Origin of the sequence: Pseudomonas sp. BE134 (genome assembly GCF_031456105.1) — a bacterium.
Taxonomy (GTDB): domain Bacteria; phylum Pseudomonadota; class Gammaproteobacteria; order Pseudomonadales; family Pseudomonadaceae; genus Aquipseudomonas.
This window is the reverse complement of record NZ_JAVDUA010000022.1, coordinates 1-56,805: the sequence shown is the minus strand read 5'-3', so window position 1 is coordinate 56,805 and position 56,805 is coordinate 1. Positions and strand designations below refer to the sequence as shown.

Sequence of the window (56,805 nt, the reverse complement as noted above, 5' to 3'; positions counted from 1 at the left end):
TTCAGATGCGTCAGTTTGTCGACCATGGCTACTCACGAAAACGATCTTATGGACGGCCAGCGGGCCGTGTTCGAGCGAGGAATCCTAGCACAGCGACCTCTTCTAATCAGGACGCCAGCTAGATCGAAAGGGTATATGAATATACCTGCCTGTTCGGGTGTACTGAGTCATGTGGGAGTGAGCCTGCTCGCGATAGCGGTGCGTCAGTCACATCAATGTCGAATGTTATACAGCCATCGCGAGCAGGCTCGCTCCCACAGTGGATAGGGGCTGATTCAGATCGGATTCGGGCAATCGATGAAAATGTGTTCGAGGGCAAAACGTCGTGCCAGATAATCACCCAGTGCCTGTACTCCATAACGCTCGGTGGCGTGATGGCCGGCGGCGATGAAGCTGATATCGTTTTCCCGGGCGCTATGGAAAGTCTGCTCGGAAGCCTCGCCACTGAGGTACAGATCGACACCGGCCAACACCGCCTGGTCGATGTAACCCTGGCCGCCACCCGTGCACCAGCCTACCCGGCGAATCGTCGCGCTGCCTTCGATCAGCAGCGGCTCGCGGCCCATGACTTCCTGGACACGACGGGCGAAATCACGCGGCGTCATCGGCTCGCTCAACGAACCGACCAGGCCAACAACTTTAGGATTTTCCGGATCCAGCGGGCCTTCGACGGTGATGTCCAACTGCCGGGCCAGTTGCACGTTGTTCCCGACTTCCGGGTGCAGGTCCAGCGGCAAATGGTAGGACAGCAGGCTGATGTCGTGCTTGAGCAAGGTTTTCAACCGACGCTGCTTCATGCCGGTGATGCACGGGTTTTCGCCTTTCCAGAAATAACCGTGATGCACCAGCACCAGATCGGCCTGGGCTTCGACGGCTGCGTCCAGCAGCGCCTGGCTGGCGGTGACGCCGCTGACGATACGCATTACTTGCGGCCGGCCTTCGACCTGCAAGCCGTTAGGGCAGTAATCAGCGATTTTGGCGCTGGCGAGGTAACGGTCGGCTTCTTCGACCAGGGTGCTCAGGGCGACGGCCATAAAAGACTCCTAAATATCCCGTTCAGAGGCGTGCTTGGCCTCGTATAATGCGCGACATTATGGGCGGTCTCATTCCGCCTGCAACCTTTCAGGACGTGCTTAATGCTCAAGGCGCTGCGTTTTTCCGGCTGGCCGCTATTGGCCGGCGTGCTTATCGCTCTTTTGATAATTCAGCGTTACCCGGAGTGGGTCGGGCTTCCCAGCCTGGACGTGAATTTGCAGCAAGCACCTCAAACCACCACCGTACAACAGGGGCCCGTGTCTTACGCCGATGCCGTCACCACGGCCGCGCCGTCGGTGGTCAATCTGTACACCACCAAGGTCATCAACAAACCAAGCCATCCGCTGTTTGAAGACCCGCAGTTCCGCCGCTTCTTCGGCGACAACTCGCCCAAGCAGAAGCGCATGGAATCGAGCCTCGGCTCCGGCGTAATCATGAGCCCGGAAGGCTACTTGCTGACCAACAACCATGTGACCACGGGTGCCGACCAGATCGTGGTGGCGCTCAAGGATGGCCGCGAAACCCTGGCCCGGGTGATCGGCAGCGACCCGGAAACCGACCTTGCGGTCCTGAAGATTGATCTGAAGAACCTTCCTTCTATCACTATCGGCCGTTCCGACAACATCCGCATCGGCGATGTGGCTCTGGCCATTGGCAACCCGTTTGGTGTCGGCCAGACCGTGACCATGGGCATCATCAGTGCCACCGGGCGTAATCAGTTGGGCCTGAACAACTACGAAGATTTCATCCAGACTGACGCCGCGATCAACCCCGGCAACTCCGGTGGTGCGCTGGTGGACGCCAATGGCAACCTGACCGGCATCAACACCGCGATTTTCTCCAAGTCCGGCGGCTCGCAAGGCATCGGATTTGCGATCCCGGTCAAACTGGCCATGGAAGTGATGAAGTCGATCATCGAGCACGGCCAGGTGATTCGCGGCTGGCTGGGCATTGAAGTGCAGCCCTTGAGTCAGGAACTGGCGGAGTCGTTCGGTCTGTCGGGACGTCCGGGGATTGTGGTCGCGGGGATTTTCCGGGATGGCCCGGCGCAGAAGGCCGGCCTGCAATTGGGAGATGTGATTCTCTCTATCGACGGTGAGCCCGCAGGTGATGGTCGCCGCTCGATGAACCAGGTCGCGCGGATCAAGCCGACGGACAAGGTCACGATTCAGGTGATGCGTAACGGCAAAGAACTGAAGCTCACGGCCGAGATCGGCCTGCGTCCGCCGCCAGCGCCGGCACCGGCGCCGGTCAAAGAGAAAGAAAAAGAGTAAGCATTAGCCCAAGGATTGTGGGCTAACAGCAGACATGTCGTCTTGAACAATGGCCGCTGTGGCAAGTCTTGCCCTCGGCCTGTTTCGAGATACTGTCTTCGCCGAAGAGTCCGACACCCTCGAACTGAACACCTTCAGCGTTACTTGCGACTACGAATCCCATCGGCGGGTTACCGCGCCATTCGCTCCTCCAACGCGACTAAAACCGATACCGCGAAACGCGACGTCCCGCAGTCCGTTTGCATGGTTCCTGCCGTGAGTTCAAATATCTGGGCGGTTACCGGCCAACCCCACCGTTGACCTGCTGGCGTTTCGCAGGGCCTGCGAAAACGTCACCGTGACCCTGGTGGGTAATGGAGGGTTAAATGTGATATCGACTCAGACACAAGTCCCGATAAACAACAACCAGGTTACTTCCAGCCGAGGTCTGTTCTACTCAATGAATTTTATCAACGAATCGAATCATGAGTAACAATAAGTACTGCGACGATTACTAACCTCACTCAACAATGCTTATTTCAAATCAAGCTAAGCAGCTGTCATTTCTGACAGTAGCCCTCGAACCACTCCAAGGTTACCGTTCATATCGCAAAAGGCAGAATCACAGAATAAAACTTACTATTTACAACTAAAGGAGCTGCACTCGTGACCAGTCTTAATCCTGTAACAGAAAATAACGCCCAAAAGATGGGCACCTTTACGGCCACCATTGAGCGCGAACCCGATTTTCTTTCTAAAGACGTGTTACTACACAAGTTCGCAGGTGAGAACCCTGGCGGAATGATCATTGCTAATATATCTTCGAATTATCATCTTGCTATTGGCTTTCCCCAGGGCGTCGTAGAAAACAAAGAGGTAACATTAGTCTACCCTTTCCCAACCCCAACCCCAACCCAAAGCAATCTTCAATGGTCTTACAGCAATGGAACAACCAACCTCTTCGCTAAAACCGGCACAATAAAAATAACATTGACATCAAACAGCGGCGTGAGCCGAGCCACCGGTGTGTTCGACTTCATTACAACCGAACAACCACCTCGAAAAGTCTCTGGCACATTTGACGCAAGCCGCTGAGTAAGTACGCCAAGAGCAGCCTGACCAAGCTCACGATAATTGAGCTTGGTCGGTACGACAATTGCCGCAATGATTTCTACAAATCACAGAGACCGTCGATCAGTGCCTGATTCTGCTCTGGCGTGCCAATGCTGATCCGCAGGAACTGAGCAATCCGCTCCTGCTTGAAGTGCCGAACAATCACGCCCTGCTCACGCAACTTCGCCGCGAGGCCAGCCGCATCGTGCTTCGGGTGACGGGCGAAAATGAAGTTCGCCGCCGACGGCAACACCTCAAACCCCTTCGTCTCCAACTGTCCAACCACCTTGTCACGGCTATCGATGACCAGCCGGCACGTCTTGTCGAAGTACTCGCGATCCTCGAACGCCGCCGCAGCTCCCACAATCGCCAGACGATCCAGCGGATAAGAGTTGAAGCTGTTCTTGATCCGTTCCAGCGCCTCGATCAGGTCCGGATGCCCCACCGCCAGGCCAACCCGCAGGCCGGCCAGCGAACGGGACTTGGACAGGGTCTGCGTCACCAGCAGGTTTGGATAACGGTCGACCAGGCTGATGGCCGTCTCGCCGCCGAAGTCGATATAAGCCTCATCCACCACGACCACCGAATCCGGGCTGGCCTTGAGAATTTGCTCGACGGCATCCAGCGCCAGCAGGCAACCGGTGGGGGCGTTCGGGTTCGGGAAGATGATCCCGCCGTTCGGCTTGGCGTAGTCGGACGGGTTGATCTGGAATTGCTCGTCCAGCGGCACGGCGTCGAACTGGATGCCATACAACCCGCAGTAAACCGGATAGAAGCTGTAGCTGATATCCGGGAACAACAGTGGCTGATCGTGTTGCAGTAACCCGTGAAAGATGTGCGCCAGGACTTCATCGGAACCGTTGCCGAGGAACACCTGGTTGCCCTGGACGCCGTAGTACCTGGCAACAGCCTGCTTGAGCACATCGCTGTTCGGGTCCGGGTACAAACGCAGGTTGTCGTTCAGTTCGGTCTGCATGGCGGCCAAGGCTTTAGGCGATGGACCGTAGGGGTTTTCATTGGTGTTGAGCTTCACCAGTTTCGTCAGTTTCGGCTGTTCGCCCGGCACGTAGGGCACCAGGCTTTTGACGAAGGGGCTCCAGAATTTACTCATGTTCACTTCCCCTGCTCTTTATTGGAGAGCGCGTCAATGATGCGGTATTCGGCGCTGCGGGCGTGGGCCGTCAGCGACTCGCCACGGGCCAGCACGGAAGCGGTCTTGCCCAGTTCGGACGCCCCCTGCTCGGAGCAGAAGATGATCGACGAGCGCTTCTGGAAATCGTAAACCCCCAGCGGAGAGGAGAAACGCGCGGTGCCGGAAGTTGGCAACACGTGGTTCGGACCGGCGCAGTAATCGCCCAAGGCTTCGCTGGTGTGACGCCCCATGAAGATCGCGCCCGCGTGGCGGATCTGCGGCAACCAGGCTTGCGGATCTGCGACCGACAATTCCAGGTGTTCCGGCGCAATGCGGTTGGCCACTTCGATGGCTTGCTCCATGTCACGCACCTTGATCAGCGCGCCACGGCCATTGATCGAGGTTGCGATGATCCCGGCACGCTCCATGGTCGGCATCAATTTGTTGATGCTCGCGGCAACCTTGTCGAGGAACTCGGCATCCGGGCTGACCAGAATCGCCTGGGCGTCTTCATCGTGTTCGGCCTGGGAGAACAGGTCCATGGCGATCCAGTCCGGATCGGTCTGGCCGTCGCACACCACGAGAATCTCGGACGGGCCGGCGATCATGTCGATACCGACCTGACCAAACACGTGACGCTTGGCGGTGGCGACATAGATGTTGCCCGGGCCGACCACTTTGTCGACCTTCGGCACGCTTTCGGTGCCGTAAGCCAGTGCGGCAACCGCTTGCGCGCCACCGATGGTGAACACCCGGTCAACGCCGGCAATGCAGGCCGCTGCCAGCACCAGTTCGTTGATTTCACCGCGCGGGGTCGGCACAACCATGACCACTTCGGTCACGCCAGCCACTTTGGCCGGGATCGCGTTCATCAACACCGAGGACGGATACGATGCCTTGCCGCCCGGTACATACAGACCGGCACGGTCCAGCGGCGTGACCTTCTGGCCCAGCACGGTGCCATCGGCTTCGGTGTAGGTCCAGGAATCCTGTTTCTGTTTTTCGTGGTAGCTGCGCACGCGGGCTGCGGCTTTTTCCAGTGCTTCGCGCTGCGGCACGGTGATTCGGGTCAGCGCCAGTTCCAGACGTTCGCGCGGCAGTATCAAGTCGGCCATCGAGGCGACTTCCAGGCCGTCGAACTTCTGGGTGAATTCCACCAGTGCGGCATCGCCACGCTCGCGCACGGCTTTGATGATGTCCAGCACCCGCTGATTGACCGAGTCGTCAGACACACTTTCCCAGCTCAGCAGATGATCCAGATGATGTGCGAAACCCGGGTCAGCAGCGTTGAGTCGGCGAATTGCAGTCGGTGCGGTCATAGCGAGAGCCTCATAGGATTGGCAAAAACTCAGGCGCCCGAAGCTAACATTCGATCCGCTTGGGCACCTGAGAATTCTGGCTATGAGGCGGATAGACGGCGCGACTCAAGGTCGCGCAGGTAAATCAGCCGCGGTGTCGAGACTCCACTGCCTTGCGCAGGGTGTCGATCAACGCCTGGATACGGGCGTGCTGCATTTTCATCGAAGCTTTGTTGACGATCAGCCTAGAGCTGATGTCGGCAATGAAATCCTGGGGTTCCAGGCCATTGGCGCGCAGGGTGTTGCCGGTGTCGACCACGTCGATGATCTTGTCTGCCAGACCAATCAGCGGCGCCAGTTCCATCGAGCCGTAAAGCTTGATGATGTCGACCTGACGGCCCTGCTCGGCGTAGTAACGCTTGGCGACGTTGACGAATTTGGTCGCCACCCGCAGACGGCCCTTGGGCTCGACATCGCCGACACGGCCGGCGGTCATCAGCTTGCAGAGGGCAATTCGCAGGTCCAAAGGCTCGTACAGGCCCTGGCCGCCATATTCCATCAGCACATCTTTACCGGCGACGCCGAGGTCCGCGGCACCATGCTCGACATACGTCGGCACGTCGGTGGCGCGCACGATCAGCAGACGTACATCAGGCTGGGTCGTGGGAATGATCAGCTTGCGGCTCTTGTCCGGATTCTCGGTCGGCACGATGCCCGCTTCAGCCAGAAGCGGCAGGGTGTCGTCAAGGATGCGGCCCTTGGACAGTGCGATGGTCAACATGGGAAACGTCAGTCCTTAATCAGGAATCTTATGCCCGGTCGCAAACGGCGCCGGACACACATCGAGGCTTTCTCAATAATGAAAAGTCAGCCCCGATTTGAAACAAATCCAACGGGCACGTCCCTGTGCCCATGCTGCAGAAACTAGCCCGGCACGCGGCGAATCTTGGCGCCGAGCATTTGCAGTTTCTCTTCGATGCACTCGTAACCACGGTCGATGTGGTAGATGCGGTCGATCAGGGTATCGCCTTCAGCGATCAGCGCCGAGATGACCAGGCTGGCCGAAGCACGCAGGTCGGTGGCCATGACTGGCGCGCCTTTGAGCGTCTCGGTGCCAGTAACGATGGCAGTGTTGCCTTCGACCTGGATCTTGGCGCCCATGCGGTGCAGTTCGTAAACGTGCATGAAGCGGTTTTCGAAGATCGTCTCGATCACAGCGCCCGTACCTTCGGCAATGGCGTTGAGGGAGATGAACTGCGCTTGCATGTCGGTCGGGAACGCCGGGTATGGAGCGGTCCGCACGTTGACGGCTTTGGGCCGCTTGCCGTGCATGTTCAGCTCGATCCAGTCTTCGCCGCAGGTGATTTCAGCACCCGATTCCTTGAGTTTCTCAAGCACGGCTTCGAGGATGGTCGGATCGGTGTCCTTGACCTTTACACGGCCGCCGGTCACGGCAGCAGCAACCAGATAAGTACCGGTTTCGATTCGGTCGGGCATCACTTTGTAAGTGGTGGTGTGCAGACGCTCGACGCCATCGATGGTGATGGTGTCGGTGCCAGCGCCGGAAACCTTGGCACCCATGGCGTTCAGGAAGTTGGCCAGATCGACCACTTCTGGCTCGCGTGCGGCGTTTGCCAACACACTGCGACCCTTGGCCAGCGCAGCCGCCATCATGATGTTTTCGGTACCGGTCACGCTGACGGTATCGAAGAAGAAGTTCGCGCCGCGCAAGCCGCCTTCTGGCGCCTTGGCCTTGATGTAGCCGCCTTCGACGTCGATGACCGCGCCCATGGCTTCAAGGCCACGGATGTGCAGGTCAACCGGACGCGAACCGATGGCGCAACCGCCAGGCAGTGCGACTTCGGCTTCGCCGAAACGGGCAACCATCGGACCAAGTACCAGGATCGACGCACGCATGGTTTTAACCAGCTCGTACGGTGCGATCAGGGTCTTGATCGTGCGCGGGTCGATTTCGACGCTGAGCTTCTCGTCGATCACCGGCTCGATGCCCATGCGACCAAACAGCTCGATCATCGTGGTGATGTCGTGCAGGTGCGGCAGGTTGGCCACGGTCACCGGGCCATCACACAGCAGGGTGGCAGCGAGGATCGGCAGGGCAGAGTTCTTTGCCCCGGAGATGCGGATTTCGCCATCAAGACGAACGCCACCGGTAATAATCAATTTATCCATAAGAATCTCGACGCCCTTGGGCTCAGGTGCGCTCGGCCCAGGCCGCGCTGCTGAAAAATTTCATAGTGACCGCATGGATGCTGCCATCGGTGATCCATGGGTTCAAATGGGCATAGATCTGCTGCTGACGCTTCACCGGGCTCAACGCCGCCAGTTCATCGCTAATCACATTCAGCTGGAAATTGCAGCCTTCGCCCTCGACTTCTACCAACGTTCCGGGCAGCTTTCCTTCAAGGAAGCTCTTCACTTCTATGGCCTGCATGCTCAACCTCAATCGGCGCCCTGTGCGCACGGGTCGGACATCATACAAAAAAGCCCCGCGCCTGCGAACCCCGCTAAGCAGGACTCTGACGGGGGGCTTGCTTATAGATGCGGTCAGGGGTGCGCCAACAGCTCGGTCAATTCGCTGACCTGAGCGATTTCACGCATGTCTTCTGGCATCCCGCGAATGCTCAGCGCCTTGCCGGCCGCCTCTGCATCGCGCATGAAGCACAGCAGCAGCGACAAGCCGACGCTGCTGGACTTCGATACTGCCGAACAATCAACCACCAGTTCAGTCGCTGCGCTGGACTTGATCAGCGCCTGTCCCTGCTTGCGCAGATCCGGGCCGGTGAGATAGTCCAGCATGCCACTCAACCGCAGCTCGCCGGATTCGCTCATGCGAATGGCCGACACACTCATTGGGCCTGAGTCTCGGTGGTTGCCTTGGCTTTGGCGACTTCCCCGGCCCAACCATTGATGGTCTTGTCCAGGTCGTTGCCATTGCGCTGCATCGCATCAGCGAACTGATCACGGAACAGCTTGCCGATGTTGATCCCGTTGATGATCACGTTGCGCAGCTTCCACTCGCCATTGATTTTTTCCAGTGTGTAAGACACAGGATAGATCGCGCCACTACTACCTATTACGGTCATGCCAACGCTGGTGCGATCGCCAGACTCGTCTTTGGCGGGGTCAACGGTGATGCCCTGGTTGTTGTACTCAAGCAACGCATTGCCATAAAACTGGAACAGGCCCCTCTTGAAGTTCTCTTCGAAGGTTTTCATCTGCGCCGGCGTGGCTTTTTTTGAATACTTGACCGTCATGATGCTCTTGGAAATACCCTCGGCATCCACCACAGGCCCGACGATCGTGTTCAGCGCCGTATAAAAGTCCTGGGGGTCCTGCTTGTACTTCTCTTTGTTGGCCTTCAGATCGGCCAGCATCCGGTTGGTGGTGTCCTGTACCAGATCGTGCGCGGAAGGCGCCGCTACGGCGTTAGCCATCAACGGCAGTGCCGCGAGTACTATCAACAGGCCACGTCGCAAGGTAGAGATCATTCAAAAGCTCCTCATTTGGCTTCTTTGCTTACAGTATTGAGCAAAAATTTACCGATCAGGTCCTCGAGCACCAGCGACGACTGGGTGTCGTGAATGGTTCCACCTTCCTTGAGCAAGGCTTCTTCGCCACCCACGCTGATACCGATGTACTTCTCGCCCAACAGGCCAGCGGTCAGGATAGATGCAGTGGAGTCAGTCGGCAGGTTATCTACGCGCTTTTCCAGTTGCATGGTCACCCGACCGGTGAAGCTGTCGCGGTCCAGATCGATCGCTGTGACCTTGCCGATGGTTACACCGGCCATGGTCACTTTGGCTCTGACCGTCAAACCGGCAATATTGTCAAAGTAAGCATAAAGTTTATAGGTGTCGGTGCTCGGACTCGGGGACAGACCGCTCACCCGCAACGCCAGCAGCAACAAAGCCAGGATGCCAGCCAGCAAGAAAAGGCCGACACCGATTTCCAGGGTGCGGTTTTGCATCAGAAATCTCCAAACATCAAAGCGGTCAGAATAAAGTCCAGGCCGAGCACAGCCAAAGAGGCATACACCACGGTCTTGGTAGTGGCACGACTGATCCCCTCGGAAGTGGGTTCGCAGTCATAGCCTTGGAATACGGCGATCCAGGTCACGACGAACGCGAAGACGATGCTTTTGATGATGCCGTTGAGCACATCATCAGTGAACGTCACGCTGTTTTGCATGTTCGACCAGTAGGAGCCTTCATATACACCCAGCCAGTCGACAGCCACCCACGAACCGCCCCAGATACCCACCACGCTGAAGATCATCGCCAGCACCGGCAGGGAAATGAAGCCGGCCCACAAGCGCGGGGCAACAATGTATTTGAGCGGGTCGACACCAATCATTTCCAGACTGGACAACTGTTCGGTGGATTTCATGTTGCCGATTTCGGCAGTCAGCGCCGAACCGGCACGCCCGGCGAACAACAACGCCGTCACCACAGGCCCCAGTTCTCGCAGCAACGTGAGCGCAACCATCTGCCCAACCGCCTGCTCCGAGCCGTAGCTCGACAGAATGTTGAAGCCTTGCAGCGCCAGCACCATCCCGATGAACACCCCGGAGACCACGATGATCACCAGGGACATCACGCCCACTGAATGCAGTTGCTTGATCAGCAAGCCAAAACCGCCGCCGATGCCACCGCGACCGAGCAAGGCATGAAACAGGAATATCGTCGAACGACCGAACACCGCCAGCACGTCGATGCCGGCGTGGCCAAACCGGCGCACGCGCTCTATTAGTGAAATCTTGCGCATCAACGCTTCCCCAGAAGATCTGCGCGGTAATCCGTCGCTGGAAAGTGGTATGCGACCGGACCGTCGGGTTCGCCGGTCATGAATTGACGGATCCGTGGCTCCTGCGAGTTCATCAACTCTTCGGGAGTCCCCTGCCCCAAAACCTGGCCTTCGCCGACGACATAGATGTAGTCGGCGATGCTCGCGGTTTCGGCCAGATCGTGGGACACCACGATACTGGTGATACCCAGCGCATCGTTGAGCAGACGGATCAAGCGCACCAGCACGCCCATGGCGATGGGGTCCTGGCCGACAAAAGGCTCGTCGTACATGAGAATCTGCGGATCAAGGGCAATCGCCCGGGCCAGCGCTACACGACGCTTCATGCCACCGGACAATTCGTCAGGCATCAGGTCGATGGCGCCACGCAAGCCCACCGCCTGCAATTTTAGCAGGACGATGTCACGGATCATTTCTTCCGGCAGCTCGGTATGAACGCGCAGCGGAAAGGCGACGTTCTCGAACACATCAAGGTCGGTAAACAGGGCGCCACTCTGGAACAGCACGCCCATGTGCTTGCGCGCATCGAACAGATCACTGCGCGACAACTTCGGCAGGTTCTGGCCGTTGACCCAGACTTCGCCCTTTGTCGGACGCAATTGTGCGCCCATCAACCGCAACAGCGTGGTTTTGCCGCACCCGGAAGGCCCCATGATGCCGGTGACCTTGCCGCGCGGGATACGGATATCGACGTTATTGAAAATGCTGCGCGTACCGCGCTTGAAGGACAGTCCCTTCAGCTCGACCGCGTAGGCGTTATCGGCACTCATCTAAACTCCTTGCGATGCAGCCTCTTACTCGGACGCCTGTCTCTCTGACGAAAGCACATACCTCCCCGGGCAGGCCGAACTGGCCGCGAACTATATCACTGCAAAGGCCATGCGCCCAAGGCCCACGCCGGTCCATGTTCAGCAACATGACAGGCAAACAGCCTTGTTTAGAGGGGATTGTGTAAGCGGGAATGCCAAAGCGTGACGAACTTGCGTGAGGGTTTTGATCATTACCGCTATAATCGCCGCCTTTTCATCAGGCTATACGATTTCTGACATGAGCCAATCCAGCGACCTGATTCAATCAGCACAACGCACCATCCGCCTCGAACTGGAAGCCGTAGAAGGCTTGCTGCCCCACATCGACGCAGATTTTGTACGCGCTTGCGAGATGATTCTGGCCAGCAAGGGCCGCGTGGTTGTGGTGGGCATGGGTAAATCAGGACACATCGGCAACAAGATTGCCGCGACCCTGGCCAGCACCGGCACCACGGCATTTTTCGTCCACCCGGCCGAAGCCAGCCACGGCGACATGGGTATGATCACGCGGGATGACATCATCCTGGCCCTTTCGAACTCCGGTTCCACCAATGAAATCGTGACCCTGCTGCCCCTGATCAAGCGTCTGGGCATTCAATTGATCAGCGTGACCGGCAACCCGGATTCCCCGCTGGCCAAGGCCGCCGAGGTCAACCTCAATGTTCACGTCGAACACGAGGCCTGCCCGCTGAACCTGGCACCCACCTCCTCCACCACGGCCGCCCTGGTGATGGGCGATGCCCTGGCCGTCGCATTGCTGGAGGCGCGCGGCTTTACCGCTGAAGACTTCGCCTTTTCCCACCCCGGTGGCGCGCTGGGCCGACGCCTGCTGCTGAAAGTGGAGAATGTCATGCACGCTGGGCAAGAGCTGCCACAGGTTCAGCGCGGCACCCTGCTTAAAGACGCCTTGATGGAAATGACCCGCAAGGGCTTGGGCATGACCGTCATTCTGGAAGCTGACGGTAAATTGGCCGGGATCTTCACCGACGGTGATTTGCGTCGCACACTGGATCGCAGCATCGACATCCACAGCGCCACCATCGATCAGGTCATGACCGCTCATGGCAAGACCGCCCGCGCCGAAATGCTCGCCGCCGAGGCCCTGAAAATCATGGAAGACCACAAAATCAACGCCCTGGTCGTGGTCGACAGCGAAGACCGTCCGGTCGGCGCCTTGAACATGCACGATTTGCTGCGTGCGGGAGTAATGTAATGAACACGGACCTGCTGCAACGCGGCAAACAGATCAAACTCGCGGTGTTCGACGTCGATGGCGTGCTGACTGACGGGCGCCTGTACTTTCTCGAAGACGGCAGTGAATTCAAGACGTTCAATACGCTCGATGGCCAAGGCATCAAGATGCTGATGGCAGCGGGCGTGCAGACCGCTATTATCAGCGGCCGCAAAACCCCGGTGGTCGAACGGCGCGCGAAAAACCTTGGCATTCCCCACCTTTATCAGGGGCGCGAAGACAAACTGGTAGTACTGGACGAGCTTCTGGCTCAACTCAACCTAAGCTATGAACAAGTGGCCTACCTCGGTGACGACTTGCCGGACCTGCCGGTGATTCGCCGCGTCGGCCTGGGCATGGCGGTAGCCAACGCCGCCAGCTTCGTGCGTGAAAACGCCCATGGCATTACCGTTGCCCGAGGTGGCGAGGGTGCCGCTCGCGAATTCTGCGAATTGATCCTGCGCGCCCAGGGCCGCCTCGATGCGGCCAACGCTGCGTACCTGTGAGCCCATTATGCTGAGCAAAAAGTTTCGTAACATCCTGCTATTCAGTTGCATCGCCGCGCTGTTCGCGGCGGTCGGCTACTGGAACATCAGTCCGGAACGCTTCCTCGACAAGCCTGTGGCCAAGCTCGATGAAAGCACGATCGACTATTACGCGCTCAACGCCCACAGCGTGCAGTTCCTGCCGGACGGCAGACTGCAGTACGAAATGACGTCCGACAAGGTCGAACACTTGAAGGCGTCCGAAGTCACGTTGCTGACTAATCCCGACCTGAACATGTTTCGCGGCACCGAGTTTCCCTGGCACGTCCAGAGTGAACACGGGGAAGTCAACCCGGACGGCACTCAGGTCGAGCTGATTGATTCGGTGCGCATCACCCGTTTCGACGAAAAAAATCGCAGGACCCTGATTACCACAACCCGTATGACTGTGTTCCCGCAGCAGCAATATGCGCAGACCGATCAACCCGTTAGTATCGACGGCGCTGGCGGTGTATCGACAGGCATCGGAATGAAAGCGTATTTGAAAGAAAGCAGGATACACCTGCTATCTAACGTAAGAGGACAGTATGAGGCTCGTTAAAACCCTCCCTATTTTGCTCAGTCTGGGCGCAGCACTGGGAAGCGTGAGCGCCTGGGCTCTGCCGAACGATCAAGAGCAGCCTATCCGCATACAAGCCGACGACGCCCAACTGGACGACAAGAATGGCGTTGCCACCTATAAAGGCGATGTGATCATCACGCAGGGCTCGATTAAGGTCACCGGCAACACCGTGACCATGACCCGCACCCCGGCTGGTGACATCGACGTGGTGACTTCGGTGGGCAACCTCGCCTACTTCGAGCAACTGCAAACCCAGGGCGATTCCAAGCCTGTCCAGGGCTGGGGTGTGACCATCCAGTACCATGCCGCGCAAAATCGCGTCGTTCTGATCGACAAGGCAAAAGTGGTCGACAAGGACAACAACATCACCCAAGGCGAGAAAATCGTCTACGACACCGAGAAAAAGCTTGCCAGCGCCGGTCGCGCTACAGGCAGCAAGGTGACCGAGTCGCGTCCGCGTATCGATATGGTGATCCAGCCCAAGCCGAAAACCGACGAGAAAAAGGCCCCGTAATGGCAACTCTGAAAGCTCAGCATCTGGCCAAGAGCTACAAGAGCCGCCAGGTCGTGCGCGACGTCAGCCTGTCGATCGACAGCGGTCAGATCGTCGGCCTGCTGGGGCCTAACGGCGCCGGCAAGACCACGTGTTTCTACATGATCGTCGGCCTGGTGCAGGCTGATCAGGGCCGCGTTCTGATCGACGATCTGGACGTCAGCCACCAGCCAATGCACGGTCGCGCAAAGGCCGGTATCGGCTATCTGCCGCAAGAAGCGTCGATCTTCCGCAAACTCTCGGTGGCCGACAACATCATGGCCATCCTCGAGACGCGCAAGGAACTCGACAAGGCCGGGCGTCGCAAAGAGCTGGAAAGCCTGCTGCAGGAATTTCATATCAGCCACATCCGCGACAACCTTGGCATGAGCCTGTCGGGTGGTGAACGCCGCCGCGTGGAAATCGCCCGGGCACTGGCTACCAACCCGAAATTCATCCTGCTCGACGAACCCTTCGCCGGCGTGGACCCGATTTCGGTCGGCGACATCAAACAGATCATCTACCACCTCAAGGCCAAGGGCATTGGCGTGCTGATCACTGACCACAACGTCCGTGAAACCCTGGATATCTGCGAAACAGCCTACATCGTCAACGATGGCCAGCTGATCGCCGAAGGCGATGCCGCCACTATCCTGGCCAATGATCTCGTCAAGGAAGTTTATCTGGGCCATGAGTTCCGCCTGTAAGCGTTGAGGTGTCTGGCTAGTCGACTGAGCGCTAATCGCGGTAAAAATCAACAGGTTTTTATTGTTACGGCGCTCTAGGCAAACACTTCAGTTTCAGGCATATAATTTGCTTATGTTTGGCGCTCCGGCGCCCTGTAGTGGATGGCGCATGTGCGCCGGCGAATAAGGTGTTAAGCCCCTGCCATGAAACCATCGCTAGTCTTGAGAATGGGCCAGCAGCTGACGATGACACCGCAGCTGCAACAGGCCATCCGCCTGCTCCAATTGTCGACCCTGGATCTGCAACAGGAAATCCAGGAGGCCCTGGAGTCCAATCCGATGCTCGAACGCCAGGAAGAAGGCGACGACTTCGACAACGCCGACCCCTTGGCCGACAAAGCCGAGCAGCCACCCAACGCCGACATTCAGGAACCCTCCTACCAGGAAACCGCCCCGACGGTGGACAACCTCGATGAAGGCGACTGGAACGAACGCATTCCCAATGAGCTGCCGGTCGATACCGCCTGGGAAGACGTTTACCAGACCAGCGCCAGCAGCCTGCCGAGCAACGATGACGACGAATGGGATTTCACCACTCGCACATCGGCCGGCGAGAGCCTGCAAAGCCACCTGTTGTGGCAACTGAACCTGGCACCGATGTCCGACACCGATCGCCTGATCGCCGTGACCCTGATCGACTGCATCAACAATCAGGGCTATCTGGATGAAACCCTCGAGGAAATCCTTGAAGCCTTCGATCCGGAACTGGACATCGAACTGGACGAAATCGAAGCCGTCCTGCATCGCATCCAGCAATTCGAGCCAGCCGGTATCGGCGCTCGCAACCTGGGCGAATGCCTGCTGCTGCAATTGCGCCAATTGCCAGCCAAGACGCCTTGGCTCGCCGAAGCCAAGCGCTTGGTCAGCGACTACATCGATCTGCTCGGCAGCCGCGACTACTCCCAGCTGATGCGCCGGATGAAGCTCAAGGAAGATGAACTGCGCCAGGTCATCGAACTGGTCCAGAGCCTCAACCCGCGCCCCGGCTCGCAAATCGAATCCAGCGAAGCCGAGTACGTCGTCCCCGACGTTATCGTGCGCAAGGATAACGAACGCTGGCTGGTGGAGCTGAATCAGGAATCGGTGCCACGGCTGCGGGTCAACGCCCAATACGCCGGGTTTGTCCGTCGCGCCGACACCAGCGCCGACAACACATTCATGCGCAATCAGTTGCAAGAGGCCCGCTGGTTCATCAAGAGCCTGCAAAGCCGTAACGAAACACTGATGAAAGTCGCCACCCAGATCGTCGAGCATCAGCGCGGCTTCCTGGAATACGGCGACGAAGCCATGAAGCCGCTGGTCCTGCATGACATTGCCGAAGCCGTGGGCATGCACGAATCGACGATTTCACGGGTGACCACGCAAAAATTCATGCATACCCCTCGGGGTATATACGAGCTGAAATACTTTTTTTCCAGCCACGTCAGCACGTCCGAAGGCGGTGAATGCTCGTCCACAGCGATCCGCGCGATCATCAAAAAACTGGTTGCCGCGGAAAATCAGAAAAAGCCGTTGAGTGACAGCAAGATCGCTGGTTTACTGGAGGCACAAGGCATTCAGGTGGCTCGCCGCACCGTCGCCAAGTACCGCGAGTCCCTCGGGATCGCGCCTTCGAGCGAACGCAAGCGGTTGATGTAGAGCCACGCCACAGCGTTCCAGTGGTAGATCATCTGATCTACCGCTTTATGCACTGGCAACGAAGGAGAAGCTGTATGCAAGTCAACATCAGTGGACACCAACTGGAAGTGACCGAACCCCTGCGCGCCTACATCGGCGAAAAACTCGAACGATTAGAGCGGCATTTCGACAAGATAACCAACGTGCAGGTCACGATGACGGTCGAGAAGCTGAAGCAGAAAATCGAAGCCACCCTGCATATTCCCGGCAATGAAGTGGTCGCAAACGCGGAACATACCGATATGTACGCGGCGATCGATTCACTGACCGACAAGCTGGATAAACAACTCAAAAAGCATAAGGAAAAGACCCAGAGCCTCCTCCAGGGCGCAACCGGTCGTTAACCCCCCCAATCCATGATCCGACTAGAAACCATCCTGACCCCCGGCCGTTCTCAAGTGAACGCGCCGGGTGGCAGTAAAAAGAAAGCCCTCGAGCAAATTGCCAACCTTATCCACCGCGAAGTACCGGATCTGGAAATGCAGGACGTCTTCGAGGCCCTGATTGCCCGTGAGAAACTCGGTTCTACCGGTTTCGGCAACGGCATCGCCATCCCCCACTGCCGGCTCAAAGGCTGCACCTCGCCAATCAGTGCGCTGCTGCACCTGGAAGCCCCTATCGATTTCGACGCCATCGACGGCGCCCCGGTTGACCTGCTGTTTGTGCTGCTGGTCCCGGAAGCCGCCACCGATGCACACCTGGAATTGCTCCGCCAGATCGCCAGCATGCTTGATCGCAAGGAGGTGCGTGAAAAACTGCGCAGCGCCCCGAGCAATGAAGCGTTGTATCAGGTTGTCCTGGACGAGCAGAACGGTCACTAATCATGCGCCTGATCATCGTCAGCGGCCGCTCCGGCTCAGGTAAAAGCACCGTCCTCGATGTTCTCGAGGACAACGGCTACTACTGCATCGACAACCTGCCCGCCGGCCTGCTGCCGGAACTCGCCGAACGAGCGCTGATTCATACCGAACTGCTGCAACCGCTTGTCGCTGTGTCCATCGACGCGCGTAACCTGCCGAGCCACCTTTCGCGGTTTCCCGAACTGCTCGAGGAAGTCCGTAGCCGGCATATCAAATGCGATGTGCTGTACCTGGACGCCGACGAAGAAACCCTGCTCAAGCGATTTTCCGAAACCCGCCGTCGTCACCCGCTGAGCACCGCCAACCGTTCGTTGGCCGAGGCAATCGAGGACGAAAGCAATCTGCTGGGGCCCATCGCCGATCTGGCAGATCTCAAAATCAATACCACCAACCTGAACCTGTATCAGCTGCGCGATACCATCAAGCTGCGCCTGCTGAATCAGCCGGAAGCCGGTACTGCGTTCCTGGTCGAGTCATTCGGTTTCAAGCGTGGCATGCCGGTGGACGCGGACCTGGTGTTCGACGTGCGCTGCCTGCCCAACCCCTACTGGAAGCCAGAGCTGCGTGCGCAATCCGGGCTCGATCAACCGGTGGCCGAGTACCTGGCAGCCCAACCGGACGTCGAAGAGATGTTCCAGGACATATCCTCGTATTTGCTCAAGTGGCTGCCGCGCTTTGCCGCGAGCAACCGCGCTTATGTCACCATCGCCATTGGCTGCACCGGAGGACATCACCGCTCCGTCTACCTGACCGAACGTCTGGGCCAGGTTCTGCAACAATCCCTGAAGAACGTCCAGGTCCGCCACCGCGACCTCAGCTAAAGGATTCACATCGCGATGCCTGCTCTGGAAATCGAAATCATCAACAAGCTGGGCCTGCACGCCCGTGCTTCTGCAAAATTTGTTGGCGTTGCCGGTGAATTCAAGGATTGCACGATTAGGGTAGGACGCACGCCGGAAACTACGGTCGACGGCAAAAGCATCATGGCCATGATGATGCTCGCTGCGGGCAAGGGCACCAAAATCCACCTGAGCACTGAAGGCGAGCAAGCTGATGAAGCGCTGCAGGCATTGGTGGATTTGATCAACAGATACTTCGACGAAGGCGAATAATACCGCGCCTGTAGCAGCTGCCGAAGGCTGCGCCAGCTGCTACAAAATTCGTGTCAGGCCAACGCCGTATCCATCACCATCATCAGACAAAACCCGATCAGCAAGCCAAGGCTAGCGAGCTTGTCGTGACCATTGCGTCGTGACTCGGGAATCACTTCGTGGATGACCACCAGTAGCATTGCCCCCGCCGCCAGCGCCAGGCCTAAAGGCAACAACAGCTCGGCAAAGCTCACCAGCCACGCGCACAACAGCGCGAATATCGGTTCGACCACGCCTGACGCCGCACCGATCAGAAATGCCTTGACCCTCGACATCCCCGCCCCGGCCAACACCAACGCAATCACCAGCCCTTCTGGCACATCCTGCTGTCAGTACCGATGCAAAACTGACCCACCCTACCGGTTGAAAACTGACCCACTTGGGCAAAATGCAGCTTTTGCGAGCTGCCCATGCTGTCCCAGGAGCAACACGTGGAAATCAGTGTTCTTATTCGTCAGGGTTTGTCTATTCGGTCCATCGCGCAACGGATCTGGCGACTCATCCAGCGCCAGCTTTCGAGGTACGGTTGCTCGTGCAAGGCAGAACTCATGATCCGGGCTCATTTGGTAATGAGATTTATTATTGGATGATAATGAGAAACAAAACAACTCGCTACTTGCTCAGTGTTAGTTATGGGAGCGAGCCTGCTCGCGATGGCGCAGTGTCAGTCGACATCGTTGGCGGATGTTCCACCGCAATCGCGAGCAGGCTCACTCCTACAGGGGGCTGGTGCCAGGCGCATAAAAAAGGCGCGCCACCCGATGGGGTGGCGCGCCTTTTGTGTAGCGGTAAGGGTTAGCTACCCGCCACTGTCATCCGCTCGATCAGCACCGAACCGGTGCGAATGTTGCTGCGCAACTCCAGGTCATTACCGACCGCAATGATCTGTTTGAACATGTCACGCATGTTGCCGGCAATGGTGACTTCCTGCACCGCGAACTGGATCTCACCGTTCTCGACCCAGAAACCCGCCGCGCCTCGGGAGTAATCGCCGGTGACCATGTTCAGGCCCTGGCCCATCAGCTCTGTGACCAACAAGCCACGCCCCATGCGGCGCAACAAAGCGGCCTGATCTTCATCCCCGTGGGTGACGAACAGGTTGTGCACGCCGCCGGCGTTAGCGGTGCTCGGCATCCCGAGCTTGCGCCCGGAGTACGTGCCCAGAATGTAGGAGACCAACTCACCCTTTTCGACGAACGGTTTGGCGTAAGTCGCCAGGCCATCACCATCGAATGCGGAACTGCCCATGGCGCGCATCAAGTGCGGACGCTCATCGATGGTCAGCCATTCCGGGAACAGCTTCTGACCCAGCGTGCCTTCCAGGAACGATGATTTGCGATACAGACTGCCGCCGGAAATGGCCGACAGGAAGCTGCCGAACAAACCACCGGCCAGTTCAGCGGAAAACAGCACTGGCACTTCGCAGGTTGGCACCGGACGTGCGCCCAGACGGCTCGCGGCCCGTTGCGCGGCACGCTGACCGATGCTCACCGGGTCGGCCAACAAATTGCCCTGACGGTTCACGTCGTACCAGTAATCGCGCTGCATCTGGCCATCGGCCTCGGCGATCATCACGCAGCTCAGGCTGTGGCGCGTCGACGCATAGCCACCGATAAAGCCGTGGCTGTTACCGTACACGCGGCATCCCTGATGGGTGCTGAGCGTGGTGCCGTCGGCATTCTTGATCCGGCTGTCGGTGGCAAACGCGGCGGCTTCGCAGGCCAGCGCTTGTTCGATGGCTTGTTCCGGGGTGATATCCCATTGGTGGAACAGGTCAAAGTCCTGAAGATCGCGAGCCATCAGCGCGGCATCAGCCAGGCCCGAAGCCTCGTCTTCGGAAGTGTGCTTGGCGATGGCCAGTGCCGCCGCGACGGTTTCGCGAATGGCGTCAGGACCGCTCGCCGAGGTACTGGCCGAGCCTTTGCGCTGGCCGACGTACAAGGTGATGCCAAAGCCTTGATCGCGATTGAATTCGACGGTTTCGACCTCACGCTGGCGCACCGACGTCGACAAGCCCTGCTCCAGCGACACAGCGACTTCGCAGGCGCTGGCGCCCTGACGCTTGGCTTCAGCAATGATCTGCTCGACTTGTTCTTGCAGTGCCGGCAACGCTTGTGGGCCGACGCTTTCAACTGCACTCATGCTGTTCTCCACTCAAATTCTGCTTTCGGTATGGCCTTCGAGCGACCGGGCCGGACAAGCGGCCCCCGACTGGTTATCATGGCGGCGTTTCTTTGCGGACGGCCACCATGGTTGATTCTTACGACGACTCCCTCGATACGGGAGAAAAAAGCAAATCCCAGGTTAAACGCGAGCTTCATGCTCTGGTTGACCTTGGCGAGCGCCTCACAACACTCAAGCCTGACTTGCTGGCAAAACTGCCGTTGACCGACGCTATGCGCCGGGCACTGGCCGATGCGCCCAAGCACACCGCGAATATCGCGCGTAAACGGCACCTTATGTTCATCGGCAAACTGATGCGCGATCAGGACACTGACGCCATTCTGACGTTGCTCGATCAACTCGATGCCTCCACCCGGCAGTACAACGAACGTTTCCATGGCCTGGAACGCTGGCGCGATCGCTTGATCGCGGGCGACGATGCAGTCCTGGAGAAGTTCGTGCTCGAATACCCGGAGGCTGATCGTCAGCAATTGCGCTCCCTGATCCGTCAGGCCCAGCACGAACTGGCGACCAACAAGCCACCGGCATCGAGCCGTAAAATCTTCAAGTACATCCGTGAGCTGGACGAGACTCAACGCGGTCTGCGTTAAGTCCCGAATCGGGTGAGTCGCCAAGCGCCTCACCCGAGGCTCCATCCTTTCTTACGACCCTGTGCCACCCACAGTGATCGCATCGATTTTCAGCGTTGGCTGGCCGACACCCACCGGCACCGACTGCCCATCCTTGCCACACGTCCCTACGCCGCTGTCCAGCGACAGATCGTTACCGACCATCGACACCTTGCTCATGGCTTCCGGGCCGTTGCCGATCAATGTCGCGCCTTTGACCGGCGCAGTAATCTTGCCGTCTTCGATCAGATACGCTTCGCTGGTGGAGAACACAAACTTGCCGCTGGTGATGTCGACTTGCCCACCACCGAGGTTGGCGCAGTAGATGCCGCGCTTCACCGAAGCGATGATTTCTGCCGGATCACTTTCGCCCGCCAGCATGTAAGTGTTGGTCATGCGCGGCATTGGCAGGTGTGCATAAGATTCGCGTCGACCGTTGCCGGTACGGGCCACGCCCATCAGGCGGGCGTTGAGCTTGTCCTGCATATAGCCTTTGAGTACGCCGTTTTCGATCAGGGTGGTGCACTCGGTCGGGGTACCTTCGTCATCGACGCTCAGGGAGCCGCGTCGGCCTGCCAGCGTGCCGTCATCGACGATGGTGCATAGTTTGGACGCAACCATCTCGCCCATGCGCCCGCTGTAGGCGGAGCTGCCCTTGCGGTTGAAGTCGCCTTCCAGACCGTGGCCGACCGCTTCGTGCAGCAGCACGCCGGACCAGCCGGAACCCAACACCACCGGCAACGTGCCGGCCGGAGCCGGAATGGCTTCAAGGTTGACCAGCGCCTGACGCAACGCTTCACGGGCGTAGCCCATGGCGCGGTCGTCACTGAGGAAATAACGGTAATCGGTACGCCCGCCGCCGCCATGTCCACCGCGCTCGCGGCGACCGTTTTGCTCGACGATCACGCTCACATTGAAGCGCACCAGCGGCCGCACGTCGGCGGCCAGGCCTCCATCGGTGGACGCGACGAGGATACGTTCCCACACACCCGCCATGCTCACGGTCACTTGCTGGATACGCGGGTCGAGGGCACGAGTGGCGGCATCGATGCGCTTGAGGAGTTCGACTTTCTCGGCGCGGGTCATCACTTCCAGCGGGTTATCCGGCCCGTACAACTGGGCGACGTCCTGAGTCGTGAACGCCTGTACCGTACCATTCTGCCCAGCGCGGGAGATCGAACGCGCGGCACGGGCCGCCGCACCGAGGGCTTCCAGGGTGATGGCATTGCTGTAGGCAAAACCGGTTTTTTCACCCGACTGTGCACGCACGCCGACACCTTGGTCGAGGTTGAAGCTGCCTTCCTTGACGATCCCGTCTTCCAGCGCCCAGGACTCGGAAATCTGCCCCTGGAAATACAGGTCGGCGGCATCGATGCCCGGGCCGGCCAGATCGCCGAGCACGCCTTGCAGGCTCTCGATCGTTACGCCGCCGGGCGCCAGGAGGTGTTCACTGACTGAGGACAACAACTCGCTCATATGCTTTACGCCTTAAATTCATCGTTCTGAGGCAGGTCGCTGAGCGCCCTGCGAGAAAAAGCGCCGGTGACTGGACACCGGCATCCGCGCCCTGATGGACGCCTGTTCGCTGCTATCGCGTTCGGCCAGCAGCACGGCCTCGCCTTGATCCTGTTGCGCCAGCACCCGCCCCCAGGGGTCGATGATTGCGGCATGCCCCCAGGTTTCGCGCGGCCCCGGATGAATCCCACCCTGGGCGGCCGCCAGCACATAACACTGCGTCTCGATGGCGCGAGCGCGAATCAGCACATCCCAATGCGCCGCACCGGTCACCGCCGTAAACGCCGACGGCGCGGTAATCAGCTCCGCTCCAGCGGCGCGTAATTCGCTGTACAGCTCCGGGAAGCGCAGGTCATAACACACCGTCAGCCCGACTCGACCGACCGGCGTATCCGCCACCACCACCCCACTGCCATAAGCATAGTCATCGGACTCGCGATAACGCCCACGATTGTCTGCCACGTCTACGTCGAACAAATGCAGCTTGTCGTAACGCGCCACCGTCTCGCCGTGATCATTCACCAACAGCGAGCAGGCATGCACTTTCGCCGTCGGTTGATCCACTGGCGGCAACGGCAACGTGCCGGCCACTATCCATAATTTGAGGTCGATGGCTGTCTGTTTCAACCATGGCAGGATCGGGCCGTCGCCCAACGCTTCGGCACGGCCGATGTCGGCAATGTCGCGTCGGCCCATCGCGGCGAAATTTTCCGGCAACACGGCGAGTTGCGCACCGCCGGCCGCCGCCTGTTCAAGCAGCCGGCGTGCCTGGGCCAGGTTGGCCTGAACGTCGCTCTGGCTGACCATCTGAATCACCGCTACCGACATGGCCTTTCCTTACTTGAGAAGAGTCCGCCACCTGTAACAGCGGTCGAAGGCTGCTACAGGACCTGCGTCATGCTACTCCATCAGCGTAAGACGTGGCTTTTCAAAAAGGCTTGTCGAAGGTGATTTTCGGATCTTTCCAGGGCCCTTTTACGTTGTATTGCACACTGGCAAAACGGGCCATGCGGTCACCCATCAGTTTATCGATCAGGAACAACGCGCCGCCGACTGCCGGAGCGCCAACGATCAACGCCGCGATCGGCAAGTTAGTGGCCACCGGCAAACTGACCAGTAACTTGGCATCAATCTGATCACCCACCAGGTTCAGGGTGCCATTGAGTTCAATGTTGCTGGACGGTCCGGTCATCCGGATCGGCTCACGGGTGACGTAGACGCCATTGGTCGCGACCAGCACACCTTTGACCCGGTCATAACTCAGGCCTGAGCCGAACAAGTCGGAAAAGTCCAGGCGCAAGCGCCGACCGATGGAGTTGAAATTAAGCAGGCCGAAGACTTTCAGGGCCTGGGCACTGGCGTCGACCTCAACAATCTGGCCCTTGGTGAGCGTTGCATCAAGGGTGCCGGAGAAACGCTTGCTGGCCAGCCAGGCCGGCGAACCAGGCCAGCGACCATCAACATCCAAATGAAACGATTCACTCGTGACACTGGGCGCAAAGCCCCAGTTTTTGAGCGCATCGGCAAGATTCTTGCCGCTGATCCGCCCCTTGTACCAACTGCTGGAGCTACCGGGAACGCCTTCCCAGCCACCACTGCCTTGCAAAAGAATCCCTTTGAGGCCCATGTCCAGCGCATTGAGCGCAATGCCCCTCGCGGTCGGACGAATTTTCATTGACCAGGCGCCCACCAGATCCGGCCCCAGGAACAGCTGGTTAATGGTGATGTCCAGTGCCGGAATCTTCGTCGGGTCCACCGTGACCAATGGATCGGGCGCGTTTTCGTCGGTCACGACCTTGGGATCCGCTGCGGGAAGGCGTACGTATTGCAGATTGACCGTGATTGGTGCGCCTTTCGCATCCGGAACACCGACGGAACCTTTGACCTGCTGACTGTCGAGTTGCAGCGCCCAACTGGCGGGCTTTCGGTTCAGCTGCACAGAAGCCTGATCGAGGGTAGCGCCCAGAGCACTGAGCTTGCCAACCTTGAAGTCCGCACTGCTGAGCAACTGTTTGGCACTGTCGCCCGACACCTGGCCGGCGTACTTATCCAGCAAATCCTTCCACGGGCCGACATCCAGCTCCGACAGCACGCCCCGCACCCGCAGACCTTTGACACCGGGCAATACGGCCTCGCCACCACCGAGAAACAGCTCACCGCGCCCCCCGGCAAAATTTCCGTCCGGTGCTGCATATGTAAAGTTCGCCAACTGACCGTAATTAACCCAGTAGCGCCGCTCCGGACCTTGCAAGGTCATGCGAAACGACGTGTCGCGGCACGTACCGGCCGTCAGGCCGAACGGGGCCGGCAGGTCGATTGTCGCGCCTTTGAGGCAGGAGTTGACCATCAACTGACTGTCAGCACCGGCCAGGTTCAGTTCCAGCTCATACGGAATCACTCCGGAAACCGGTAGCGGCTGAGTCACGCGCAACCAGTCAGTGAGCTTTTTGACCTCGACCTGACCGGTGGCCATGACGCGTGTCTTGAGATTGCCCGCATTGCCATCGGCAAAAATCTGCGCAGTGACAGGCTTGTCAAAGACGCGGGCGCTGATGCGCTGCCCGCTTAATCCCTTGGTGCTATCAAAGCGGAAGTCCCCCTTGAGTTGAGTGAACTCCAGCACAGGTTCAGCCATTTTCAGACGCGCCTTGGCGGTCTTGAAGTCGACGATAATCTTCGGCAGCTCGCCTTTGGCCAGCGGGATATCCAGTTTCAACTTGCCCTGTAGATCGCCCTCACCTTCCCACCCGGCGAAGGTTGCCGCAGTGCCTATCGGCGCTTCCTGAAGAATTTTCAGGCCATCGCGCAAGCCACCGGCGAATCCACCGTCGAGGTATAGATGAGAGGTTTTGCCATCAGGCACATGAGGAATATCGACATAAATATCGCGCACCTGGGTATCGAGCAACTGGCCCTTGCTGGCCAGAACCCGAACGCCACTGTCTTCAACAAACACATCACCCGTGACCTTGCTGACATGTGGCCAGCCCGGCTGGAAAGCCAGTTCGGCATCGTGCACCTTGAAGAACAGGCTGATGCTGCGGTCAGTATCGCCGGCGCCAGATTTCAGCGACCCCTGATACTGGAAGAAACCTTCGTCCACCGCGCCTTTGATAATCGCCGTTCGCAGCCATTCGTCCAGCGCCGGGCCGAGCATTGTCGGCAGGTACTTGGCGGTGTAACGACCATCCCCATCAACCATGCCGACCCGAAGATCCATGTAATCATCCTGAGCAGGATCGAAACGCAGGCGAATCAGGAAGTCGCCGGCAATCTTGCCTTCTTCGCCGAGCACCTTGAGGTACGGCGCGATCAGGGTGAAACCTTCTTTGTCGAGCTTCCAGGTCAGCGTCGCGTTGGCCTGAATGTATTGCCATGGCTTGGCGAAAATGGGGGTCAGGTGCAGGACAAAGTCCTTGCTGTCCATGCGCAGCTCGCCCTTGCCCAGGTCGCCGCTGATGCTGCCGCTGACATTTCGCGCCGCCGGAGCACCGTAATAAGCGTCAAAACCTACCCGGTCGAGGTTCGCGGCGAAGCTGAACTTGCTGTCATCGGTGGCATTGGGTTTGAAGTCGATGAGCACATTGCGCAACCCGCCGGTCACCTTGAGCTGTTCGACCGCCGTGGCAACACCTTCGGGCAGTGGACCCAAGGCGTTCAGCAACGGCGTAAGCGGGGTGAGGTCGATGCGGTCGGCTTGCAGGTGCCAGATTTCTTCGGCCTTGTCCGTGGCTGAAGTTTGTTTGAATTGCACATGCGATTCCCAGCGCGTCTCGCCGAAGGTCATGGCCAGGGGATCCAGCGTGACCACGACACCTTCCGCACTGCGCTGAAAATAACCAGTGAGCGCCAGATTGTTGATCTGAATCGGCTTGCGTTCCGCGTAAGCCCCTTTGAGCTGCAGTGCGTTCAAGCGGATTGCAGCGCTTTGCAGTGTGCCCTGCCCCCAATTGGCCCAGAGCTCGCCGCCGGCCTTGATCTCGGAAAAATTCCATTCTTTGGTCAGTCGCTCGGGCAGCCATTTCGACCAGTCGCTCTGCGGCAAGCTCAGGTAGGCTTCTGCTGCACCGTCGCGCCATTCACTGGCGCGTATTCGGGTGCGCACGCTCATGGCGACGGGCTGGCCGTCAGGCAAGGTCAAACGGGCATCAAGGCGCTGGCGGGCGGCACCGACTTTCAGATTAAGGCCGACGTAGGTCAGGGTCAGCGGCGGATGATCCAGTGGTTGCAATGTCACCTGACTGTCGATCACCGATAACTGTTGCACCATCTGCAGGCGGTTGAGCAGTTGTTCAGGATCAAGCGGCTGATCCTGCTGCACCGGTAGACCTTCAAGCGCCCACTTCCCGTCGTCGCCTTCCTTGAGGCTGATCTTCAGGCCGTTGAGTTCCAGGTGAGCGATGCGCAACTGGCGAGTCAATAAACTTTCCAACATGTCCGGCACCGCACGGACCTGGTCCAGGCGCAAGGCATTGGCGCCCTCCCCGACTGTCACGTCATGAGCCAGCAAGATTGGCGCAAAACCACTCCAGTTACCTTCCAGCTTGCCGATTTTCAACGGTATGCCCAAGGCCTCGCTGGCTTTGGTTTCGGCTTCTGTAGTGTACTCGGCCACCAGCGGCGTCAGTTCTCGACCAAGGCTGACATACAGCGCCATCAGCACCAATACCAACGCGCACAGGCCCAGACCCCAGCGGGTCACTTCGACCAAAATGCGTGTCAGACGCTCCATGTCAGGTGGCTCCCATGGCGAAAATGCAGCAAAAAGCTGAGGCCAGCCGATTTAACAAGGATGAAACACAGCGATTCAGAGCAACACCACGTCGTATTGTTCCTGGGAATACATGGTTTCCACCTGAAAGCGAATGGTGCGTCCGATAAATCCTTCCAGTTCGGCAACATTACCTGACTCTTCATCGAGCAATCGGTCGACAACTTTCTGGTTCGCCAATACACGATAGCCTTCCGCTTGATAGGCGCGCGCCTCGCGGAGGATTTCTCGAAAAATTTCGTAGCAGACCGTTTCCGGCGTCTTCAGCTTGCCTCGCCCCTGACAGCTGCTGCACGGTTCGCACAACACCTGTTCAAGACTTTCGCGGGTGCGCTTGCGGGTCATCTGCACCAGGCCCAACTCGGTAATGCCGATGATGTTGGTTTTGGCGTGGTCGCGCTCCAGTTGCTTCTCGAGCGTGCGCAATACCTGGCGCTGATGCTCCTCATCTTCCATGTCGATGAAGTCGATGATGATGATCCCGCCCAGATTGCGCAGACGCAGCTGACGGGCAATGGCGGTGGCGGCTTCGAGGTTGGTCTTGAAGATGGTTTCTTCAAGATTGCGATGGCCGACGAAGGCCCCGGTGTTGACGTCAATGGTGCTCATCGCTTCGGCCGGATCGACCACCAGATAACCGCCGGACTTGAGCGGAACTTTGCGTTCCAGGGCTTTCTGGATTTCGTCTTCAACGCCGTACAGATCGAAAATAGGCCGCTCGCCCGGATAATGCTCAAGACGATCAGCGATTTCAGGCATCAGTTCGGCGACGAACTGCGTTGTTTTTTGAAAGGTTTCCCGGGAGTCGATGCGGATCTTCTCGATCTTCGGCCCCACCAGGTCACGCAAGGTCCGCAGCGCCAGGCCGAGGTCTTCGTAGATCACACTCGGTGCGCTGATGGTTTTGATCTGCTCGTTGATCTGATCCCAGAGCCGGCGCAGGTAGCGGATATCCATAAGGATTTCATCGGCGCCCGCCCCTTCGGCAGCGGTGCGCAAAATGAAACCGCCGGCCTCTATGATGCCTTCTTTGGCCACACAGTCGGTGACCACCTGCTTGAGGCGTTCACGCTCGGCCTCGTCTTCGATTTTCAGCGAAATACCGACGTGAGCGGTGCGCGGCATGTACACCAGATAACGCGATGGAATCGACAGCTGGGTCGTCAGGCGTGCGCCTTTTGAGCCGATCGGGTCCTTGGTGACCTGGACCACCAGGCTCTGGCCTTCATGTACCAGGGCACTGATGCTTTCGACGACAGGACCTTCGCGCAGGGATATTTCCGAAGCGTGGATGAACGCCGCGCGGTCCAGACCGATGTCGACGAACGCCGCCTGCATGCCTGGCAAAACCCGTACGACCTTGCCTTTATAAATGTTGCCGACGATCCCGCGCTTCTGCGTTCGCTCGACGTGGACCTCTTGCAGAACACCGTTTTCGACCACCGCCACGCGCGATTCCATCGGCGTGATGTTGATCAGGATCTCTTCACTCATGGCAGGGTCTCGTTCAGGCATATTCACGATAATGGCTGCATCTTGTCAGTACAGCGCTCAGCGCGCGTTAAGGGTTTGCCAACAGGGTATGCCGAAATAGCCGAGAAGTTCTGCGGTTTCGCACAGCGGTAGTCCGACCACAGCCGAGTAACTGCCGTTGAGCCCGGCAACAAATACCGCACCCAGTCCCTGAATTCCGTAGCCGCCCGCCTTGTCGCGAGGCTCACGGCTGGCCCAATAGGCTGCCGCTTCTTCGCCACTGATGTTGCGAAAGCGCACCAGACTGCGCACCACCCGAGACTCGCAGCGCTCTGCGTCGAGTACGGCGATCGCGGTCAGCACTTCATGCTCACGGCCGGCCAACTGCATAAGCATGGCGCACGCTTGGGCTTCGTCCACCGGTTTGCCAAGTATTTTCCCGTCCAGCACCACTGCGGTATCGGCCCCCAAGACGCAAAACTGCGCATCGGACACGACAACGTCCCGCCCGGCCTCGGCCTTGCCACGCGCCAGACGCTCGACATAGGCCGATGGGGATTCTTGAGCTAAAGGGGTTTCATCGATGTCCGCGCTGATGGCGCAGAACGACACGCCGATCTGCGTGAGCAGTTCACGCCGACGCGGCGAGCCTGAGGCGAGGTACAGCTGTTTCATCAAGACATCTCCCTGTTTAGTGCCCTGCCTCACAAATACTGTTCCTTTTTGGCGGCGTCTGTTGCAGCCGTACTGCGTTGCCGCTCCTCGCCATAGCGAGCTATGGCGAGGAGCGGCGCCTTGTCTGGCAACAACAGCCACTCGCCAAAAAAGGGAACGTATTTGCGAGGCAGGGCCCCGGCAAATGCCTGACCGAATTAATTGATTTTGTAGCGTCGACGCAGACCACGCAAACCGTAGCTGACCCATGGCCACAGCAACGCACTGACCAGAGCCGGCAACACCAGCGCCAACGTTGGCTGACGATTACCGGTCAAGGCACTCAGCCACAATTGAACAAGCTGTGCGAGGCCGAAGATCACCAGGATCACCAGGCTCTGCTGCCACATCGGGAACATGCGCAAGCGTTGTTGCAGCGACAGCACCAGGAAGGTGATCAATGTCAGGATCAGCGCATTCTGGCCAAGCAAGGTGCCATAAAGCACGTCTTCAGCCAGTCCCAGGCACCAGGCAGTGAGCATGCCAATTTTTTGCGGCAGGGCCAGCGCCCAGAACGCGAGCAGCAACGCCAGCCACAGCGGACGGAGAATTTCCATGAATTGCGGCAACGGCGAGACGCTGAGTAACAGGCCGACAGCAAACGTCACCCAGACCATCCAGCCGTTTCGGGAGGCTTTGACACCGACCATTATTCTTGTCTCCCAGTGGTAGCCGGCGCGGGGACGGGCGGTTTGGCAGCAGGCTTCACGACGGTGGGTGGCGTTGCTGGCGGTTTAGCGGCTGCAGGGGCAGCCTCCGGCGGCTTCTTGACGCCCGGTTTCGTAGCAGTAGCAGGCTTGGCCGGAGTTGCGGTAGCCGGGGTAGCCGGCACGACAGGTGCGGCCGGCGCGGCAGCAGGTACAACCGCAGCAGGTGTCACAGGAACCGGTTTGGTTACAGTCGCCGGAATGATCGGGCCACCGCCGTGCTGGTCCAGTGCTTCCTGCGCCTGGGCCGCTTCGTTGGCACGTTCCTCGGCTGTGCGGCCGTCGCTGTACACCAGCAGCAAATAACGGCTGCGATTCAACGCGGCGGTCGGTACAGCGCGAACGATCGCAAACGGCTGTCCGGAGTCGTGAATCACTTCCTTGACCGTGGCCACCGGGTACCCCGCCGGGAACCGCTGACCAAGACCAGAGCTGACCAGCAGATCACCTTCCTTGATGTCGGCAGTATCGGCGACGTGACGTAACTCGAGGCGCTCGGGGTTGCCGGTGCCGCTGGCAATCGCCCGCAAACCGTTACGGTTCACCTGCACGGGAATGCTGTGGGTGGTGTCGGTCAGCAGCAATACGCGGGAGGTGTAGGGCATCAACTCGACCACTTGTCCCATCAGACCGCGCGCATCGAGCACCGGCTGACCGAGGATCACACCGTCGCGCTCACCTTTGTTGATGATGATGCGATGGGTGAAGGGGTTCGGGTCCATGCCGATCAACTCGGCCACTTCGACCTTTTCGTTGACCAGCGCCGAAGAGTTGAGCAACTCGCGCAGCCGAACGTTTTGCTCGGTGAGGGAGGCAAGCTTTTGCATGCGCCCCTGCAACAGCAGGTTTTCGCTCTTGAGTTTTTCGTTTTCGGCGACGAGTTCGGTACGGCTGCCGAATTGGCTGGCCACACCCTGCCATAGCCGCTGCGGCAGGTCGGTGATCCAGTAAGACTGCATCAGCACCAGCGACATTTGGCTACGCACTGGCTTGAGCAGTGTGAAGCGGGCATCGACAACCATCAGCGCAACCGATAGCACGACCAGCACCAACAAGCGCACGCCCAGTGAAGGCCCTTTGGTGAAAAGCGGTTTAATAAGCCGCTCCTCCCAGGCAAATGTTCTTTTTATTCATACGGCATCAAACCGAGCTGGATGCAGACTGACAGAAGATAAACGCCAACAGGCAGCACTGCAAAGTGCTGCCTGCGCGCCAACAGCATAGATGCAACCGGCAAGATCACTCGCTGGAAAGCAGGTCCATGGTGTGTTTATCCATCATTTCCAGCGCACGGCCACCGCCGCGAGCAACGCAGGTCAGCGGATCTTCGGCGACGATCACCGGCAGACCTGTTTCCTGGGCCAGCAACTTGTCGAGGTCACGCAGCAGTGCGCCACCCCCGGTCAGTACCAGACCGCGCTCGGCGATATCGGATGCCAGCTCCGGAGGCGACTGCTCCAGTGCGCTTTTCACAGCCTGAACGATGGTGGCCAGGGACTCTTGCAGAGCTTCCAGCACTTCATTGGAGTTCAGGGTGAAAGCACGTGGAACGCCTTCGGCCAGGTTACGGCCACGCACGTCGACTTCACGTACTTCGCCACCCGGGTAGGCCGTACCGATTTCCTGCTTGATGCGCTCGGCGGTGGACTCGCCGATCAGGCTGCCGTAATTGCGACGTACGTAGGTGATGATCGCTTCGTCGAAACGGTCGCCGCCAACCCGTACGGATTCGGCGTAAACCACCCCGTTCAGGGAGATCAGAGCGATTTCGGTAGTACCACCACCGATATCGACCACCATCGAGCCGCGTGCTTCTTCAACCGGCAGGCCGGCACCAATCGCAGCAGCCATCGGCTCTTCGATCAGGAACACTTCACGAGCACCGGCACCAAGGGCCGATTCACGGATGGCACGACGCTCAACCTGAGTGGATTTGCACGGAACGCAGATCAGCACACGAGGGCTAGGCTGCAGAAAGCTGTTTTCGTGAACCTTGTTGATAAAATACTGCAGCATCTTTTCGCAGACGCTGAAGTCGGCGATCACGCCGTCCTTCATCGGACGAATGGCAGCGATGTTGCCCGGCGTTCGGCCGAGCATGCGCTTCGCTTCGGTGCCGACAGCTACGACACTTTTCTGGTTACCGTGTGTCCGAATAGCCACAACCGATGGCTCATTCAGGACGATACCGCGCTCGCGCACGTAAATAAGGGTGTTGGCAGTGCCCAGGTCAATGGAGAGATCGCTGGAAAACATGCCACGCAGTTTCTTGAACATGGGAAAGGGACCCTAGGCAACGCGTGGGTAAAAAAGTGCGGCAAACTCTAACAACGACAGGGATTTTGGGCAAGGCGCCAATATGTTAAATTGGCCGCTTTTCTGTGCACCAACCCCCACAATCGCGGCCTTATGACCGTAGAAATGCGGTAGTGTTCAGACAATCTAACACACGGACGCCGTCCGTTCTGTTTTCCACTGGAGAATCGCAATGGCGCTTGAACGCTCCGACGTGGAAAAAATCGCTCATTTGGCCTGCCTTGGCCTCAATGATGCCGATCTTCCACACATCACTTCGGCCCTGAACAGCATCCTGGGTCTGGTCGACGAAATGCAGGCGGTCAATACCGACGGTATCGAGCCGCTGGCCCACCCACTGGAAGCCAGCCAGCGCCTGCGCGCAGACGTCGTGACCGAGACCAATCATCGCGAGGCCTATCAGTCCATCGCACCAGCGGTCGAAAACGGCCTGTACCTGGTTCCGAAAGTCATCGACTAAAGGGAAAGAGCCTGCAATGCATCAATTGACTCTGGCCGAGATCGCCCGCGGACTCGCCGAAAAAAAGTTTTCTTCCGAAGAGCTGACCAAAACCCTGCTGGCGCGTATCGCCCTGCTCGATCCTCAGCTCAACAGCTTCATCAGCCTCACCGAGGACCTGGCGCTCCAGCAAGCGAAAGCCGCTGACGCACGCCGGGCCAATGGTGAGAGCGGCGCCCTGCTTGGCGCGCCGATTGCGCACAAAGACCTGTTCTGCACCCAAGGCATCCGCACCAGCTGCGGCTCGAAGATGCTCGACAACTTTAAAGCACCGTACGACGCCACCGTCGTGGCCAAGCTGGCCGCTGCCGGGACCGTGACCCTGGGCAAGACCAACATGGACGAATTCGCCATGGGGTCGGCCAACGAGTCGAGCTACTACGGCCCGGTGAAAAACCCGTGGAACCTGGAACACGTGCCCGGCGGTTCGTCCGGCGGTTCGGCGGCAGCGGTTGCCGCGCGCCTGCTGCCTGCGGCTACCGGTACCGATACCGGCGGTTCCATTCGCCAGCCCGCCGCACTGACCAACCTCACCGGCCTGAAACCGACGTACGGTCGCGTTTCGCGCTGGGGCATGATCGCCTACGCCTCCAGTCTCGATCAGGGCGGCCCGATGGCGCGCACGGCCGAAGACTGTGCAATTTTGCTGCAAGGCATGGCCGGCTTTGATCCAAATGACTCCACCAGCATCGACGAGCCTGTGCCCGATTACAGCGCCAGCCTCAACGGTTCGCTGCAAGGCCTGCGCATCGGTGTACCGAAAGAATATTTCAGCACCGGTCTCGACCCGCGCATTGCCGAGCTGATCCACAACAGCGTCAAGGAGCTGGAAAAGCTCGGCGCCGTGATCAAGGAAATCAGCCTGCCGAACATGCAGCACGCGATTCCTGCGTACTACGTGATCGCCCCGGCGGAAGCCTCGTCCAACCTGTCGCGTTTCGACGGCGTGCGTTTCGGCCATCGCTGTGAAAACCCGAAAGACCTGATCGACCTGTACAAGCGCTCCCGTGGCGAAGGTTTCGGCCCGGAAGTGCAGCGCCGGATCATGGTCGGTGCGTACGCGCTGTCGGCCGGTTACTACGACGCCTACTACCTCAAGGCCCAGAAGATTCGTCGCTTGATCAAGAACGACTTCATGGCAGCCTTCAATGAGGTCGACATCATCCTCGGCCCAACCACGCCGAACCCGGCCTGGAAGCTTGGTGCCAAGAATAGCGACCCGGTCGCCGCGTACCTGGAAGACGTCTACACCATCACCGCCAACCTCGCCGGCCTGCCGGGCTTGTCCATGCCAGCCGGTTTCGTCGATGGCCTGCCGGTGGGCGTGCAACTGCTCGCTCCGTATTTCCAGGAAGGTCGCCTGTTGAACGTTGCCCACCAGTATCAGCTCAACACTGACTGGCACACCCGCACCCCAACCGGCTTCTGAGGAGACACACATGCAATGGGAAGTCGTGATCGGGCTGGAGATTCATACCCAGCTCACCACCCGGTCGAAAATCTTTTCCGGTAGTTCCACCACCTTCGGTTCCGAGCCGAATACCCAGGCCAGCCTCGTAGACCTGGGCATGCCCGGCGTACTGCCGGTGCTGAACCAGGAAGCGGTACGCATGGCAGTGATGTTCGGCTTGGCGATTGACGCCGAGATCGGTCAGCACAACGTGTTCGCCCGTAAAAACTATTTCTACCCGGACCTGCCCAAGGGCTACCAGATCAGCCAGATGGAATTGCCGATCGTCGGCAAGGGCCACCTGGACATCGCCATGGAAGACGGCACGATCAAACGTGTCGGCGTGACCCGTGCGCACCTGGAAGAAGACGCCGGTAAAAGCTTGCACGAAGAATTCAACGGTGCCACCGGCATCGACTTGAACCGTGCCGGCACGCCGCTGCTGGAAATCGTCTCCGAGCCAGACATGCGCAGTGCCAAGGAAGCCGTGGCCTACGTCAAGACGATCCACGCGCTGGTGCGTTACCTCGGCATCTGCGACGGCAACATGGCCGAAGGCTCGCTGCGTTGCGACTGCAACGTGTCGATCCGTCCGAAAGGCCAGGTTGAGTTCGGTACTCGCTGCGAAATCAAGAACGTCAACTCGTTCCGTTTCATCGAGAAAGCGATCAACAGCGAAGTGCAGCGCCAGATCGAGCTGATCGAAGACGGCGGCAAAGTGATCCAGCAGACCCGCCTGTACGATCCGAACAAGGACGAAACCCGTCCGATGCGCAGCAAAGAGGAAGCCAACGACTACCGTTACTTCCCCGATCCAGACCTGCTGCCCGTGGTCATCGAAGACTCGTTCCTCGACGACGTACGCGCCACCCTGCCGGAATTGCCACCGCAAAAACGCGAGCGCTTCCAGGAACAGTTCGGTCTGTCGGTCTATGACGCCAGCGTGCTGGCGACCAGCCGCGAGCAAGCCGATTACTTCGAGAAAGTCGCGAGCATTGGCGGCGACGCCAAACTGGCGGCCAACTGGGTGATGGTCGAGTTGGGCAGCCTGCTCAACAAACAAGGCCTGGACATCGAACAGTCGCCGGTTTCCGCCGAGCAACTGGGCGGCATGTTGCTGCGCATCAAGGACAACACCATCTCCGGCAAGATCGCCAAGGTGGTGTTTGAAGCGATGGCCAACGGCGAAGGCAGCGCGGACGAGATCATCGACAAGCGCGGCCTCAAGCAAGTGACTGACAGCGGCGCCATCTCGGCGGTGCTGGACGAGATGCTCGCGGCCAATGCCGAACAGGTCGAACAGTACCGCGCGGCAGACGAAGCCAAACGCGGCAAGATGTTCGGCTTCTTCGTCGGCCAGGCCATGAAAGCCTCCAAAGGCAAGGCCAACCCGCAACAGGTCAACGAACTGCTCAAAAGCAAGCTCGAAGGCTAACCACAGTGATCGCTCCCACGCTCCGCGTGGGAGTGCCTCATTGGACGCTCTGCGTCCGCTTTTGTGACGCGGAGCGTCACTGGCTGCATTCCCACGCGGAACGTGGGAACGATCATAGGGTCACCTAATGAAGCGTCTGCTCAGTGCCTGCGCCCTGCTCGCCCTGCTGGCCGGTTGCGCCAGTAATGATGTCGTCGATCCACACGGCTACGACAAAACCGGCACCGCGTCTTATTACGGCGCCAAACACCAAGGCAAACGCACCGCCAGTGGCGAGCGTTTCAACAAGAATTCCATGACCGCCGCCCATCGCCAGTTGCCCTTCGGCACGCGGGTGAAGGTCACCAATCTGAACAACGACAAGTCCTGCGTGGTCCGCATCAACGATCGCGGGCCGCATACCCGCGGACGTCTGATCGATCTGTCCCATGAAGCCGCCGAGCGCCTGGGCATGATCAAAAGCGGCACCGCCAAGGTTCGCGTGCAAGCCCTCGACAACTGACAGACGGAGCACACCCATTTTCGGACTTGTCGATTTACCCCTGATCAGTGTGATTGAACTGCTCAGTGGCCTGGTTTTACTGATCTTCGGCGCCGAGTTGATGGTGCGTGCCGCCGTGCGTCTCGCGGCGCGGTGGCATGTGCGGCCGCTGATCATCGGCCTGACCATCGTCGCCCTCGGCAGCAGTGCGCCGCAGATGGTGGTCAGCTTGCAAGCCACCCTCACGGAAAATGCCGACATCGCCGTCGGCAGCGTTATCGGCGGCAGCATCTTCAACATTCTCGTCACGCTCGGGCTCTCGGCGCTGATCATTCCGCTGCGTGTTTCGCGGCAACTGGTGCGCCTGGATATTCCGTTGATGATCGGCGCCAGCCTGCTGGTGTTCGTCCTGGCCTGGAATGAAATACTGACCCGTACCGATGGCGTGATACTGCTGGCCGCACTGGCGCTCTACCTGGGCTTGCTGCTACGCCAGTCTCGGCACTCGGCTCGTCCGCCATCGAGCGATCCGCACAGCCAGCCCGCCCCCTGGTTCAGCAGCCTGCTGATGATCGTGGGCGGGCTGGCGATGCTGATCTACGCCGGGCACCTGCTGCTGGGGGCAGCAGTGGCGGTTGCCACGGATCTAGGGCTCTCGGAACGAATCATCGGCCTGACCATCGTTGCCATCGGCACGTCCCTGCCGGAGTTGGCCACTTCATTGATTGCTGCCCTGCGCGGTGAGCGGGACATCGCCGTGGGCAACGTGATCGGCAGCAACCTGTTCAACCTGCTGGGTGTGCTGGGCGTGACAGCACTGATCGCACCGTCGCCGCTGTCGGTCTCACCCAATGCCCTGGGTTTCGATCTGCCGGTGATGCTCGGTGTCGCGGTGTTCTGTCTGCCGCTGTTCTATACCGGCTACCGGGTGACCCGGGCCGAAGGTTTGCTGTGTCTGGGTTTGTACCTGGCTTACGGGCTGCACGTGGTGTCGTTCACCACCGGCATGCCACTGGCCGGCAAGCTTGAGCATTTGATGCTGTTTTTCGTCCTGCCGGCGCTGGTGGCGTTTCTGTTGCTCACGTCCCTGCTCGCCTGGCGTCGCCAACACCACAAGAGGGATGTGCCATGACCGACCATAAAAAACCTGGCGTTGAAGTCCGCCGCCAAGTGATGGGCGACGCCTTCGTCGACCGCGCACTGGGCAATGCCACGGAATTCACCCAGCCGCTGCAGGATTTCGTCAATGAACACGCCTGGGGCGCCGTCTGGAATCGTGATGGCCTGGCGCTGAAAACCCGCAGCCTGATCACCCTCGCCGCGCTGACCGCGCTCAAATGTCCGCAAGAACTGAAAGGCCACGTGCGCGGGGCACTGAACAACGGCTGCACGGTGGAAGAGATTCGGGAAACGCTGCTGCATTGCGCAGTGTATGCCGGCGCACCGGCGGCGATCGATGCGTTTCGGGCGGCGCAGGAAGTGATTGATAGCTACCAGAAGCCGGAGTGAAAATCCGAAGATTGTGGTGAAAGGCCTGCCGCCATCGCGAGCAGGCTCGCTCCCACAGGGGATCTCCTTTGTTGCACAAGTTGTGTGAACACTGAAGATCACTGTGGGAGCGAGCCTGCTCGCGATGAGGCCCTGAAGAACACCACCAAAGCTCTGGGTTAAATCCACCCACCCCACTGCAACAAAAAGACCCCGATATTAGTGGTCACCGCCGCCATCAACGTGGTGATCACAATGATCGCCGCCGCCAGCTCGTGATTGCCATTGGCCTGGCGAGCCATGACAAAACTGGCGGCAGCGGTCGGGCTGCCAAAGTACAGAAACAGAATCCCCAGCTCCGCTCCACGAAAGCCCCAGAGCCAGGCCCCGAGGGTCGCCAGCACCGGCAGGCTGATCATCTTCACCAGGCTTGAACTCAGCGCCATATTGCCACTTTTGCGCAACGCTGCCAGCGACAACGTCCCGCCAATGCAGATCAACGCCAGTGGCAAGGTGGTTTGCGCCAGGTATTGGCCCGACTTCTCAAGCCAGCCCGGCAAACCTATCTGGAAATAAGCAAACGGCGCCGCTGCAAACACGCTGATGATCAACGGGTTGCCCATAACGCTTTTGCAGATGCTCCACGGATCAGACTTGATCACCGGGCTGTACACCGCCAGCACAATGCTCGAAAGAGTGTTGTATAGCAGGATCACTAGCGCCGCGAGAATCGCGCCAAGGGATATCCCGTAATCACCGTACATACTCGCCGCCAGTGCCAGGCCGATCACCCCGTTGTTGCCACGAAACGCGCCCTGGGTGTAGATCCCCCGATCTTCACGCGGGCACTTCCAGATTGCCCAACCCCAGGCGAAGGCAAAACTAACGAGCGTGGCAATCGAGAAGTAGATCAGCAGCGCCGGTTGCAGCGCGGCGTGGAGGTCGGCATGCAGAATGCCCAGAAACAACAACGCCGGCATGGTGACGTTGAACACCAGGGCCGACGCAGTGATGATGAAATTGTCGTTGATCCAGCTGATGCGCTTGAGCAACACCCCCAGAAACAGCATGGCAAACACCGGCGCGGTGATGTTCAGGGTTTCGAGGAAAATAGCCAGCATGCCGGGGAGAACCTTGGGTGATCGTCGTTAGGGGGCTAATGATAAGCCACTTTCACCCTGATCGTTCCAACGCTCTGCGTGGGAATGCCTCTTGTGACGCAGAGCGTCCCTGACTGCATTCCCACGCAGAGCGTGGGAACGATCATTAGTCGGTCTTAGGTAATCGGCGCAGGGTTAAACAGGGTGATGTCGTTATGCAGCTTGTGCTGCTCGGCCCACGTCTGTTTCTTGCCGCTGGCCACGTCCAGGTAGTAGTGGAACAACTCCCAGCCGAGGTCTTCGATCGAAGCCCGCCCAGTCGCAATCCGCCCGGCATCGATGTCGATCAAATCCGGCCAGCGCTGCGCCAGTTCCGTACGGGTCGAGACCTTCACCACCGGTGCCATCGCCAAACCATACGGCGTGCCGCGCCCCGTTGTGAACACGTGCAGATTCATCCCCGCCGCCAATTGCAACGTCCCGCAGACAAAGTCACTGGCCGGGGTCGCACAGAAAATCAGTCCTTTGCGCTTGAAACGCTCGCCCGGGCCAAGCACGCCGTTGATCGCGCTGCTGCCGGACTTGACGATCGAGCCCAGGGACTTCTCGACAATGTTCGACAACCCGCCCTTCTTGTTGCCCGGCGTGGTGTTGGCGCTGCGATCCGCTTCGCCCTTGGCCAGGTAACGGTCGTACCAGTCCATTTCCCGTACCAGCTCCTGAGCGACCTCTTCAGTCTCCGCGCGGGAAGTCAGCAGGTAGATGGCGTCGCGTACTTCGGTGACTTCGGAAAACAACACCGTCGCACCGGCACGCAGCAACAGGTCCGAGGCATAACCCAGCGCCGGGTTGGCGGTGATCCCGGAAAACGCGTCACTGCCACCACACTGCATCCCCAGAATCAGCTCGGACGCCGGCACGGTTTCCCGGCGACGCTGATCGAGCTTCTTCAGACGGGTTTCGGCCAGCGCCATGATCTGCTCGATCATCTCGGTGAAACCGTGACTCGAATCCTGCAAGCGATACAACCACGGCTCGCTCAGATCCACCGAGCTGTCGTTCTCGTGCATCACCTGCCCGGCCTGCAATTTCTCGCAGCCCAGGCTGATCACCAGCGCTTCGCCGCCCAGGTTCGGGTTGCGCGCCAGGTTGCGCACGGTGCGGATCGGGATGTAAGCGTCGGCCGCTGTGATGGCCACTCCACAACCGTAGCTGTGAGTTAGCGCCACCACGTCATCGACGTTCGGATACTGGGGCAGCAACTCGTCCTTGATGCGCTTGACCGCATGATCGAGCACGCCGGTGACGCACTGGACAGTCGTGGTGATCCCCAGAATGTTGCGCGTGCCGACGGTGCCGTCGGCGTTGCGGTAACCCTCGAACGTAAAGCCTTCCAGTGGTGCCTGCGCCGCCGGCACTTCGGTGGACAGCGGCAAGCTGTCCAGCGGTGGCGCGGTGGGCATGCGCAGTTGATCTTCCTTGACCCAGCTGCCGCGCGGGATCGGCTGCAACGCGTATCCAATGGTCTGGCCGTAACGAATGACCTGGCCGCCTTCGGGAATGTCTTCCAGCGTGACCTTGTGGCTCTGTGGCACGAAGTCCACGGTCACCAGGCCATCAGGAAACTCGGTGCCGGCCGGCACGCCCTGGTCGTTGACCACGATCACTACGTTGTCCCGCTCGTGCAGGCGGATGTAGCGCGGCGAGTCGGAATGTTCAATCAACTGCATGACGCCGCTCCTCAGGAATGCGCTTGTGACAATTTGTGATTTGTTTCAGGACCGCTGACCGGTGGCTCTTTGAGCACCACACGTTTGATCGGACCGACGATCACCAGGTAGCTGAACACTGCAACCAGTGCGTTGCAACCGACAAACACCAGCGCCCATTTGAATGAACCGGTGGAGCTGATGATGTAGCCGATCACGATTGGGGTGGTGATCGAAGCGATGTTACCGAAGGTGTTGAACAGGCCACCACTGAGACCAGCGATCTGTTTCGGCGATGTATCGGACACCACGGCCCAACCCAGCGCGCCTACACCCTTGCCGAAGAACGCGAGGGCCATGAAGCCGACGACCATCCATTCAACGTCAACGTAGTTGCAGGCCACGATGCTGCTGGACACCAGCAAGCCCGCGATGATCGGCGCCTTGCGGGCGAAGGTCAGGGAATGGCCTTTGCGCAGCAGGTAGTCGGAGATCACCCCGCCCAACACACCACCGATAAAACCGCAGATGGCCGGCAACGAGGCAATGAAACCGGCCTTGAGGATGGTCATGCCGCGTTCTTGCACCAGGTACACCGGGAACCAGGTCAGGAAGAAATAGGTGATGGCGTTGATGCAGTACTGGCTCAAGTAAACGCCCAGCATCATGCGATTGGTCAACAGCTGACGGATGTAGTCCCATTTCGGACCTTCAGCCGGTTTACCGTCGGCTTGCCCTTTGCCTTTGTCCTGGTCCATGTCGACCATGCCGCCGTTCTCGGCGATGTACTTGAACTCGGCCTCGTTGATCTTCGGGTGCTGGCGCGGGCTGTGGATAACTTTCAGCCAGATACCCGAGAAGATGATGCCGACGACACCCATGACGATGAACACGTGCTGCCAGCCGAAGCTGTAGACGATCCAGCCCATCAGCGGTGCAAACAACACGGTGGCAAAGTATTGCGCCGAGTTGAAGATCGCCGAAGCCGTACCGCGTTCAGCAGTCGGGAACCAGGCCGCCACAATGCGTGCGTTGCCGGGGAAGGAGGGTGCTTCGGCCAGACCGACCAGGAAGCGCAGCATGAACAGCGCTACCACCGCGGTGGACATGCCGAACTCGCCGACATAACCCTGCAACACGGTGAACAGGGACCAGGTGAAGATGCTCAATGCATAGATTTTTTTCGAACCGAAACGGTCCAGCAGCCAGCCACCGGGAATTTGCCCGGCCACGTAGGCCCAACCGAATGCAGAGAAGATGTAACCGAGGGTGACCGCGTCGATGCCGAGGTCTTTTTGCAGGCTGGAACCGGCGATGGCGATAGTGGCCCGGTCGGCGTAGTTGATCGTGGTCACCAGAAAAAGCATGAGCAGGATCAAATAGCGGACGTGAGTCGGCTTGGTCGCTTGCATGTAGATGTACTCCCACTGATTATTTTTATGCGGGTAAAACATTCTTTGGTCTTGTACCGCGCGAAGCCTGAGGCAGGACCTCGCGCGGGTGCTACGGGTTACGAACCGATGTAAGAGGTCTTCACCACGGTGTAGAACTCTTGCGCATAGCGACCTTGCTCGCGGGATCCATAGGATGAACCTTTACGCCCGCCGAATGGAACGTGGTAGTCCACGCCCGCGGTCGGCAGGTTGACCATCACCATCCCGGCCTGGGAGTGGCGTTTGAAGTGGTTGGCGTACTTCAGCGAAGTGGTGGCGATGCCTGCCGACAAACCGAACTCAGTGTCGTTGGCCATGGCCAGCGCGGCTTCGTAATCGGCAACGCGAACCACGTTGGCCACCGGGCCGAAGATCTCTTCGCGGCTGATGCGCATCTCGGCTTCGCTGTCGGCAAACAGCGTTGGCGCGAGGAAGTAGCCTTCGGTGTCGCACGTCACCAGACCGCCGCCGCTGACCAGACGTGCACCTTCGGACTGGCCGATATCGATGTACTTCATGTCTTGTTCAAGCTGAGCTTGCGAGACGACCGGGCCAATGTCGGTGCCGGCTTTCAGCGCATGGCCGACCTTGATCGACTTCATGCGTTCGGCCACGGCTTCAACGAACTTGTCGTGGATGCCGGCGGTAACGATGAAGCGGCTCGACGCGGTGCAACGCTGGCCAGTGGAGTAGAACGCGCTCTGTACCGACAGCTCGACCGCTTGTTTGAGGTCGGCGTCGTCGAGAATGATCTGCGGGTTCTTGCCACCCATTTCCAGCTGAACCTTGGCCTGACGCGAGACGCAGCTGACCGCGATCTGACGACCAACGCCCACGGAGCCGGTGAAGCTGATGCCGTCGACTTTCGGGCTCTGCACCATGGCATCGCCAACCACACGACCGCTGCCCATTACCAGGTTGAATACGCCAGCCGGGAAGCCTGCGCGGGAGATGATTTCAGCCAGGGCCCAGGCGCAACCCGGCACCAGATCGGCTGGTTTCAGCACGACGCAGTTACCGTAAGCCAAGGCCGGAGCGATTTTCCACGCAGGGATTGCGATCGGGAAGTTCCACGGCGTGATCAGGCCAACCACGCCCAATGCTTCGCGAGTCACTTCAACGTTCACACCCGGACGCACCGACGGCAAGTAGTCGCCGGACAGACGCAGGGTTTCACCGGCGAAGAACTTGAAAATGTTACCGGCGCGAGTCACTTCACCGATGGCTTCAGGCAGGGTCTTACCCTCTTCCCGGGCCAGCAAGGTGCCGAGTTCTTCGCGACGGGCGAGGATTTCAGTACCGACTTTATCCAGCGAATCGTGACGAGCCTGAATGCCCGAGGTCGACCAGGCCGGGAACGCTGCGCGAGCGGCGTCGATGGCGGCGTGGACCTGAGCCAGATCGGCTTTGGCGTAGTTGCCAATGGTGTCGGTCAGTTCAGACGGGTTGATGTTGGCGCAGTAATCACTGCCCGCTACCCATTCACCATTGATGTAGTTATCAAAACGCTTTGCATCTGTCACGGGCTAACCCTCGAAACAAAAAGACCTTACGCAAAAGGCCGCTGATTACTCAGCGGCCAATTTAAATCGCACGTGTTATTGCGCGCCTTGCTTGTCGATCAGCGCGGCGAGCATTTCGTACTCTTCGGCCGTCAGATCGGTCAGCGGTGCACGCACAGGACCTGCGTCGTAGCCGGCAATTTTTGCCCCGGCCTTGACGATGCTCACTGCATAACCGGCTTTGCGGTTACGGATGTCCAGGTACGGCAGGAAGAAGTCGTCGATGATCTTGCCGACGGTGGCGTGATCTTCGCGAGCGATAGCGTGGTAGAAATCCATCGCGGTCTTCGGGATGAAGTTGAACACCGCCGAGGAGTAAACCGGCACGCCCAGGGCTTTATAAGCGGCAGCGTAAACTTCAGCGGTCGGCAAACCGCCCAGGTAGCTGAAGCGATCACCGAGGCGGCGACGGATCGACACCATCAACTCGATATCGCCCAGGCCATCCTTGTAGCCGATCAGGTTCGGGCAGCGCTCGGCCAGACGTTCCAGCAGCGGAGCGGTGAGGCGGCAGACGTTACGGTTGTAAACCACCACACCGATGTTTACCGATTTGCACACGGCTTCAACGTGGGCGGCAACGCCGTCCTGGCTGGCTTCGGTCAAGTAGTGCGGCAGCAGCAACAGGCCTTTGGCGCCCAGACGTTCGGCTTCCTGTGCGTATTCGATGGCTTGACGGGTCGAACCGCCTACACCGGCCAGGATCGGCACGCTGGTTTCGCAGGTGTCGACGGCAGTCTTGATGATTTCCGAATATTCGCTGGCCGCCAGAGAGAAGAACTCACCGGTGCCGCCCGCGGCGAACAGAGCCGAGGCGCCGTATGGGGCCAGCCATTCGAGACGCTTGATGTAGCCAGCGCGATTGAAGTCGCCCTGAGCATTGAAATCGGTAACCGGGAAAGACAGCAGGCCGGAAGAGAGGATGGACTTCAGTTCTTGTGGATTCATTATTCGAACACCCTGGGTAGCAACGTTTGTGTGTGTGAGGAAACCGTTCAGCTTTCGCCGAGTTGTAGGTCATCGTACAACTTAAATAATAACCGTCAACTGCATTTCATCGCCGTCTGCTGATTTTGTGTCAGACGGTTATGTCCTTGACGTAGGAAAACTCTCGTCTATGATCGAAACAACTGTATGCACATACAGTTAAACTAAATTCGTAACTAGACATATCAAGGAGCAAGAAATGTCAGGTCTACACGCAAAACAGCAGGAAACCCTCAATCAGGTCATTGCCAATCTGGATGATCTTTTTACCGAGGGCGGCATTACCATCAGCGTCAACGAACACTTGGTTCTGCACCTTGGCGAGCAACACAATGCAGCACCTCAACCGTCCGCCTCAATCGCGGCGAATACTCTGAAACGCCAGCCGCAGCTGCGTTTCGAGGGGGGTGAACACACCGCAATCGGCGATACCACGCTGCTGCGTTTCGTCAAGGATGCCCCCGCCATTCCAGCGGCACAGGTTGAGCTGCACCTGCCCAACGGCCTGGCGCTGACCTATGGCCAGGTCGTTGCGTTGGGGGGTGATTTTTATGGCATTCCCGATCAGCCCATCAGTGATGGCGCGACGCCTGCTGATCGCATTCAGCGTTTCGCCAGTGCCTTTAACTCCCTCGCCGTTCTGCCCGCCTCCAATGCCGAGGCGAAGCAGATCCTCGCCGTCATGCAAATGGAAATCGCCGCGGTGAACCAGGCTATCCGGGAGGGCAAACAACCTCACGAGGTCTATGACGCCCTTGGAGATACGTTGTCGGAAGAGTGGAACAAAATCACCGGTGGCGGCAGTTTTGTCTCGGCACTGTTCCCGTTGGGACGTTATCTGAAACTCGCAGCCAACAATTCTGATCACTTTGCCGAAGGGGCACTGGCCGCCTACATCGCAGGCCACACAGCCGCCGTACAGCAAGCGGTGCTGGCGAAAAACAGTGGTGATGAAAAACAGCTGGAACTCGCCTACGCGATGAATGCTTTTGCTGATCATTACCTGACCGACCTGTTTTCCGCCGGCCACTTGCGCGTACCGCGAAAGCAATTGGCCGCAGTGGTCACGCCCAGTGATCTGGGCTCGCTGATCACCCGGTTCATGCACGATGAAGACAGCAAGTTCGGCCTCAATGTGCACAACGGCAACGGTGATCAATGGCGAGCCTACGGCGACAAGCGTTATTTCGATGCGATCGACAGCGCCAATCGCGTGCAGGTTAATCAAGCGGTACAGCTTTCTGCGGATGAAATCTTCGCGGCGTACCTCAGCGGCGTCGCACCGGTGCCCGACAATTTCAGCGCCTTGAAAAAATTGCCGGACCTGCAAGCCGTGCTGAACCCGGCGGGCAATTTCTCGCCACTGTTCAAGGTCGAGGGCAACAAGGTGCTGCGGCGCAAGGACGTCAACAACCTGAACGACACGGCCACCATCGACGACTGGTGGGGCTGGAGCACTTACTTGCTGGTCAAGGACTACGCACCCACTGGCGACGTTGCCTGATAAGGAGATCGATGATGACTATCAAATTGAAACTGGAACTGGCTTCGGGGCAATCAATGAAAGGTGCACCGCTGGAGTTGTTGTCCAAGGGCGTGGTGATTGCGCGGGCGGTGGTGGATGAGCGCGGGAGTGTGGCGTTTGATGCCAAATCTGGGGCTGTGGAATTGGCAGTGAGGGTGGATCGTTCGATTCTGCGCACTGGCTGATTTTTTCACCAGAGCTACTGGCCCCTTCGCGAGCAAGCCCGCTCCCACACTCGATCGACTGTGAACACAAAATTGGTGAATTACAGAGATTAAATGTGGGAGCGGGCTTACTCGCGAAGACATTCTGCAGAGCACTGAAAAAGGCAAAGATTGACACTGACCGTTCATCGAAACTGTTATTTCTTACAGTTTCGGGCCCTGTAGCGCCAACGCTTAATCGGGAACTCTACTCCTGCACAGGCCAAGCGCTCATGTCGATAATCCATCGGTTTAGCTTTCCAGATAAAACCAAGCATGCAGTCCTACAGTTCCCAACGAATTTTGATCTTCATTCCAGTGTGGGCGATATCGTCGAGTTTGAAGCACTGCCCGACAAATACTGGAAAATCACCCAGAAGATTTTCAAGGTGTCGCAGTACAACACCGTTGAATACGTGGATTACAAAACTGACGAGGTAGAAAACCCTTACCCCTAGACCCGCTGCGCCTCAGCCTCTTCATGCGCATGGCGCAGCCGCTCGCGACTGTTGGTCAGGTGCAGCGCATTGCTGCCCGCGCCGCATCGGAATCCTGGCGGGCGATGGCGTCGTAAATCTCTTCGTGTTCACGACTCAGGCGATTCATGTAGTGCTGCTGGTCGTCATGGGCCAGGCGGGCCGAATTCAGCCGCACACGCAGAGTGATTCTTATCCACCACTCGTCTGAACTGTTATTTATGACAGTAGCAGGGCAGTTGCAATGAATAGCACAAATGGCGCGTAACGCATGTCCCCAATCCAATAAAGGATCGCTCATCATGACAACTCACTTCAAAACTCTAGCTGCTCCCATCCTGGAAAATCGCGAAGGTCAGGCTCTCCCTGACAATAAGATTTCCGTGAGTAAAAACAGCGCCGGTGTGGTGATCAACGTCGACACAACCTCATTCGCCCAAGGCACAGAACTTACTGCCCATTTCAGCGTGATTACCGGGGTGGTTTGGAGTGAGTTAAAACTGGTCGAGGGCTCAGAACTCAAGTTCATCCTCGATAACGCGAACTTCAAGCTACATGCCGGCAAAACGGCAACGATCAATTATTCAATTGAACGCAACGACTCTGAGGTGGTTGTCGCACCGATTGTAGAGTAACCCGTCAACTTGAGCTGAGCGCCTTTGCGTTGCGGCAAAAGGCGTCGACCTAGTCCACTCTCCAAGTATTTACCCCCGCTGCGCCTCAGCCTCTTCATGCGCATGGCGCAGACGCTCGCGGCTGTTCGTCAAATGCAAGCGCATCGCAGCACGCGCCGCATCGGAATCCTGGCGCGCGATGGCATCGTAAATCTCTTCGTGTTCACGGCTCAGGCGATTCATGTAGTGCTGCTGGTCGTCATGGGCCAGGCGCGCCGAATTCAGCCGTGTGCGCGGAATGATGCTGGTGCCCAGGTGGGTCATGATATCGGTGAAGTAGCGGTTACCGGTCGCCAGCGCGATTTGCAGGTGGAACTGGAAGTCCGAGGCGACCGCATCGCTGGCATGGGAAGCGCTTTCGTTGAGGGCGTCCAGGGCGGCACGCATCAATGCCAGCTGCTCGGAGCTGCGGCGTTGCGCAGCGAGGCCGGCGGATTCCACTTCGAGACTGATGCGCAATTCCAGAATCGCCAACACGTCACGCAGGGTGACCACCGTTGCCGGATCGATACGAAAACCGCTCGGGCTCGGGGTATCGAGCACGAAGGTGCCGATGCCATGGCGGGTTTCAACCTGCCCGGCAGCCTGCAAACGTGAAATTGCTTCGCGCACCACGGTGCGGCTGACGCCATGGGCATCCATGATCGCCGACTCGGTGGGCAACTTGTCGCCGCGCTTGAGGTGACCGTCGCGGATCTGCTCGGACAGTACCGTCACCAATTCCTGTGCGAGGCTGCGGCGCTTGCGAGGGAGGCGTGGTACGTCGATCGGGTTTTCCATGGTGAACATCTGTCTCGAAGATTCGGCTGAAACCACATCATAGCTCAACACGGTTGTACGATCACCGTCGACCTTGTGGGAGCAGGCTTGCTCGCGAAGGCGGTGTGTCAGACACCTCAATATTGAATGTCAGACCGCTTTCGCGAGCAAGCCCGCTCCCACAAGGGTAATGCGGTGTTCAGGCGGTCACGGTCTGATCCACCAAATGGCCGTTCTCGATACGAACATGCCGAGGGTGAAAACGTTTCAAGCTACTACGGTGCCCGACGCTGACAATGCTCAAGCCTGGTATTTCATCGATCAACGCCTGATACAGCGTCGCCTCATCCTCCTCATCCATCGCCGAGGTCGCTTCGTCCATATACAGCCATTGCGGTGCATACAGCAGCGCACGGGCAAACGCCAAACGTTGCTGCTCACCTGGCGAGAGCATGCGCTGCCAGTGGTTCGCTTCATCCAGACGCGACACCAAGTGCGGCAAACGGCAGGTTTCCAACACGTGGACGTAACGCTCGTGCGGATAGGTATCGCCAGCCTGTGGATAACTCAGCGCCTCACGCAGGCTGCCAATCGGCAAGTACGGCTTTTGCGGCAGGAACAGGTAGCGCGTCGACGGCAGGCGAATACTGCCATGACCCGCCGGCCACAGATGCCCCATCGCACGCAACAAGGTCGACTTGCCGCTGCCGGAACGACCGCTGAGCATGACACGCTCGCCCTCCTCCACCGTCATGTCGGCGTTGGTCAGCAGGTGACGGCCGTCCGCCAGATCCAGGCCGAGGTTGTGAATCTTCAGTTCCTTGCCCTGATTCTGTACGTCGATGGCCGGCTGGCGCTCTTCGTTGTCAGTCATGGCCTGACGGAAACTGAGCAGACGATCACAGGTGGCGCGCCAAGAAGCGAGACTCTGGTACGCGCTGATAAACCAGCTGAAGCTTTCCTGCACATTGCCGAATGCCGAGCTGATTTGCATCAGCTCACCGAGCTCGATCTTTCCGGAAAGGTAACGCGGCGCAGCGACGATAAACGGGAAGATGATGGCCGCCTGACTGTAACCGGCGGTGAAAAATGTCAGGCGCTTGGACACTTTCATGATGTCCCAGAAGTTGTGCCAGACCATCCCGAAACGGCTGCTCAAGCGACGATTTTCGTTCGGTTCGCCGTTGTACAACGCGATGCTTTCAGCATTCTCACGAATCCGCACCATGGAGAAACGCAGATCGGCTTCGAAGCGTTGTTGTTGGTTGTTCAGTCCGATCAAGCGACGGCCGATCAAATGTGTCAGCCAGCTACCTACCACCGCGTAAACCAGTACGCACCAGAACATGTAGCCGGGAATAGTGATACCGAAGACTTCAATACTGCCCGACACGCCCCACAGAATGATCGAGAACGACACCAGACTGACGATGTTGCGAAGCAAACCAATGCCCAGTTCCAGGGTGTTCGATGTGAAGTTGTTGAGGTCTTCGGAAATCCGCTGGTCCGGGTTATCGGTGTAACCGCCCTGCTCCAGCTGGTAATAGTTTTTGTTGCCGAGCCACCGGGTAAAGTGTTTCTCGGTCAGCCAGGCTCGCCAGCGGATGGTCAGCATCTGCGTCAGATAAAGCCGGTATACCGCACCGACAATCGCCACCGCCGCAATCGCGCAGAAATACAGAATCAGCTGCCAGAACGCTGCCTCATCCTTATTTTGCAAGGCGTTGTAAAAATCCTTGTACCAGGTGTTGAACCACACCGAGATGCCCACGCTGATCAGCGACAGCGCAATCACCGCGATCAACAGCGTCCAGGCCTTGACCTTCTCTTCACTGTGCCAATAGGGCGTGATGATCGCCCAGACTCTGCGGAAAAACTGCCCGTGCACGGCATCGTTGACCGCGGAATATTCAGCGTTCTGATTCATGGATAAGGCTCGATAGGGAAAAGAACACACACGAACCGATCATAGTTGATCGGTTCGTGTTATCGCGAGGGCTGGCGATGATCGTTCAGCGTCCGTTCAGCGGCGGACCGGACGTTTCTGCAGTTTGCGCTGCAGGGTTCGGCGGTGCATGCCCAAGGCGCGGGCCGTGGCCGAGATGTTGCCTTCGTGCTCGGTCAGCACGCGCTGGATATGCTCCCACTGCAAACGGTCCACCGACATCGGGTTTTCCGGCACCAGGGTATCGAGGTCGGCGTGCTCGGACAGCAGCGCCGCCAGCACGTCGTCGGCGTCGGCCGGTTTGCACAGGTAATTGCAGGCGCCGCGCTTGATCGCTTCGACAGCGGTGGCAATGCTCGAATAGCCGGTGAGGATCACCACGCGCATTTCCGGGTCCAGCTCAAGCAGCTTGGGCAGCAAGACCAGACCCGAGTCGCCGTCCATTTTCAGGTCCAGCGCGGCGTAATCCGGCAGATCGGCCTGGGCGATGGTCAGGCCTTCTTCGGCGGAGCCTGCGGTGCTGACGCGGAAACCACGGCGGGCCATGGCGCGGGCCATCACGCGGGTGAAGGTTGCATCGTCGTCGACCAACAGCAAATGCGGCAGTTCTTCGCCTTCTACTTGGATCTCGTCACTCATGTTCGTCTCCTCGGGCGACACGGGGCAGGCGCAGCTCGGTGAGCGTACCGCCTTCCTCATGACTGTAGAGTTTCACTGAGCCGCCGGCGCGTGTCACGCTGGCCTTGCTCAAAAACAGGCCCAGGCCGAAACCTTTGCCCTTGGTGGTAAAAAACGGTTTGCCGATCTGTTCGGCGATGGCCAGCGGCACGCCGGCACCGTGGTCGCGGATGCTGATGGTCAGGTCTTCGGCGTTCCAGTCCAGCGTCACTTGCAGCCCTTCGGGGCACGCATCGGCGGCGTTGTTGAGCAAATTCAGCAGTGCCTGGGTCAGGTCTGGCGGCGGTGCCATGCGCGGCACGGTGCCCTGGCCCAGGCGCTGGAAGCGGTAACTGGCTTCCGGACGCATCAAGTGCCAACGGTTCAGTGCTTCGTCGAGCCAGTCGGTGACGTCCTGCATCTCCACCGCCAAACGGCGATTGGCCTCGGCGGCGCGCACCAGATGCTGCAAGGTTTCTTTACACAGCTTGACCTGATCCTGCAGAACGCTCAAATCATCCTGCAACAACGGGTCGTGGTGATCCTGACGCATCTCCTTGAGCAACACGCTCATGGTTGCCAGCGGCGTACCCAACTCATGGGCCGCGCCTGCCGCTTGCGTCGCGACAGCCAGCAATTGCTGATCACGCAGGCCTTCTTCACGACGAATGGCGCGCAGTTCTTCCTGACGACGCAGTTCCTCGGCCATACGCGCGGCGAAAAACGTAATCACCGCCGCGGCCAGCGCGAAGCTCAACCACATCCCATAGACCTGCAGGTTTTCACGGGCAATCGGGAAGGTTTGCAGTGGATAGAAACGCACGAGCAGCAAGGTGTACATCGTCAACGCCAAACCGGACAGAATCACCGAATAGCGCCATGGCAACGTCACCGCAGCGATGGTAAGCGGCACCAGGTAATAGGAGACGAACGGGTTGGTCGAGCCACCGGAGAAATACAGCAGGGCACTGTGGATAAAGAGGTCACAGGCCAGTTGCAGGGCGTATTCGAGCTCAGTGACTGGCCACGACGTGCGCAATCGAACCGCCGTGAATACGCACAACAGCGTTGAACACCCGAGGGTCATTGCCAGCTGCACCCACGGCAGCGGCAGCAGATTGAACCAGTAGGCCAGCCCCACGGAACCGGCCTGAGCGGCGAGTACCAATGTGCGGATGAACGTCAGCCGCCAGAGGTTCTGGCGAGTGGCAGAAGTGATTTGAACGGGGGCGAGCATGAGCTCTCCTGATGAGCGCTCCAGGCGGATCGCACGGAGTATAACCAAGCGTGGGGGCTGACAGGCAAAAGTGCGGCAAAGCGCCACATGGCAGAAAGGCTTGTGGCGTCTATAAGACCGCCTTCGCGAGCAGGCTCGCTCCCACATTGAAATGCGTTCCCCTGTGGGAGCGAGCCTGCTCGCGATTGACCGCGCAGCGGTCACCTACCCACCATCTGTATAGAAGTTGTAACTGTGCGAACCGGATCATCAAAGCTAGAGTCTGATGGTTTCACGCAGGCTCGGAACCAACCCTGCGCACCGCCCAAGGAGCTTTCATGCACACATTGCGCCGCTGCACCGCCCTTCTCGCCCTGAGTGTCGGCACCCTCGCTAGCCTCCCGGCCCTGGCCGCCGACGAGTTGCACTACAACCAGATTTCCCTGCGCGCCGAAGTCAGCCAGGAAGTGGCGCGCGACCTGATGATCGTCACCCTCTACACCGAAGACCAAAATACCGACCCGGCCAAACTCGCCGCCGACGTCAGCACCACCATGAACAAAGCGCTGGCCCAGGCCAAACAGGTCAAAGACATCACCCTGCGCCAGGGCAGCCGCAACAGCTACCCGATCTACGACACCAAGGGCCAGAAAATCACCGGCTGGCGTGAACGCGCCGAACTGCGCCTGGAAAGCTCGGACTTTGCTGCCCTGTCGAAACTGACCGGCGAACTGCTCACCGACCTGAAAATGGGCGGCATGGACTTCGCTATCGCCACGCCAACGCGCAAGGCCAGTGAAGATGCACTGCTTAAAGAAGCCGTGGCCGCCTTCAAGGCCCGCGCACAATTGGCGACGGATGCGTTGGGTGGCAAGAGCTACAAAATCGTTAACCTGAACCTGAACAGCAACGGTTATCCACAACCGTACATGCGCGGGCCGATGATGATGAAAGCCGCCGCGATGGATGCAGCGCCGGTGACACCGGATGTTGAGGCGGGCACGAGTCAGGTCAGCATGACGGCGGACGGGGCGATTGAAGTGTTGATGCCTTGATTCGATAACCCGTACACAAAAACGGCGATCACCGGAGTGATCGCCGTTTTTTGTTGTCTGTCAGAATTCAAGTTGAATCAGCAGGTTCTGTTGTGGGTGATCTGCCGCCATCGCGAGCAGGCTCGCTCCCACAGTTGATCTCCGGTGTTCACACAATTAGTGCAACTATGAAGATTCCTTGTGGGAGCGAGCCTGCTCGCGAAGAACGATAACGCGGTCTCCGATCAGCCCTGCGGATCCACGTTATCCAACGCCCGATTCACCGCCAACTCCGCCAGCATGATGATCTGCTGGATCGCCAACACCGTATTGCGCTGCGGGCCGATCAGGTGAGCGGCGAATTCACTGGTCATGACACTCGCCGAAGCCAACGACTCACAGGCTTGGGCCAACAGGCTTTCGGTGTCCATGTTCGGGGCGATCATGTACATCGTGCTGGGGCGGCGAGGTTTTTCGGTGTATTGAGATGGGGGATCGAGGTAGTAATCGAGGGCGCGTTTTATGGCTTCGCGGTCTTTGAGTAACGTTTCGGCGCGTAAGTCTTCAGCTTCGGCTTCGGGGGTGGTGGGTGGATCGGGGATTAACTTATCCATGGAAAACTCCTACTTATAAATGGGAGCCATCCAATGTCGTTTCCACACGACAAATAGGTGGCGGCTGCACGCAGGGTGGAAATACCGGTTAGTAGGACCCGGCCAGACCGAAGTCTGCCCACGCACAGCCGCCATGACGCAGTTTGCAGACGAATGAAGACGTCGGCAACGATTACGATGGTCCAGCTATGCGGCTACTAAGAGTTCCAGGTTTCCACACCCGGTCGCTGAAACTGCAGCGACGCCCAAAGGTTAGAAGGACTGCTTCCTACCCGGCAACCTGAAAAAGGCGTGGGAAAGCTCTGTGTTTTTTACACATCGTTCAACACAAAAATGGAACGCGGAGCGTCACTGGCGGCATTCCCACGCGGGAGCGTGGGAACGATCAGTTGGGAGCGGCAGAAAGAAATTGGTCGGCTGTCAGGCCGCCATCGCTGGCAAGTCAGGCTCCTACAATAAATTGGTGTACACCCGCCGCTCTTCACCACTCATCAGGCCGAGCGTTAGCTCGCCTGCAGCTCTTGATCTTGATCTGCCCGCCCCTTCGGGAGGCTGAGTGGAGGTGTTCAGCCGGGGAGTGGCGCGCAGCGCCGTTCGACGCAGTCGAACACGCTGCATGTAGGTCGTCGCGAAGCAGACCGGAGGGTAGTGTCCCCGGATGGATACCGGAGCGAAGGAACGCCGAGCCTTAGCGAGGGGCCGGACGCTCGGGGCGAGCCTTTTTTTTGCTTACTTTTTTTTTGGCGTTTCCCTCCGTGTCAGGCTACCTGTCACCCTTGTTGATTGACTCATTCATTCAAGAGGGCGAAGGTGCATAACAATGTCCAATCTAGGCAAACGCTACGACGACTTCAAAGATTGGGTCGTCCTGCAAATGATGCCGCCTCTAAATCGCTCAGTGGCAGAACTCGCCATTGCGCTTAATCTCACGCCTCAGTCACTGCGAAACTGGAGACAAATGGCTAGAGATAAAGGTTTGATCGTGCCGGGAAATGGCAAGACCAGTGATCAATGGTCCAGCGCCGATAAATTCAATGCTGTCATGGAAACCGCACCGTTGAGTGAGGTGGAGATTTCTCAATATTGTCGAATCAAGGGCATTTATCCTGAGCAAATCCAGCAGTGGCGCAAGGCGTGCCAAAACGCCAATACCCTTGCTGATCTGAAACCTAGCGCAGAAAGAACTGCCGAGCAGCGGCGGATCAAAGATCTGGAGCGACAGCTGATCCAATCCGATGCAGGACGTGCGGAGGCGGTGGCTTTGCTGGAGCTCAGAAAAAAAGCCAATGCGATCTGGGGCAAGGACAAGGAAGACTGATCAGCGCCTCTGATCGTACGCAAGCCATGAAGTTGATTGCTGAAGCGGTGTTGAGTGGGGCTCGTCGATATCGAGCGTGTAATGAGCTAGGGCTGAGCCTGCGTACAGTTCAACGTTGGCGACACGCCTGCTGCGATGGGCGTCTACTGGCTCAGCGAGCAGCACCGTCGAACAAGCTCAGCGAGGCAGAGCGCCAAGCGGTGCTTGATGCTGCCAATCAGGCTGGCTACGCCAGCCTCACCCCACACCAAATCGTTCCAAAACTGGCCGATGAAGGTATCTACCTAGCTTCAGAGTCGACGTTTTACCGTGTGTTAAAAGCCGCTAATCAAAACGTGCGTCGCGGCCGAACCAAAGCCCCGAAACGCAAGGTCCTGACGACGCATCGCGCTGACGCTCCCAATCAGGTTTGGTGCTGGGATATCACTTGGCTACCCAGCACTGTCAGAGGTCGTTTTTTCTACTGGTACATGGTCAAGGATGTCTACAGCCGCAAGCTGGTAGCAAATGAAGTGCATGAGGTGGAATGCGCCGAACACGCGTGTGAGCTGCTTAGAAAGGGATGCTTGCGTGAACATACAGCGGGTCGACCGTTGGTGTTGCACTCGGATAACGGCCACGTTATGAGAGGCTCCTTGTTACGTGAAAGCATGGTGGCCCTGGGCGTAGAGCCGTCTTTTAGCCGGCCAAGGGTGAGCAATGATAACGCCTATGCGGAGGCACTTTTCCGCACTGCAAAATACTGCCCGCTTTGGCCGGATCAACCATTTGATACGGTCACTGATGCAAGGCTTTGGGTGCAGAAATTTATCGAGTGGTACAACGAAGATCACCGACACAGCGCCTTGAAATACGTGACGCCAAACGAGCGACACGAAGGCAAAGCGACGGCTCTATTACAAGCTAGAGCAGCACTTTATGAGGATGCCAGGGAAGCTAATCCGAGTCGCTGGAGTACTCGGACACGCAACTGGAAGCTGGCAGATGCGGTGTATTTAAACCCAGAACGCCCTGCAATTAAGGGCGCAACGGGCTAACAACTGTAGGAGCAAGGCGACAGGTACCTTGACACGTACCGGTTTGAAAAAAAATCGGCATAGGAGGCGGCCATCTGGCCGCGCCCCTGCCACACCACCCGGCATGCGGGTCCGCACCGGGCGGTTCGAGAAGTTGAGGTCAGCAGA

At 58.6% G+C, this 56,805-nt stretch carries 55 protein-coding genes and 4 pseudogenes (1 of these 59 only partly in view); 25 read left to right on the top strand and 34 right to left on the bottom strand.

The window, feature by feature from the left end; genetic code table 11:
- Together cysD and J2Y56_RS18695 are read right to left on the bottom strand one after the other, a co-directional pair.
- On the bottom strand, positions 1-26 hold the 5' portion of the coding sequence (gene cysD / locus J2Y56_RS18700) for a sulfate adenylyltransferase subunit CysD (protein ID WP_007942729.1). It extends 892 nt beyond the left edge of the window; 26 of the gene's 918 nt are visible here — the first part of the coding sequence; it begins with the start codon at positions 24-26; the stop codon falls past the left edge of the window.
- Positions 27-275: 249 nt separating this feature from the next.
- Positions 276-1,034, bottom strand: coding sequence for a Nif3-like dinuclear metal center hexameric protein (locus tag J2Y56_RS18695; protein WP_007942731.1), 759 nt, complete (start codon positions 1,032-1,034; stop codon positions 276-278).
- A gap of 102 nt (positions 1,035-1,136) precedes the next feature.
- Between J2Y56_RS18695 and algW the strand changes: the two genes are divergently transcribed.
- The 3 genes and pseudogenes from algW (at position 1,137) to J2Y56_RS18685 (ending at position 3,383) form a co-directional block, all read left to right on the top strand.
- Positions 1,137-2,309, top strand: coding sequence for a Do family serine endopeptidase AlgW (algW, locus tag J2Y56_RS18690; protein ID WP_310334228.1), 1,173 nt, complete (start codon positions 1,137-1,139; stop codon positions 2,307-2,309).
- Between the two features lie 49 nt (positions 2,310-2,358).
- Positions 2,359-2,561, top strand: a pseudogene (locus J2Y56_RS28515) (hypothetical protein); the annotation flags it as partial.
- Positions 2,562-2,954: 393 nt separating this feature from the next.
- Positions 2,955-3,383: a hypothetical protein gene (locus J2Y56_RS18685; protein ID WP_007942733.1), complete on the top strand. Its 429-nt coding sequence runs from the start codon at positions 2,955-2,957 to the stop codon at positions 3,381-3,383.
- A 76-nt stretch (positions 3,384-3,459) separates the two neighbouring features.
- On the opposite strand, the gene hisC is transcribed toward J2Y56_RS18685, so the two are convergent.
- From hisC to J2Y56_RS18635, 10 genes are all read right to left on the bottom strand, one after another.
- Positions 3,460-4,512 (bottom strand): histidinol-phosphate transaminase, encoded by a 1,053-nt coding sequence (gene hisC / locus J2Y56_RS18680; RefSeq protein WP_310334230.1) that lies wholly within the window; start codon positions 4,510-4,512, stop codon positions 3,460-3,462.
- 2 nt (positions 4,513-4,514) lie between these two features.
- Positions 4,515-5,852: a histidinol dehydrogenase gene (hisD, locus tag J2Y56_RS18675; protein WP_007942736.1), complete on the bottom strand. Its 1,338-nt coding sequence runs from the start codon at positions 5,850-5,852 to the stop codon at positions 4,515-4,517.
- A 124-nt stretch (positions 5,853-5,976) separates the two neighbouring features.
- Positions 5,977-6,612, bottom strand: a complete 636-nt coding sequence (hisG, locus tag J2Y56_RS18670) for an ATP phosphoribosyltransferase (RefSeq protein WP_007942738.1) — start codon at positions 6,610-6,612, stop codon at positions 5,977-5,979.
- A 143-nt stretch (positions 6,613-6,755) separates the two neighbouring features.
- Complete coding sequence (murA, locus tag J2Y56_RS18665; protein ID WP_007942739.1) at positions 6,756-8,021, bottom strand: UDP-N-acetylglucosamine 1-carboxyvinyltransferase; 1,266 nt, start codon at positions 8,019-8,021, stop codon at positions 6,756-6,758.
- A gap of 22 nt (positions 8,022-8,043) precedes the next feature.
- A complete protein-coding gene (locus J2Y56_RS18660) occupies positions 8,044-8,283 on the bottom strand; it encodes a BolA family protein (RefSeq protein ID WP_310351887.1) in 240 nt (79 codons plus the stop codon).
- Positions 8,284-8,396: 113 nt separating this feature from the next.
- Positions 8,397-8,702, bottom strand: coding sequence for a lipid asymmetry maintenance protein MlaB (locus tag J2Y56_RS18655; RefSeq protein ID WP_007942742.1), 306 nt, complete (start codon positions 8,700-8,702; stop codon positions 8,397-8,399).
- A complete protein-coding gene (locus J2Y56_RS18650) occupies positions 8,699-9,340 on the bottom strand; it encodes a phospholipid-binding protein MlaC (protein WP_007942743.1) in 642 nt (213 codons plus the stop codon). The genes J2Y56_RS18655 and J2Y56_RS18650 overlap by 4 nt, the downstream gene beginning before the upstream one ends.
- Before the next feature lie 11 nt (positions 9,341-9,351).
- Entirely contained in the window at positions 9,352-9,819 is a 468-nt protein-coding gene (mlaD, locus tag J2Y56_RS18645; protein ID WP_007942747.1) for an outer membrane lipid asymmetry maintenance protein MlaD, read from the bottom strand.
- Positions 9,819-10,616 (bottom strand): lipid asymmetry maintenance ABC transporter permease subunit MlaE, encoded by a 798-nt coding sequence (mlaE, locus tag J2Y56_RS18640; RefSeq protein ID WP_007942748.1) that lies wholly within the window; start codon positions 10,614-10,616, stop codon positions 9,819-9,821. Before mlaE ends, mlaD begins: the two co-directional genes overlap by 1 nt.
- Positions 10,616-11,425, bottom strand: coding sequence for an ATP-binding cassette domain-containing protein (locus tag J2Y56_RS18635; protein ID WP_007942749.1), 810 nt, complete (start codon positions 11,423-11,425; stop codon positions 10,616-10,618). Before J2Y56_RS18635 ends, mlaE begins: the two co-directional genes overlap by 1 nt.
- A 277-nt stretch (positions 11,426-11,702) precedes the next feature.
- Between J2Y56_RS18635 and J2Y56_RS18630 the strand changes: the two genes are divergently transcribed.
- The 10 genes from J2Y56_RS18630 to J2Y56_RS18585 all read left to right on the top strand — a co-directional run bounded on the left by J2Y56_RS18630 (position 11,703) and on the right by J2Y56_RS18585 (position 18,729).
- Positions 11,703-12,677 carry a KpsF/GutQ family sugar-phosphate isomerase gene (locus tag J2Y56_RS18630; RefSeq protein ID WP_007942750.1) on the top strand — a complete coding sequence of 325 codons (975 nt, stop codon included), beginning with the start codon at positions 11,703-11,705 and terminating at the stop codon, positions 12,675-12,677.
- On the top strand, positions 12,677-13,201 hold the full coding sequence (locus J2Y56_RS18625) for an HAD family hydrolase (protein ID WP_007942752.1): 525 nt from the start codon (positions 12,677-12,679) through the stop codon (positions 13,199-13,201). The genes J2Y56_RS18630 and J2Y56_RS18625 overlap by 1 nt, the downstream gene beginning before the upstream one ends.
- A gap of 7 nt (positions 13,202-13,208) precedes the next feature.
- Positions 13,209-13,781 (top strand): LPS export ABC transporter periplasmic protein LptC, encoded by a 573-nt coding sequence (gene lptC, locus J2Y56_RS18620; RefSeq protein ID WP_007942753.1) that lies wholly within the window; start codon positions 13,209-13,211, stop codon positions 13,779-13,781.
- A complete protein-coding gene (gene lptA / locus J2Y56_RS18615; RefSeq protein ID WP_310351884.1) occupies positions 13,768-14,316 on the top strand; it encodes a lipopolysaccharide transport periplasmic protein LptA in 549 nt (182 codons plus the stop codon). Before lptC ends, lptA begins: the two co-directional genes overlap by 14 nt.
- Complete coding sequence (gene lptB / locus J2Y56_RS18610) at positions 14,316-15,041, top strand: LPS export ABC transporter ATP-binding protein (RefSeq protein ID WP_007942755.1); 726 nt, start codon at positions 14,316-14,318, stop codon at positions 15,039-15,041. Before lptA ends, lptB begins: the two co-directional genes overlap by 1 nt.
- 183 nt (positions 15,042-15,224) lie before the next feature.
- The gene (locus J2Y56_RS18605) at positions 15,225-16,718 is read left to right on the top strand and encodes an RNA polymerase factor sigma-54 (protein ID WP_033048669.1); all 1,494 of its coding nucleotides are present in this window, start codon (positions 15,225-15,227) and stop codon (positions 16,716-16,718) included.
- A gap of 74 nt (positions 16,719-16,792) precedes the next feature.
- Positions 16,793-17,101 carry a ribosome hibernation-promoting factor, HPF/YfiA family gene (gene hpf / locus J2Y56_RS18600; protein WP_007942757.1) on the top strand — a complete coding sequence of 103 codons (309 nt, stop codon included), beginning with the start codon at positions 16,793-16,795 and terminating at the stop codon, positions 17,099-17,101.
- 12 nt (positions 17,102-17,113) lie between these two features.
- Entirely contained in the window at positions 17,114-17,578 is a 465-nt protein-coding gene (gene ptsN, locus J2Y56_RS18595; RefSeq protein ID WP_007901530.1) for a PTS IIA-like nitrogen regulatory protein PtsN, read from the top strand.
- 2 nt (positions 17,579-17,580) lie between these two features.
- On the top strand, positions 17,581-18,438 hold the full coding sequence (rapZ, locus tag J2Y56_RS18590; RefSeq protein WP_007942761.1) for an RNase adapter RapZ: 858 nt from the start codon (positions 17,581-17,583) through the stop codon (positions 18,436-18,438).
- 15 nt (positions 18,439-18,453) lie between these two features.
- Positions 18,454-18,729: an HPr family phosphocarrier protein gene (locus J2Y56_RS18585; RefSeq protein WP_007942762.1), complete on the top strand. Its 276-nt coding sequence runs from the start codon at positions 18,454-18,456 to the stop codon at positions 18,727-18,729.
- 53 nt (positions 18,730-18,782) lie between these two features.
- On the opposite strand, the pseudogene J2Y56_RS18580 reads toward J2Y56_RS18585, so the two are convergent.
- The 3 genes and pseudogenes from J2Y56_RS18580 to pmbA all read right to left on the bottom strand — a co-directional run.
- Positions 18,783-19,094 (bottom strand): annotated as a pseudogene (locus J2Y56_RS18580) (ZIP family metal transporter); the annotation flags it as partial.
- Between the two features lie 146 nt (positions 19,095-19,240).
- A pseudogene (locus J2Y56_RS28510) lies at positions 19,241-19,318 on the bottom strand (FagA protein); the annotation flags it as partial.
- 245 nt (positions 19,319-19,563) lie between these two features.
- A complete protein-coding gene (gene pmbA, locus J2Y56_RS18575; RefSeq protein WP_007942766.1) occupies positions 19,564-20,910 on the bottom strand; it encodes a metalloprotease PmbA in 1,347 nt (448 codons plus the stop codon).
- 107 nt (positions 20,911-21,017) lie between these two features.
- Between pmbA and yjgA the strand changes: the two genes are divergently transcribed.
- A complete protein-coding gene (yjgA, locus tag J2Y56_RS18570; protein WP_310351879.1) occupies positions 21,018-21,542 on the top strand; it encodes a ribosome biogenesis factor YjgA in 525 nt (174 codons plus the stop codon).
- 51 nt (positions 21,543-21,593) lie between these two features.
- Here yjgA and tldD read toward each other — a convergent pair whose 3' ends face one another.
- From tldD to mreB, 8 genes are all read right to left on the bottom strand, one after another.
- The gene (gene tldD, locus J2Y56_RS18565) at positions 21,594-23,036 is read right to left on the bottom strand and encodes a metalloprotease TldD (protein ID WP_150782091.1); all 1,443 of its coding nucleotides are present in this window, start codon (positions 23,034-23,036) and stop codon (positions 21,594-21,596) included.
- An 18-nt stretch (positions 23,037-23,054) separates the two neighbouring features.
- On the bottom strand, positions 23,055-23,903 hold the full coding sequence (locus J2Y56_RS18560; RefSeq protein ID WP_007942769.1) for a carbon-nitrogen hydrolase family protein: 849 nt from the start codon (positions 23,901-23,903) through the stop codon (positions 23,055-23,057).
- Between the two features lie 100 nt (positions 23,904-24,003).
- Complete coding sequence (locus tag J2Y56_RS18555; protein WP_310351876.1) at positions 24,004-27,807, bottom strand: YhdP family protein; 3,804 nt, start codon at positions 27,805-27,807, stop codon at positions 24,004-24,006.
- Between the two features lie 75 nt (positions 27,808-27,882).
- A complete protein-coding gene (gene rng / locus J2Y56_RS18550; protein WP_007942771.1) occupies positions 27,883-29,340 on the bottom strand; it encodes a ribonuclease G in 1,458 nt (485 codons plus the stop codon).
- A 57-nt stretch (positions 29,341-29,397) separates the two neighbouring features.
- A complete protein-coding gene (locus J2Y56_RS18545; RefSeq protein WP_310351874.1) occupies positions 29,398-29,994 on the bottom strand; it encodes a Maf family protein in 597 nt (198 codons plus the stop codon).
- 197 nt (positions 29,995-30,191) lie between these two features.
- Positions 30,192-30,683, bottom strand: a complete 492-nt coding sequence (gene mreD / locus J2Y56_RS18540) for a rod shape-determining protein MreD (RefSeq protein ID WP_007942773.1) — start codon at positions 30,681-30,683, stop codon at positions 30,192-30,194.
- On the bottom strand, positions 30,683-31,837 hold the full coding sequence (mreC, locus tag J2Y56_RS18535; protein WP_081502724.1) for a rod shape-determining protein MreC: 1,155 nt from the start codon (positions 31,835-31,837) through the stop codon (positions 30,683-30,685). The genes mreD and mreC overlap by 1 nt, the downstream gene beginning before the upstream one ends.
- Before the next feature lie 142 nt (positions 31,838-31,979).
- A complete protein-coding gene (gene mreB, locus J2Y56_RS18530) occupies positions 31,980-33,017 on the bottom strand; it encodes a rod shape-determining protein MreB (protein ID WP_002555108.1) in 1,038 nt (345 codons plus the stop codon).
- Between the two features lie 211 nt (positions 33,018-33,228).
- Between mreB and gatC the strand changes: the two genes are divergently transcribed.
- The 6 genes from gatC to J2Y56_RS18500 all read left to right on the top strand — a co-directional run bounded on the left by gatC (position 33,229) and on the right by J2Y56_RS18500 (position 38,430).
- Positions 33,229-33,516, top strand: a complete 288-nt coding sequence (gene gatC / locus J2Y56_RS18525) for an Asp-tRNA(Asn)/Glu-tRNA(Gln) amidotransferase subunit GatC (protein ID WP_007901429.1) — start codon at positions 33,229-33,231, stop codon at positions 33,514-33,516.
- Between the two features lie 16 nt (positions 33,517-33,532).
- Entirely contained in the window at positions 33,533-34,984 is a 1,452-nt protein-coding gene (gene gatA / locus J2Y56_RS18520; RefSeq protein ID WP_310334247.1) for an Asp-tRNA(Asn)/Glu-tRNA(Gln) amidotransferase subunit GatA, read from the top strand.
- Positions 34,985-34,994: 10 nt separating this feature from the next.
- Positions 34,995-36,440, top strand: a complete 1,446-nt coding sequence (gatB, locus tag J2Y56_RS18515; RefSeq protein ID WP_150782085.1) for an Asp-tRNA(Asn)/Glu-tRNA(Gln) amidotransferase subunit GatB — start codon at positions 34,995-34,997, stop codon at positions 36,438-36,440.
- A 127-nt stretch (positions 36,441-36,567) separates the two neighbouring features.
- Positions 36,568-36,942 (top strand): septal ring lytic transglycosylase RlpA family protein, encoded by a 375-nt coding sequence (locus J2Y56_RS18510; protein ID WP_007942777.1) that lies wholly within the window; start codon positions 36,568-36,570, stop codon positions 36,940-36,942.
- Between the two features lie 49 nt (positions 36,943-36,991).
- Positions 36,992-38,053 (top strand): calcium/sodium antiporter, encoded by a 1,062-nt coding sequence (locus J2Y56_RS18505; RefSeq protein ID WP_310351869.1) that lies wholly within the window; start codon positions 36,992-36,994, stop codon positions 38,051-38,053.
- Positions 38,050-38,430, top strand: coding sequence for a carboxymuconolactone decarboxylase family protein (locus J2Y56_RS18500; RefSeq protein ID WP_007942779.1), 381 nt, complete (start codon positions 38,050-38,052; stop codon positions 38,428-38,430). The genes J2Y56_RS18505 and J2Y56_RS18500 overlap by 4 nt, the downstream gene beginning before the upstream one ends.
- Positions 38,431-38,588: 158 nt before the next feature.
- Here J2Y56_RS18500 and J2Y56_RS18495 read toward each other — a convergent pair whose 3' ends face one another.
- From J2Y56_RS18495 to kdgD, 5 genes are all read right to left on the bottom strand, one after another.
- A complete protein-coding gene (locus J2Y56_RS18495; RefSeq protein ID WP_310351865.1) occupies positions 38,589-39,530 on the bottom strand; it encodes an AEC family transporter in 942 nt (313 codons plus the stop codon).
- A 155-nt stretch (positions 39,531-39,685) separates the two neighbouring features.
- On the bottom strand, positions 39,686-41,239 hold the full coding sequence (gene garD / locus J2Y56_RS18490) for a galactarate dehydratase (RefSeq protein WP_310351863.1): 1,554 nt from the start codon (positions 41,237-41,239) through the stop codon (positions 39,686-39,688).
- Positions 41,240-41,250: 11 nt separating this feature from the next.
- Entirely contained in the window at positions 41,251-42,672 is a 1,422-nt protein-coding gene (locus J2Y56_RS18485; protein ID WP_405046870.1) for an MFS transporter, read from the bottom strand.
- Positions 42,673-42,728: 56 nt separating this feature from the next.
- Positions 42,729-44,174, bottom strand: coding sequence for an aldehyde dehydrogenase family protein (locus J2Y56_RS18480; RefSeq protein ID WP_150782080.1), 1,446 nt, complete (start codon positions 44,172-44,174; stop codon positions 42,729-42,731).
- 75 nt (positions 44,175-44,249) lie between these two features.
- On the bottom strand, positions 44,250-45,161 hold the full coding sequence (gene kdgD, locus J2Y56_RS18475; protein ID WP_007942784.1) for a 5-dehydro-4-deoxyglucarate dehydratase: 912 nt from the start codon (positions 45,159-45,161) through the stop codon (positions 44,250-44,252).
- Positions 45,162-45,399: 238 nt separating this feature from the next.
- Between kdgD and J2Y56_RS18470 the strand changes: the two genes are divergently transcribed.
- Positions 45,400-46,704 (top strand): phospholipase, encoded by a 1,305-nt coding sequence (locus J2Y56_RS18470; RefSeq protein ID WP_310351855.1) that lies wholly within the window; start codon positions 45,400-45,402, stop codon positions 46,702-46,704.
- A gap of 14 nt (positions 46,705-46,718) precedes the next feature.
- Positions 46,719-46,910 carry a hypothetical protein gene (locus J2Y56_RS18465; protein WP_310351853.1) on the top strand — a complete coding sequence of 64 codons (192 nt, stop codon included), beginning with the start codon at positions 46,719-46,721 and terminating at the stop codon, positions 46,908-46,910.
- Positions 46,911-47,382: 472 nt separating this feature from the next.
- Here the strand turns inward: J2Y56_RS18465 and J2Y56_RS18460 are convergent.
- Positions 47,383-47,585: pseudogene (locus tag J2Y56_RS18460) on the bottom strand (FCD domain-containing protein); the annotation flags it as partial.
- Between the two features lie 121 nt (positions 47,586-47,706).
- Between J2Y56_RS18460 and J2Y56_RS18455 the strand changes: the two are divergent.
- Complete coding sequence (locus J2Y56_RS18455; protein ID WP_007942789.1) at positions 47,707-48,039, top strand: hypothetical protein; 333 nt, start codon at positions 47,707-47,709, stop codon at positions 48,037-48,039.
- A 69-nt stretch (positions 48,040-48,108) separates the two neighbouring features.
- Here the strand turns inward: J2Y56_RS18455 and J2Y56_RS18450 are convergent, their stop codons facing one another.
- The 4 genes from J2Y56_RS18450 to J2Y56_RS18435 all read right to left on the bottom strand — a co-directional run bounded on the left by J2Y56_RS18450 (position 48,109) and on the right by J2Y56_RS18435 (position 52,676).
- Entirely contained in the window at positions 48,109-48,858 is a 750-nt protein-coding gene (locus tag J2Y56_RS18450; RefSeq protein WP_007942790.1) for a FadR/GntR family transcriptional regulator, read from the bottom strand.
- A gap of 178 nt (positions 48,859-49,036) precedes the next feature.
- Positions 49,037-50,764, bottom strand: coding sequence for an ABC transporter ATP-binding protein/permease (locus J2Y56_RS18445; RefSeq protein WP_310351852.1), 1,728 nt, complete (start codon positions 50,762-50,764; stop codon positions 49,037-49,039).
- 96 nt (positions 50,765-50,860) lie between these two features.
- Positions 50,861-51,421, bottom strand: a complete 561-nt coding sequence (locus J2Y56_RS18440; RefSeq protein ID WP_007942792.1) for a response regulator transcription factor — start codon at positions 51,419-51,421, stop codon at positions 50,861-50,863.
- Positions 51,414-52,676, bottom strand: coding sequence for an ATP-binding protein (locus tag J2Y56_RS18435; RefSeq protein WP_007942793.1), 1,263 nt, complete (start codon positions 52,674-52,676; stop codon positions 51,414-51,416). The genes J2Y56_RS18440 and J2Y56_RS18435 overlap by 8 nt, the downstream gene beginning before the upstream one ends.
- A 317-nt stretch (positions 52,677-52,993) precedes the next feature.
- On the opposite strand from J2Y56_RS18435, the gene J2Y56_RS18430 reads away from it, so the two are divergent.
- On the top strand, positions 52,994-53,710 hold the full coding sequence (locus tag J2Y56_RS18430; protein ID WP_310351849.1) for an SIMPL domain-containing protein: 717 nt from the start codon (positions 52,994-52,996) through the stop codon (positions 53,708-53,710).
- A 224-nt stretch (positions 53,711-53,934) separates the two neighbouring features.
- Here J2Y56_RS18430 and J2Y56_RS18425 read toward each other — a convergent pair whose 3' ends face one another.
- Positions 53,935-54,303 carry a DUF6124 family protein gene (locus tag J2Y56_RS18425; protein ID WP_310351846.1) on the bottom strand — a complete coding sequence of 123 codons (369 nt, stop codon included), beginning with the start codon at positions 54,301-54,303 and terminating at the stop codon, positions 53,935-53,937.
- An 820-nt stretch (positions 54,304-55,123) separates the two neighbouring features.
- Between J2Y56_RS18425 and J2Y56_RS18420 the strand changes: the two genes are divergently transcribed.
- A protein-coding gene (locus J2Y56_RS18420) for an IS3 family transposase (RefSeq protein ID WP_405046869.1) occupies positions 55,124-56,658 on the top strand; the annotation gives its coding sequence in 2 pieces (ribosomal slippage) (positions 55,124-55,571 and positions 55,571-56,658; 1,536 coding nt in all).
- Positions 56,659-56,805 lie beyond the last annotated feature (147 nt).

Coding starts and splice junctions, on each gene's coding strand:
- rapZ (WP_007942761.1), top strand. CDS start 17,581: ATGCGCCTGATCATCGTCAGCGGCCGCTCCGGCTCAGGTAAAAGCACC.
- algW (WP_310334228.1), top strand. CDS start 1,137: ATGCTCAAGGCGCTGCGTTTTTCCGGCTGGCCGCTATTGGCCGGCGTG.
- J2Y56_RS18500 (WP_007942779.1), top strand. CDS start 38,050: ATGACCGACCATAAAAAACCTGGCGTTGAAGTCCGCCGCCAAGTGATG.
- J2Y56_RS18430 (WP_310351849.1), top strand. CDS start 52,994: ATGCACACATTGCGCCGCTGCACCGCCCTTCTCGCCCTGAGTGTCGGC.
- hpf (WP_007942757.1), top strand. CDS start 16,793: ATGCAAGTCAACATCAGTGGACACCAACTGGAAGTGACCGAACCCCTG.
- J2Y56_RS18435 (WP_007942793.1), bottom strand. CDS start 52,676: ATGCTCGCCCCCGTTCAAATCACTTCTGCCACTCGCCAGAACCTCTGG.
- mreB (WP_002555108.1), bottom strand. CDS start 33,017: ATGTTCAAGAAACTGCGTGGCATGTTTTCCAGCGATCTCTCCATTGAC.
- tldD (WP_150782091.1), bottom strand. CDS start 23,036: ATGAGCGAGTTGTTGTCCTCAGTCAGTGAACACCTCCTGGCGCCCGGC.
- J2Y56_RS18510 (WP_007942777.1), top strand. CDS start 36,568: ATGAAGCGTCTGCTCAGTGCCTGCGCCCTGCTCGCCCTGCTGGCCGGT.
- mlaD (WP_007942747.1), bottom strand. CDS start 9,819: ATGCAAAACCGCACCCTGGAAATCGGTGTCGGCCTTTTCTTGCTGGCT.
- lptA (WP_310351884.1), top strand. CDS start 13,768: ATGAGGCTCGTTAAAACCCTCCCTATTTTGCTCAGTCTGGGCGCAGCA.
- J2Y56_RS18660 (WP_310351887.1), bottom strand. CDS start 8,283: ATGCAGGCCATAGAAGTGAAGAGCTTCCTTGAAGGAAAGCTGCCCGGA.
- hisG (WP_007942738.1), bottom strand. CDS start 6,612: ATGTTGACCATCGCACTGTCCAAGGGCCGCATCCTTGACGACACCCTG.
- J2Y56_RS18695 (WP_007942731.1), bottom strand. CDS start 1,034: ATGGCCGTCGCCCTGAGCACCCTGGTCGAAGAAGCCGACCGTTACCTC.
- rng (WP_007942771.1), bottom strand. CDS start 29,340: ATGAGTGAAGAGATCCTGATCAACATCACGCCGATGGAATCGCGCGTG.
- lptB (WP_007942755.1), top strand. CDS start 14,316: ATGGCAACTCTGAAAGCTCAGCATCTGGCCAAGAGCTACAAGAGCCGC.
- lptC (WP_007942753.1), top strand. CDS start 13,209: ATGCTGAGCAAAAAGTTTCGTAACATCCTGCTATTCAGTTGCATCGCC.
- J2Y56_RS18425 (WP_310351846.1), bottom strand. CDS start 54,303: ATGGATAAGTTAATCCCCGATCCACCCACCACCCCCGAAGCCGAAGCT.
- yjgA (WP_310351879.1), top strand. CDS start 21,018: ATGGTTGATTCTTACGACGACTCCCTCGATACGGGAGAAAAAAGCAAA.
- murA (WP_007942739.1), bottom strand. CDS start 8,021: ATGGATAAATTGATTATTACCGGTGGCGTTCGTCTTGATGGCGAAATC.
- hisC (WP_310334230.1), bottom strand. CDS start 4,512: ATGAGTAAATTCTGGAGCCCCTTCGTCAAAAGCCTGGTGCCCTACGTG.
- gatB (WP_150782085.1), top strand. CDS start 34,995: ATGCAATGGGAAGTCGTGATCGGGCTGGAGATTCATACCCAGCTCACC.
- J2Y56_RS18625 (WP_007942752.1), top strand. CDS start 12,677: ATGAACACGGACCTGCTGCAACGCGGCAAACAGATCAAACTCGCGGTG.
- J2Y56_RS18555 (WP_310351876.1), bottom strand. CDS start 27,807: ATGGAGCGTCTGACACGCATTTTGGTCGAAGTGACCCGCTGGGGTCTG.
- hisD (WP_007942736.1), bottom strand. CDS start 5,852: ATGACCGCACCGACTGCAATTCGCCGACTCAACGCTGCTGACCCGGGT.
- J2Y56_RS18440 (WP_007942792.1), bottom strand. CDS start 51,421: ATGAGTGACGAGATCCAAGTAGAAGGCGAAGAACTGCCGCATTTGCTG.
- gatC (WP_007901429.1), top strand. CDS start 33,229: ATGGCGCTTGAACGCTCCGACGTGGAAAAAATCGCTCATTTGGCCTGC.
- gatA (WP_310334247.1), top strand. CDS start 33,533: ATGCATCAATTGACTCTGGCCGAGATCGCCCGCGGACTCGCCGAAAAA.
- ptsN (WP_007901530.1), top strand. CDS start 17,114: ATGATCCGACTAGAAACCATCCTGACCCCCGGCCGTTCTCAAGTGAAC.
- J2Y56_RS18545 (WP_310351874.1), bottom strand. CDS start 29,994: ATGAAACAGCTGTACCTCGCCTCAGGCTCGCCGCGTCGGCGTGAACTG.
- J2Y56_RS18605 (WP_033048669.1), top strand. CDS start 15,225: ATGAAACCATCGCTAGTCTTGAGAATGGGCCAGCAGCTGACGATGACA.
- J2Y56_RS18455 (WP_007942789.1), top strand. CDS start 47,707: ATGACAACTCACTTCAAAACTCTAGCTGCTCCCATCCTGGAAAATCGC.
- pmbA (WP_007942766.1), bottom strand. CDS start 20,910: ATGAGTGCAGTTGAAAGCGTCGGCCCACAAGCGTTGCCGGCACTGCAA.
- kdgD (WP_007942784.1), bottom strand. CDS start 45,161: ATGAATCCACAAGAACTGAAGTCCATCCTCTCTTCCGGCCTGCTGTCT.
- J2Y56_RS18585 (WP_007942762.1), top strand. CDS start 18,454: ATGCCTGCTCTGGAAATCGAAATCATCAACAAGCTGGGCCTGCACGCC.
- garD (WP_310351863.1), bottom strand. CDS start 41,239: ATGCAGTTGATTGAACATTCCGACTCGCCGCGCTACATCCGCCTGCAC.
- mreD (WP_007942773.1), bottom strand. CDS start 30,683: ATGGTCGGTGTCAAAGCCTCCCGAAACGGCTGGATGGTCTGGGTGACG.
- J2Y56_RS18630 (WP_007942750.1), top strand. CDS start 11,703: ATGAGCCAATCCAGCGACCTGATTCAATCAGCACAACGCACCATCCGC.
- J2Y56_RS18445 (WP_310351852.1), bottom strand. CDS start 50,764: ATGAATCAGAACGCTGAATATTCCGCGGTCAACGATGCCGTGCACGGG.
- J2Y56_RS18650 (WP_007942743.1), bottom strand. CDS start 9,340: ATGATCTCTACCTTGCGACGTGGCCTGTTGATAGTACTCGCGGCACTG.
- J2Y56_RS18485 (WP_405046870.1), bottom strand. CDS start 42,672: ATGTTTTACCCGCATAAAAATAATCAGTGGGAGTACATCTACATGCAA.
- J2Y56_RS18495 (WP_310351865.1), bottom strand. CDS start 39,530: ATGCTGGCTATTTTCCTCGAAACCCTGAACATCACCGCGCCGGTGTTT.
- J2Y56_RS18470 (WP_310351855.1), top strand. CDS start 45,400: ATGTCAGGTCTACACGCAAAACAGCAGGAAACCCTCAATCAGGTCATT.
- J2Y56_RS18635 (WP_007942749.1), bottom strand. CDS start 11,425: ATGAGTGCCGATAACGCCTACGCGGTCGAGCTGAAGGGACTGTCCTTC.
- mlaE (WP_007942748.1), bottom strand. CDS start 10,616: ATGCGCAAGATTTCACTAATAGAGCGCGTGCGCCGGTTTGGCCACGCC.
- J2Y56_RS18450 (WP_007942790.1), bottom strand. CDS start 48,858: ATGGAAAACCCGATCGACGTACCACGCCTCCCTCGCAAGCGCCGCAGC.
- J2Y56_RS18465 (WP_310351853.1), top strand. CDS start 46,719: ATGACTATCAAATTGAAACTGGAACTGGCTTCGGGGCAATCAATGAAA.
- J2Y56_RS18655 (WP_007942742.1), bottom strand. CDS start 8,702: ATGAGTGTGTCGGCCATTCGCATGAGCGAATCCGGCGAGCTGCGGTTG.
- J2Y56_RS18560 (WP_007942769.1), bottom strand. CDS start 23,903: ATGTCGGTAGCGGTGATTCAGATGGTCAGCCAGAGCGACGTTCAGGCC.